This window comes from Burkholderia sp. Bp9016, from assembly GCF_003857765.1.
GTDB lineage: Bacteria > Pseudomonadota > Gammaproteobacteria > Burkholderiales > Burkholderiaceae > Burkholderia.
Genome location: NZ_QTPY01000027.1, coordinates 1 through 56,105, shown reverse-complemented (window position 1 = coordinate 56,105; position 56,105 = coordinate 1). Strand labels below are relative to the sequence as shown.

Genomic DNA, 56,105 nt, shown 5'->3' with positions numbered 1-56,105 from the left:
CACCGATCGCGAGCGCAAGGTTCAGCACCCAGAACAGCTGCCAGCGGGGTGCCGGGACGGCCGCCTGCACCGTGCCGGACGGCAGCGCGAGGATTGTGACCCAGCAGAGGCCGCCGATCACGCCCGTCACGACACCCCACAGCACCGACCATTCGTTGCCGCTGAAATGATGGTGACGCTGCAGGTAGCGCGCGTTCGCGACTGCGTACCAGGTCCAGCTCGCGAGCGCGCCGCTTGCGCACGCGATGCCGGCGAGCTTCTCGGCGAACGTCGTCGCCAGCGCGGCTTCCGATGTGAAGAGGTCGACGTTGATGCAGACGATGCCGGCGATCACCAGCGCGAGCGGGGCGGCGAGGCGTCGCAGCGGGACGGCGCCGCGGTCGCCGAGGCCCAGGAGCGTGACGGTCACGGGCAGCACGCCTACGATCAGCGATGTGGGGGCGATGCCGATCAGGTGCACGGCGGTGGACAGCAGCATGTAATACGCGAGATTGCCGATCAATGCGAGCTTCGCGAGCGCGACGAGATCCTCGCGGGTCAGTCGCGCAAGCAGCGAACGAGCCGTGGGCAGCGCGGCCGCCAGCGACACGAGACCGTACATGGCATAGCGGCCGGCGCTCAGCAGCAGCGGCGAGAAGTCGGTCATCAGGCGTGGAACGAGAAATACCATGCCCCACAACGCGCCCGCGAGGACGCCATACACTACACCGCGCTGCATCGACTGCTCCGAACAAAATGACTGACGAGCGCGCATCTTAACGATGCCGGTGCGACCGCGTCTTGTTCATTCCTGCACTCGGAGTGGGGCGGGGTGATGAGGCGGCCGCAATCCGGTTCTGTTTGCCGGCGGATCGGGGTGCCTGCCGGCGATCGGCGGATCAGCGTGCGACCGGCTCGGCCGGTGCGGCCGCTGTCACACTGTCGCCTGCCACGTGCGCGGGGCGCCGCACGGCGCGCAGCTTGCCGCTGTTGCCGCCGCCGCAGAAGAACGTGTCGCGGCCGTCGGATTCGAGCCCCGACACACCGATGCCGGGCGGCATGTCGACCTGTTCGACTACCTGTCCCGTGTGCGGATCGATCCGCCGCAGCTCGCTCTGGTCGGCTTCCCACGTACCGTGCCACAGCTCGCCGTCGACCCACGTCACGCCGGTGACGAAGCGGTTCGATTCGATCGTGCGCAGCACGGCGCCCGATAGCGGATCGACCTGATGAATCTTGCGCTCGCGGTACTGGCCGACCCACAGCGTGCCTTCGGCCCATGCGAGCCCGGAATCGGCGCCGCCGCCGGGCGCGGGAATCGTCGCAAGCACGCGGCCCGAGTCCGGATCGATCTTCTCGATGCGGTCCTCGACGATCTGGAACAGGTGACGGCCGTCGAACGCCGTGCCGGCATGCGCCGGTTGCCGGATATGCCGGGCGGCCGGGCGGCCGGGTGCCGGCGCCGCGTGGCGACACGGCGTGCGGGCCGCGCTGCGCTGCGGGAACCTGATGGCTGTGGTTCTGGCGACGGGCGTGCTGGGTCTGCGGGTGATGGCCGTCGTGACGGTGGCGATCGCCGCCGAGCGACTGGTGCCGGCCGGTGGCGAACGCGTTGCGCGGATGGTCGTCGGCGGTGTCGCGATCGGCGCCGGGTTCGTGATGATCATGTGTGCGGCCGGGTTAGGGCGGCTTCGCCGCGCTGCAAGGCCGGCGGAGGCGTTGCAGCCAACGCCGCATGGGCCGGCGGCGGCATGAAATCGGCCCGGTGGCGGCCGGTTGCGCGAATGGGGTGAAGCCGGAGTGAAACGAAAGGCGATCGAAAACGAACCGAACGGCGATCCGAACGATTCGGCCCCCGAACGCTGGAAAACGGCTAACCCGTTGTTCGTGTTGTGAAAATTCGCAGCGCTTCGCGTATAATTCGCTTTTGCGCCCATAGGATTTGCCATGCGTCTGATCCAAAAAGCACTCACTTTCGATGACGTGCTCCTCGTTCCCGCCTTTTCCGACGTTCTCCCGCGCGACACCAGCCTGAAAACCAAGCTGACCCGCAACATCTCCCTGAACATGCCGCTCGTGTCCGCCGCGATGGACACGGTCACCGAGGGTCGCCTCGCGATCGCGATGGCGCAGCAGGGTGGTGTCGGTATCGTCCACAAGAACCTCACGCCGGCCGAGCAGGCCCGCGAGGTCGCGAAGGTCAAGCGTTTCGAATCGGGCGTCGTCCGCGACCCGATCACTGTCCCGCCGCAGATGAAGGTGCGCGACGTGATCGCGCTGTCGCGCCAGCATGGCATCTCCGGCTTCCCGGTCGTCGAAGGCCCGCAGCTCGTCGGTATCGTCACGAACCGCGACCTGCGTTTCGAAACGCGCCTCGACGAACCCATCAAGTCGATCATGACGCCGCGCGATCGTCTCGTCACGGTCAAGGAAGGCACGCCGCTCGCCGAAGCGAAGGCGCTGATGCACAGCCACCGCCTCGAGCGCGTGCTGGTCGTCAACGACGCGTTCGAACTGCGCGGCCTGATGACCGTCAAGGACATCACCAAGCAAACCGAACACCCGGACGCGTGCAAGGACGAACACGGCAAGCTGCGCGCAGGCGCGGCAGTCGGCGTCGGCCCAGACAACGAAGAGCGCGTCGAGCTGCTCGTGCAGGCAGGCGTCGACGTGATCGTCGTCGACACCGCGCATGGCCACAGCAAGGGTGTGCTCGAGCGCGTGCGCTGGGTCAAGCAGAACTTCCCGCACGTCGAAGTGATCGGTGGCAACATCGCGACGGCAGCCGCCGCGAAGGCGCTCGTCGAATACGGCGCGGACGCGGTCAAGGTCGGTATCGGCCCGGGCTCGATCTGCACGACGCGGATCGTCGCGGGTGTCGGCGTGCCGCAGATCAGCGCGATCGCGAACGTCTCGGAAGCGCTGAAGGGCTCCGGCGTGCCGTGCATCGCCGACGGCGGCGTGCGTTTCTCGGGCGACGTGTCGAAGGCCCTCGCGGCCGGCGCGAACGCGGTGATGATGGGCAGCATGTTCGCGGGCACTGAAGAGGCGCCGGGCGACGTGTTCCTGTACCAGGGCCGTCAATACAAGTCGTACCGCGGCATGGGTTCGGTCGGTGCGATGAAGGACGGCGCGGCAGATCGCTACTTCCAGGACAACTCCGCGAACATCGACAAGCTCGTGCCGGAAGGCATCGAAGGCCGCGTCGCCTACAAGGGCTCGGTCAACGCGATCCTGTTCCAGCTGGTCGGTGGCGTGCGCGCGAGCATGGGCTACTGCGGCTGCAAGACGATCGACGAACTGCACGACAAGGCCGAATTCGTTCAGATCACCGCGGCGGGCATGCGTGAGTCGCACGTGCACGACGTGCAGATCACGAAGGAAGCGCCGAACTATCACGTGGACTGATCGCCGATGAAACCGCTGCTGCGAGCCGTGCTGATCATCGATGCCGTGCTGTTGCTGGCGTTCGGCGTGCTGTTCGTGCTGACGCCCTGGCAGGCGCTTTTCAACGCGTTGCAGCTCGCGAACATCCAGCCGGCGATGCTCGGCCAGGCGTTCGGCATCGCGCTGCTCGGGCTCGCGTGGCTCGCGTTTCACGCAGCGATCAACGGCGAACTCACGGCGCCGGTCGCACGTGCGGTCGGCCATGTGAACTGGCTGATCGGCGTGCTGACGGTCGTGTGGTCGATCGGCACCGGTAACGGTCCCGCGCTTGCTGCTGCCGGCAGGGTGCTGTCGGCGGTGGCCGGCGTTGCGCTGATCGTGCTCGGCCTCGGCGGCGTGCGGCTCGCATCGGCCGTGCGCCGGCGCGAGAAGGCGCAGGCGCTCGAAGCGCGGGCCGCGAAGGGTCCGGTCGAACCGGTGCCGCCGCCCGTGCCGCAGCGTGTCGAGCCGGTCGTCAGCCGCCCGGCGGCGCCTTCGGCGCCGGCCGCGGCAGGCACGTCGGCGGCATCCGATCGCGCATCAGGCAGCGTTGCTTTCGACGCGCGCCCGCCGTCACAGGATTGACCGGCGATGCGTCGCGCGAGCCGCCTGCCGCCCGACGCCGCTGTCCATGCTTTTGACGCAGCGCTTCATGCGCTGCTTTTCTTATTCTCTTCATCCCGTCCGCAGCCATGCACGACAAAATCCTGATTCTCGACTTCGGTTCGCAAGTCACCCAACTGATCGCACGTCGCGTGCGCGAAGCGCACGTCTACTGCGAAATCCACCCGAACGACGTGTCCGACGACTTCGTCCGCGAGTTCGCGCCGAAGGCGGTGATCCTGTCGGGCAGCCACGCGAGCACGTACGAAGACCATCAACTGCGCGCGCCGCAGGCCGTGTGGGATCTCGGCGTGCCGGTGCTCGGCATTTGCTACGGCATGCAGACGATGGCCGTGCAGCTCGGCGGCAAGGTCGAGTGGAGCGACCATCGCGAGTTCGGCTACGCGGAAATGCGCGCGCACGGCCATACGCGCCTGCTCGACGGCATCGAGGATTTCACGACGGCCGAAGGCCACGGCATGCTGAAGGTCTGGATGAGCCACGGCGACAAGGTTGCCGAACTGCCGCCGGGCTTCGCGCTGATGGCATCGACGCCGAGCTGCCCGATCGCCGGCATGGCCGACGAGGCGCGCGGCTACTACGCGGTGCAGTTCCACCCGGAAGTCACGCACACGGTGAAGGGCCGCCAGATCATCGAGCGCTTCGTGCTGAAGATCGCCGGCGCGAAGCCCGACTGGATCATGAAGAACCACATCGAGGAAGCCGTCGCGAAGATTCGCGAGCAGGTCGGTGACGAGGAAGTGATTCTCGGCCTGTCCGGCGGTGTCGACTCGAGCGTGGCCGCCGCGCTGATCCACCGCGCGATCGGCGACCAGCTGACCTGTGTGTTCGTCGACCACGGCCTGCTGCGCCTGAACGAAGGCAAGATGGTGCTAGACATGTTCGAGGGCCGCCTGCATGCGAAGGTCGTGCACGTCGACGCATCCGAGCAATTCCTCGGCCACCTGGCCGGCGTGACCGATCCGGAAGCGAAGCGCAAGATCATCGGCCGCGAATTCGTCGAGGTGTTCCAGGCCGAGGCGCAGAAGCTGTCGAAGGCGAAGTGGCTCGCACAGGGCACGATCTATCCGGATGTCGTCGAATCGGGCGGCACGAAGACGAAGAAGGCGACGACGATCAAGAGCCACCACAACGTCGGCGGTCTGCCGGAAACGCTCGGCCTGAAGCTGCTCGAGCCGCTGCGTGACCTGTTCAAGGACGAAGTGCGCGAACTCGGTGTTGCGCTCGGCCTGCCGCCGGAGATGGTGTACCGCCATCCGTTCCCGGGCCCGGGCCTCGGCGTGCGGATTCTCGGGGAAGTGAAGCGCGAATACGCGGATCTGCTGCGCCGTGCCGACGCGATCTTCATCGAGGAACTGCGCGGCACGACCGCCACCGCACAGGATGCGGCAGCGGGCCTGTGCGGCGAAGCCGACGTCGGCAAGACCTGGTACGACCTGACGAGCCAGGCGTTTGCGGTGTTCCTGCCGGTGAAGTCGGTCGGCGTGATGGGCGATGGCCGTACGTACGACTACGTGACGTCGCTGCGCGCGGTGCAGACCACCGACTTCATGACCGCGCATTGGGCGCACTTGCCGTACGCGCTGCTCGGCCGCGCGTCGAACCGGATCATCAACGAGGTGCGCGGGATCAACCGTGTGGTGTACGACATCTCGGGCAAGCCGCCGGCGACGATCGAGTGGGAGTAATGCTGCGCTGGGGCATACCCCGGTAGCGGATGACGGCATCGAACGATGCGAAGCGCCCGGCAGGGAAACCTGCCGGGCGCTTTTCATGCCGCCGGCACATGGTCGTCCGATTGACCATAATGGAAGCGTCATCTTCGGCGTATCGCCCATGCTGCCATGACTCAACTGACGCTACCCGGAATTGAAGCGGGCCGGCTGGAGCATCATCTGTTCTTCGCGGTGAAGCCCGATCCGGATACCGCTGCGCGCATCGCGGACCAGGCCGGTCGACTGCTGGCCGAGGTGTCCATCGAAGGCCGGTTGCAGGACACCAACCGTTTCCACATCACGTTACAGTCGCTCGGGCCGTTCATGCGGGTGCCGTCGGGCGTCGCCACACGTGCGTGCATGGCGGCGCAACGTATTCACGCTGCGCCGTTCGACGTGACGTTCGACCGGATCCTCAGTTTCAAAGGCCGGCCGGGGAATTTCCCGTGGGTACTGACCCCGGATGTCGTGCCGGGTGCATTGACTGAGTTCCATCAGAAACTGGTCGACGCGCTCAACTGGGCCGGGGTTCGCGCGTCAAGCAGGCATTTCACGCCTCATATCACGTTGCTGTACAGCGAAAACCGGTTCCGGCCGCGCGAGATTGCGCCGATTACGTGGCGCGTGCGCGAATTCGTTCTGATCGACAGCTTGTTCGGCAAGACACATCACGAAATAAAAGGGTGCTGGCCGTTGAGCGACGATTGCCAGCGTTAAGGGGCGCCGCTCACGGACGGTTCGATCTGTCGATGTCCGCGGCCCGTGCGACAGCACGCAGCGCAACGTCGCGCACGCCCGCGCTCATCGGCAGATCGTCGCGTTCGAGTTCACCGAGATCGAACCAGCGCGCCTCCAGCGCATCGTCCCCGGCAGCGGGCGTACCGCGCAGCCATTTGCACAGCACCGCGACCATCACGAAATGCTGACGCACGCGGCCGGCGGCATCGTGATCGAATGAATCGAGCGCGGTGAATACGTCGAGCGCTTCGACGTCGAGCGTCGTCTCTTCGGCAAGCTCGCGAACGATCGCGTCCGCGATCGGCTCACCCGGTTCGATCTTGCCGCCGGGGAATCCCCAGCGGTCTGCGTCCGGCGGATTCGCGCGCCGCACGAGCAGCACGTCGCGTTCGCGCAGCACGACGCCGATCACGGCAGGAACGGCACGCAGCGGCGATGCATTGGCGGTCGGGGAGCGTGAGGGTTCGGACATGATCGGGCCTATGCGTCGGCGGACGCGAACGGGTTGGGGTACCTGAGATTCATCGCACGTCGTCGCTGCGCTGCTCGATCGCATGAATCACGGCGACCATGTCGGACGAACCGTATCCGGCCTGTTCGGTTTCGCCATAGAGCGCATGGCAGATGTCCAGTAGCGGCGACGCGATTCCGATGCTGCGCGCGGATTCGGCGACGAGCCGTGCGTTCTTCAGCACGTCGGTGATTGCCGCCTGCACGTCGAAGTCCGACGCGACAAGTTTGCCGAGCTTCACGCGCGACACGTCGCTGGCCATCGGGCCGGCGTTTAGCACGTCGGCGAAGCGCGCGAGATCGATGCCGTGACGTTGCGCGAAATGCGTCGCCTCGGTCAGGCCCGTTACCATCGTGATCAGGAACAGGTTCACGGCGAGTTTCATCGTCAGCGCGGCCGGCACGTCGCCGCACACGAAGCTGTCGCGGCACAGCGGCTTCACGAGCGGGCGGATCGCGTCGACGTCTTCCGGCGCGCCGGCCAGCATCACGACGAGCTGTCCGGCTTCAGCCGGCTTGCGCGAACCCGACACCGGCGATTCGACGTAGCGGCCGGATGCGGCAGCGATTTCGTCGGCGAGCGCGCGCGAGTATTCGGGCGAGTTCGTGCCCATGTTCACGATCGTGTGTCCGCCGACGCGCGCGGCGAAATCGGGCGTGCCGCGTGCGAGGACGGTATCGATCGCTGCGTCGTTCGCGAGCATCAGCAACACGGTGCTGCACGCGCCGAACACGTCGTCGACTTGTTCGACGACTTGCGCGCCGGCATCGTGTAGTGCATCGTCGCTGCCGTGCGACCGGCTCCACACGATGAGCGGCGTGCCGGCCCGCGCGAGGTTAAGTGCCATCGGCGTTCCCATCACGCCGAGGCCGATGAATCCGACTGCCGTTTGCATGTCCGTGCTCCTTCGGGAAAGGGGAGTGCAGCGCGCAGGCGTCAGTATCGCAGCGTTTTCGGACTCGTGCGGGGGCATGCTGGCAGGCGCAGCGGCGCGTGTCGGTAGGATGCGCTGAAGCCGAGCGGATCGCGACCCGCTACGACGGTGAAACGGCAGATCGAAGTCCGGTCGTTCGACGTTCAGCCCACAGCCTCGCCGCGAGAAGCGCGGCCGGTATCCGGTTGATCTTTGCCGAGTCCGGCGAGATACGGCCACGGATAGATACCCCGCGCGTGACCGTCGCCGAACAGTAGCCGGATGCCGTAGCCTGCCGCTTCGACACTGTCCAGCGTCAGGCCCGGTTGCGCGCGAACGCTGCCGCCGTCGAACCGGATTTTCCTGCACGCGGCGCACGGGCAATCACTGCGCAACCGCGCATAGTCGATGCGTTGCGTATCGCCATCCGGCCAGCGCAGCGTCAATGCGCGGGCCGCATGGTCGAGCAGGATCTCGGTCGGCGCGATCATCGTGCGCCCCCTTCGATCTGCGCGATGGCGATCCGCACGGCCTTGCGGACTTCGGGATCGCGATCCTCCAGCGCGTCATGCAATGCGCGCAACGTCGCAGGATCGCGCAGTTCGCCGAGCGCGAGCGCGGCCTCCTTGCGCAAGTTGCTGATCGCATGGGCGAGCTGCGCGGCGACGGCCGATGCTGCTGCAGCATCGCGCAACTGTCCGAGCGCGCGCACCGCACGCAATCGCACCTGCCAGTAATCGTCGTCGAGCGCGGCGACGAGCGGCGCGCGCGCAGTCGCGATGCGCAGCTTGCCGAGCGTCGCGGCCGCTTCCTCGCGGACCTGCCATTCGGCGTCGCGCAACGCCGCAAGCAAGGCGGTCACGACGGCCGTGTCGCTCGATGCCGCAAACCCGACCGCGCCAACCGCAATGCGTCGCACGTCGGCATGAGCGTCGGCCGTCGCCACGCGGGCAAGCGGCACGAGTCCGCGAGCGTCCTTGAGCCACCCGAGCACGGCGACGCCTTCCGCCCGCACGGCCGCCGCGTCCGCGTCCAGCGCGCGCAGTGCCGGCGCGAACGCGTCGGGGTCGCGCAGTTCGCGCAGCCCGCGCAGCACGGCGCCGCGCACGAACGGCTCCGGCCGTCCGGCCCAGCGGCACAGCACGGCACCGGAGGCAACGTCCTTCAGCTCGGACAGGCTTTGAGCAGCGGTCGCGCGTACACCGTCGTCCGGGTCGAGCAGCGCGTGACACAGCGCGTCGACGACGTCGGGCTGTTCCCACGCGCCGAGCACGCGCGCGGCTTCACCGCGTACGTCGGCCGACGGATCGTCGCGCAGTGCCGCAATGAACGCCGGCACTAGATCGGGATCCTCGAGGTCGGCGAGTTCAAGGAGTGCAAGGCGGCGCACCGGTGCGTCGGGCGAAGCGACGCGCGCGACGAGGCCGGCAAGGTCTGGATCGAGCGCGCCGGGCAGCGGGAAAGCAGGAGAAGAATCGGTCATGGGCAAGGTGCTGAGCGGTGAGGGGCGTGCGATCAAACAGCGTGGCGCAACAGCGAGAGGCAGCGGCGCTTGATGTCGACGAATGCGGACTCGGTGGTGCTGTCGTCGGTGCGTGGTCGTGCGAGCGGCACCGGTATGTCGGCGACGATGCGCGCGGGTCGCGGCGACAGCATCAGGATGCGATCGCCGAGAAACAGCGCTTCCTCGATATCGTGCGTGACGAACAACACGGTCGTACCGATGCGCGACCAGATGTCGAGCAGCAGCGTCTGCATCATGCGGCGCGTCTGCGCGTCGAGCGCGCCGAACGGTTCGTCCATCAGCAGGATGCGCGGCCGGTTGATCAGCACGCGGGCAATCTCGACGCGCTGCTGCATGCCGCCGGACAACTGCGCGGGGTAGTGCGCGCCGTAGTCGCCGAGCCCGACGAGTTCGAGCAGCGCGGCGGCTTCGCGGCGGCGCTCTCGCGCGGGCACGCCTTTCATCTTCAGGCCGAATGCGACGTTGTCGATCACGCGCTTCCATGGAAACAGCGTGTGCTGCTGGAACACGAGCCCGCGATCGGGATGCGGGCGGTCGACCGGTTCGCCGTCGACGACGATCTCGCCGTGCGTGGCCGCGACGTGTCCGGCGAGCGCGCCGAGCAGCGTCGACTTTCCGCACCCTGACGGCCCGAGCACGCAGACGAACTCGCCGGGGGCGATATCGACGTCGAGCGCATCGAGCGCCGCGAAGCGCGCATGCGGCGGCCCGAGTTCGATCGTCAGCGCACGTACGCCGACGCGGCCCGGTGCGGCAATGGCAAGAGCGGTGGTGGTCATTGCCGGCCTCCACGCGGTGCGTACCACGGCGTGAGCGCCGTGCCGATTCGCTTGACGAGCAGGCTGCTGCCCATCCCGAGCAGGCCGATCAGCGCCATCCCGACGACGATGTCCGGGTAATTCTGTAACGTATAGGACTCCCATGTGAAGTAACCGATTCCATACTGGCCGGCGATCATCTCGGCCGTGACGAGGCAGAACCAGGCCGTGCCCATCCCGATCGACAGCCCCGTGAAGATCGCCGGCGCCGCGCCAGGCAGGATCACTTCCGCGTAGAGCGCGACGCCGCGCGTGCCGAGGCTGCGTGCGGTCGCGACGAGCCGCGGGTCGACGGCTTCGGCGCCGTGCACGGTATTCAGCAGGATCGGGAACAGCGCGCCGACGAACGTGATGAACATCATGCTGAGTTCGGACGACGGAAACATCAGGATCGCGAGCGGAATCCACGCGACGGCCGGAATCGGCCGCAGCACTTCGAGCGGCGACAGCAGCGTGTCTTCGAGCGCGCGATAGCGGCCGATCGCGAGTCCGAGACCGACGCCGGCGAATGCCGCCGCGACGAAGCCGGCGAGCACGCGCGTGATGCTCGCGAACAGGTGCATCGGCAGCTTCGGCGAATGCAGCAGCGACCATAGCGCAGGTCCGACGTCGGCCGGTGCCGGCACGTTCGCGAACGTGACGATCCCGAGCGACAGCCGCCACTGGACGGCCGCCTGCCACAGCGCGATGCACGCGACGAGCGACGCGATTCGCCATGTGCGGCGGCGCAACGAGGTCGGGCGCGCACGCGCGGCGGCATGCGCGGTGCGGGTGTCGCCGGCGCGCGGCGATTCGGAGAGGCGGCGTTTGGCAAACTCGAAGGTGGCGGCCATGCGGATATCCGGTGTCGGTGAAGAGGAAGGGGAAGGTTCAGCGCGATGCAAGCGCCTGCACGGCGCCGGTCTTCGCGGCCGCGTAGTCGACAACCGAACCGGATATCCGCTGTGCGTACGCAGCGGCGCTCGTCTTCAGCAGGAATGCGCTCAACACGCCGTGCGCGTCTTTCACGTACCACGCCTGGTCCGCGAACAGCTTCAGCCCGCTCGCATGGTCGTGCACGAAGACCGCGCGCACCTTCGCGGCCGGGCCGAGCTTGCCGAGCGCGGCGAATGCGGCCGCGGGGCTCGCGTAGTGACGCACGGGTTCGTCGCCGACGAGCCAGACTTGCGCGACGTCGTTGAAGTCGCGGATCGGCTTGCCCGTCGTCGCGTCGTTCGCGACGAGCGGCTGCCTGCCGTAGAGCTTCAGCGCGGCATCGTAGTCGAGTCCCGACGCCTTGAAGGCGGCGCGGATATAGCGGTCGTCGATGAAGGTCGCCGGATCGGGCGCGGTGTCGGTCTTCTTCAGCAGCTTGAGCGTGTCGATGGCGGTCGCGACGGCCTGCCGGTATTCGGGCTTCCACGTGAGGTCGCGGGTCTGGATGCCGAGCGGCCCGTGATACAGATAGTCGACCGGCGCCTCGATGCCGGTGACCTTTTCGATCAACAGGCTGTATTTCTCGGGATTCTGCGCAAGCAGGCGGTTCGCTTCGATCGCGGCGCGCAGGTACGCGACGACCACCTCCGGATAGCGCTGCGCGTAGTCCGCGTCGACGAGCGCGCCGTGGAAAGTCGGTGCGTGGGTTTGCGCACCGTCGTAGATCTTGCGCGCGATGCCGCGATACGGGAACAGATCGGCAAACGGCACGAAGTCCGCATGCGCGTCGATCTTGCCGGCCTTCAATGCGCTGCCGGCGACTTCGGGCGCCTGCGTGACGATGTTCACGTCGGTATCGGGGTTCCAGCCCTGTGCCTTGATCGCGCGCAGCAGCATCCCGTGCGAGGTCGATGCGAACGGCACCGAGATCGTCTTGCCCTTGAGGTCCGCGAGCGAGCGCACCGGCGAACCGGTCGGCACGACGATCCCGTTGCCGCTGCCCTCGATGCTGCCGTCCAGCACGGTGATGAACACGCTCTTGCGGCCGGCCTTGCGGAACGCCGCACCGTTCAGCGCACCGGGGAAATCGGCCATCGCACCGAAGTCGAGCTTGCCGGCAACCATCTCGTTGGTCAGCGGCGCGCCGGACGTGAAGTCCTTCCACTGCACGTCGTACTCCACGTCCTGGTACTTGCCGGTGTGCGGCAGATATTTGTCGAGCAGATGCAGCTCGCGAATCAGCAGGCCGCCGGTCGCGCAGTTGATCGTCGTGTCCTGCGTGCCGATCGCGACGCGGATCGTTTCGGCGTGCGCGAGGCCGGCGGCCGACAGCGCGAGCGATGCGGCGAGCAGGCGGAACTTCCGTAGCGTAGGGTTCATGTGTCGTAGGTCCGATGGTGGGGAAGCGGCGCGCCGGGTCAGCGCAGCAGATACGGGATGTCGACCTTGACCGCGCCGGTCGGGCAGTCGCGTTCGCACGGCATGCAGTACCAGCATTCGTCGAACTGCATGTAGGCTTTGCCCTTGGTCACGTCGATCGCGAGCAGGTCGAGCGGGCACACGTCGACGCAGACGGTGCAGCCCTTGTCGGCGATGCAGCGGTCCTCGTCGATCGTCACGGGTGCGCTGCTGCGCAGGAAGATGTCGTGCGGGGTATGGGGCACGGTAAGGCTCCTCGGAGTCACAGGGCGGCCGCGAGTGCGGCCGGTTCGCGGATGCGCAGGTGCGCGTAGGCGCTGCGTTCGTCGTCGGCGAGCGGCACGATGTAGGGTTCGACCGGACGCTTCTCGCTGCGCATCGCACCGTCGGCGCCCTTGCGTAGCCACGTGTGGCAGAACCATTCCGCGTCGTTGCGATGCGGGAAATCGACGCGATGGTGGTACAGTCCCCAGCGGCTCTCGGTACGGAACAGCGACGCACGCGCAGCCATTTCGGCGCAGTCGCGGATCGCCCGCACTTCGGCAGCACGCATCAGCTCGTGTGGATGGTTTGCCTTGATTTCTTCGATATCCTCAATAATTCCGTCAAAACGTTGCAGGCCGATTTCCATCTTGCGTGTCACCTTCGGCGGTTGCAGGTAATCGTTCACCATGCGGCGCAGCTTGTATTCGACCTGCGCGGGCGCGAGGCCGCGTTCGCGCGCAAGCGGCGCGAGCACGCGGGTGCGCTCGGCCGCGACCTGCGCGTCGTCCACCGGCGCGTGATCGCGGCCGGCCACGTAGTCGGCTGCGTTCTGCCCGGCGAACCAGCCGTACGTGAACGCGCCGAGCATGTAGTTGTGCGGCACGGCCGCCATGTCGCCGGCTGCGTAGAGCCCCGGCACGGTCGTTTCCGCACGGGCGTTCACGTACACGCCGGACGCACTGTGCCCGCTGCAGAAACCGATCTCGGAGATGTGCATCTCGACCATCTGCTGCCGGTAGTCGGTGCCGCGCCCCGCATGGAAGCGGCCGCGGCTCGGCCGCTCGTTCGTGTGCAGGATCTGCTCGATGGTCTGGATCGTTTCTTCCGCGAGGTGGTCGAGCTTCAGGAACACCGGGCCGTTGCCGCTTTGCAGTTCCTGGTAGAACTCCCACATCATCTGGCCGCTCCAGTAGTCGCACTCGATGAAGCGTTCGCCCTTGCCGTTCGCGGTGAAGCCGCCGAGCGGGCCTGTCACGTAAGCGCAGGCGGGGCCGTTGTAGTCCTTGATCAGCGGATTGATCTGGAAGCACTCGAGGTTCGCGAGCGCGGCGCCTGCATGGTAGGCCATAGCGTAGCCGTCGCCCGCATTGGTCGGGTTTTCGTACGTGCCCATCAGGTAGCCGGACGCCGGCAGCCCGAGGCGGCCGGCCGCGCCGCAGCACAGAATCACGGCCTTCGCGCGGATCACGTGAAAATCCGCCGTGCGGCAGTCGAAGCCGAGCACGCCGCTCGCGCGGCCCTGCGCGTCGGTCAGCACGCGCGTCGCGACGATCCGGTTCGTGATCGCGATGCGCGCGCGCTTCAACTGCCGGTACAGCACCTTCTTGATATCGTGTCCTTCCGGCATCGGCAGCACGTACGAGCCCATGTGATGGACTTTTTTCACCGCGTAGTCCCCGGTGCCGTCCTTTTCGAACTTCACGCCCCAGCGGTCGAGCTGTTCGATCGTCGCGAAGCTGTGCGTGGCGTATGCATGCACGGCTTCCTGATCGACGATCCCGTCGTTGGCGATCGTGATCTCGCGCGTGTACTGTTCGGGCGTCGCATGGCCGGGGATCACCGCGTTGTTCAGTCCGTCCATCCCCATCGAGATCGCGCCGCTGCGCTTCACGTTCGCCTTCTCCAGCAACAGCACGCGCAGCGACGGGTCGCGCTCCTTTGCCTTGATCGCCGCCATCGGGCCGGCCGTGCCGCCGCCGACCACGACGATGTCGTATTCGAGTACATGGGTATTCATCGCGGATTCCTTGCAGGTTGGCGAGTCTTCTGCCGGTCGATGCGCAACCGGTACTGGAAGGCGTCGCCGCGGAAGTAGAGGTATTCGTAGTCGATCGGCGTACCCGACGCGTCGTGCGTGAGCCGCTCGATGCGCAGCACCGGGCTGCTTTCCTCGACGCGCAGCGCCTCGACGATTTCGTCGTCGGCGAGAATCGCGTCGATCGACACGTCGGCGTGACCGAGCGGCACGCCGCAGTCGTTCTCGAGGATCAGGAAGATGTCGCGGGTCGCGAGATCGGCGCCCGCGAGCCGCTTGCCGAGCGCTTCGGGCACCCACGTCTGTTCGAGCGACACGGGCTCGCGGTTCAAGAGCCGCACGCGGTGGATCTCGACGAGCGGGGCACCTTCCGGCACATTCAGTTTCGTCGCGAGATGGCGATCGGCCTTGACGGTGCGAAAGCTGCGCAACTGGTTGACGATCTCGTAGCCCATCGACGACATCGCTTCGGCAAAACCCTGCAGCGACGTCACGTTCTGGAAAGCCTTCGGCTTCGACACGAACGTGCCCTTGCCGTGCAGCTTGAACAGCAGGCCTTCCTTCTGCAGGTCGCCGAGCGCCTGGCGCACCGTGATGCGGCTCACGTCGAACATCGCGCAGAGTTCGTGCTCGGACGGCATCCGGCTGTGCGGCGCATAGGTGCCGTCGAGGATGCGCGTGCGCAGCGTGTCCTTGATCTGCACGTAAAGCGGGGCCGTCGACAGCGGCACGACGTTGGGTGGGGTCATCGGTCCACTTGTTATGACAAGAAGACTGGAGTGTAGTGAGCGGGCCCGCGCGCCCAAACCAACTATTTCTGATTTCGACTTTCCGATTCCGGAAAAGCGGAGGACTCCGTGGACGAATGAAGGAGCCGATGGCGGGCGGCACTTCGATCGGTCCCCCTGGCCCCTGGCCACCGGCGCAAATCGGCCGACAATCGAAAATTCGCACCCGGCGTGCCGCGCTTGTCGATTTCCCGATGTGTCGTTCGTCGTATCGATGTCGACCGGATGGCGTCGCCGCGCCCATGCGCGAACGCTGCCCGGTTCCCCGTCGATGCCTGCAAGACAGAGAAAGGAGCTACCAGATGCCGGATTCCCGATACCGTTGGGTGATCGTCGCCGCGGGCGGCCTGCTGAGCTGCATCGGGATCGGCGCGATGTTTTCGCTGCCGGTGTTCCTGCGCGCCGTCGCGCGCGACACGGGGTGGTCGATGACCGGCATTTCGGCCGCGATGACGCTCGGTTTCATCGCGATGGCGTTCGCGAGCATCGCGTGGGGTAGCCTGTCCGACCGGATCGGCACGCGCGCGGTGGTCGCGACGGGCGCGGTGCTGCTGGCCGCGAGTCTCGCGCTCGCGAGCCGCGCGCCGTCGCTGCTCGCGTTCCAGCTGATTTTCGGGCTGGGTGTCGGCAGTGCCGCCGCCGCGGTGTTCGCGCCGATGATGGCGTGCGTGACGGGCTGGTTCGACACGCACCGCAGCCTCGCGGTGTCGCTGGTGTCGGCCGGCATGGGGATGGCGCCGATGACGATGTCGCCACTCGCCGCGTGGCTCGTGTCACGCCACGACTGGCGCGCGTCGATGCTGACGATCGCCGTGCTGGCGGCCGCCGTGATGATCCCGGCGTCGTTGTTCGTGCGCCGCCCGCCGGCGCTCGACCGCCCGCCGGCCGAACCGGTGGCGGCCGGTGCGCCGGTGCCGCTGTCGGTCGGTAACGCGCTGCGCTCGCCGCAGTTCATCGTCCTTTTGCTGACCAATTTCTTCTGCTGTGCGACGCACTCCGGGCCGATCTTCCATACGGTCAGCTACGCGGTGACCTGCGGGATTCCGCTGATCGCCGCAGTGTCGATCTACAGCGTCGAAGGGCTCGCGGGAATGGGCGGGCGGATCGCATTCGGGCTGCTCGGCGACCGTTTCGGCGCGAAGCGCATGCTGGCGGCCGGGCTGCTCGCGCAGGCGCTGGGCGCGCTCGGCTACTACTTCGTGCGCACGCTCGACGGGTTCTACGCGGTCGCGATGCTGTTCGGTTTCATCTATGCGGGCGTGATGCCGCTGTATTCGGTGCTCGCTCGCGAGAATTTCCCGCTGCGGATGATAGGCACCGTGATCGGCGGCAGCGCGATGGCCGGCAGCCTCGGGATGGCGGCGGGGCCCGTCGCGGGCGGCCTGATCGTCGATGCGCTCGGCAGCTACGGCTGGCTGTACATCGGATCGTTCGTGATCGGCATCGCCGCGTTCGCCGTCGCGTTGATGTTCAGGCCGTTTCCGAAGGCGCCGTCGCAAACGGTTGCCGTGTGACCGGGCAGTAGCGCAAGGGCGGTTTCGGCAGCAAAACGAACGTCGATTCGCAAGGAGACAAAATAAAAAACGGGGGCGGACGGCGCGCGAGCCAGACAGCCTTAAACCCGCGCGGAGCCTGCTGCGGCGCAGCAGAGCGGCAAATCGCGCCGATCGGCACGCATGCGCGGCGATTTGGCCCCTAAAAAACACCATATCGAGCATACCTTCGAAGAGCCTGTCATCCGCGCGTCACCCTGCTAGAATTCGGCTGCCGCATTGTTCCGATTGACTGATGAGATTGCTTGACGCACTGGTCGAACAACGTATCGCCGCCGCCGCCGCGCGGGGCGAGTTCGACGACTTGCCGGGTGCCGGCGCGCCGCAGGCGCTGGACGACGACCTGCTCGTACCCGAGGAGGTGCGGGTGGCTAACCGTATCCTGAAGAACGCGGGTTTCGTGCCGCCGGCCGTCGAGCAACTGCGCGCGCTGCGCAATCTGCAGGACGAACTGCAGGCGGTCAGCGACCGGGCCGCGCGTTGCCGGCTGCAGGCGAAGATTCTCGCGCTCGACATGGCGCTCGAATCGCTGCGCGGCGGCCCGATGGTGATGCCGCGCGACTATTGCCGGCGCATCGCGGAACGTCTGTGCGAACGCGGGCTCGACGAAGTGTCGGCCGAAGCGGGGCCGATGTGAGCGCCGACGCGCTGCACCCCGCGGCAACCGAATCCGTCGCGCCTTCTCCTGTTTCCGAAGCCTCGCCCGTGTCGGCGCGCGACCTGCATTTCATGCGTCTCGCGCAGGCTGCCGCCGAAGAGGCGCGCGCGGCCGGCGAAGTGCCGGTCGGCGCGGTGCTCGTGCGCGGTGACGAAGTGATCGCGCGCGGCTTCAACCATCCGATTGGCGGCCACGACCCGTCGGCTCATGCGGAAATGGCCGCGCTGCGCATGGCCGCGCAGCATCTGCAGAATTACCGGATGCCCGGCTGCGAGCTGTACGTGACGCTTGAGCCATGCCTGATGTGCGCGGGTGCGATCATGCATGCGCGTATCGCCCGCGTGGTGTACGGCGCCGCCGATCCCAAGACGGGTGCGTGCGGCAGCGTGATCGACGCGTTCGCCAATCCGCAGCTCAACCACCATACCGACGTGACCGGCGGCGTGCTTGCCGACGAGTGCGGCGCTGCGCTGAAGTCGTTCTTCGCGGAGCGCCGCCGCGCGCTGCGCGAAGCGCGGCTGGCCCGCGACGCGGCGGCCGGCGCGTCATAGGCGCATCGTCTCGCGCAGCGGCCGGCTCCCGTGAGCGTCGCTGCGATCCCGGCCCGTGAACCGGAGACGGTTCGGACCCTCTAAGCAGGTTTGACGACCCGATTCCTTTCGCCATGTCCTTCCAGCCCGCCGCGTCCTACACCATCCGCCTGCTGGCGCCGTCCGGTTATCCGCACGACCCCGATGCGATCAATCGCGCGCTCGAACGCCTGAGCGGCGCGCAGCATCGCATCGAGAACATCGAGGCGACGCAGCGCCGCTTTCAGCGTTTCGGCGGCACCGACGGCGAGCGGGCGGGGGACCTGAACCGCCTGGCGGATCCCGAGCGGCCGCTGCCGGACATCGCGCTCGCGGTGCGCGGCGGCTACGGCGCGGCGCGCATCCTGCACGGGCTCGACTATCTCGGGCTCGAGCGGCGCCTGCGCGACCGGCCGATCGCGCTCGTCGGCCACAGCGACTTCACCGCGATCCAGCTCGCGCTGTATGCGAAGGCGCGCATCAAGACCTTCGGCGGCCCGATGCTGTCGGCCGACTTCGGCGCCGAAACGCCGAGCGACTTCACGATGCAGCACTTCTGGCAGACGCTGTCGCAGCCGGCCACGACGATCGTCGCCGAAGCGCCGCAGGTGCAGACCGTGAACGTGACCGGCACGCTGTGGGGCGGCAACCTCGCGATTCTCACGTCGCTCGTCGGCACGCCGTACATGCCCGATATCGAAGGCGGCATCCTGTTCATCGAGGACGTCAACGAACAGCCGTTCCGGATCGAGCGGATGATCTATCAGCTGCACCTGTCGGGGCTGCTCGCGCGCCAGCAGGCGCTCGTGCTCGGCCAGTTCACCGGTGCGCGGCCGTTCGAATACGACAACGGCTACGACATGCAGGCGATGATCGACCAGGTGCGCTCGGTGGTCGGAATTCCGGTCGTCACGGGGCTGCAGTTCGGTCACGTGCCCGACCTGCTGACGCTGCCGTTCGGCGCGAAGGCGCAACTCGTCGCGAATGCGCACGGCTTCCGGCTGACGCTGTCGGACTATCCGCATCTCGGCTGAGTCGGCCGGGTGCGACGGTCAGGTAGGATCGAAAGGCGGGATTTCCCGCCTTTTTCTTTAAGTAAATGTGCAACTAACGGTCCTTATTTTGCGTCGACACCGATCGCGTCGGCACTGTATTACGCACCATTTTTGTCAACAAAATGGCCGCGAGGGTATACGCCGTGATCGGCTGTGGGCCAGCCTGAGAGGCTTGATGTGCATGGATTCTGGGCGGCGCGCACCGATTCGGCACATCGAGACGCACGCCGATTGTGCGCATATCGAGAAAAGAATTGTTGACAATCTTTATGTCCGTTCTAGGATGAGGACCATCACGCGATGCAAATCATGAACGAGCCCGATTCCCACCCGTCCGGCGCAGCCGGTCCCGAAGCGATCGCCGAGCGGATCCGTACCGCGATCCTCGAGCATCGGCTCGCGCCCGGCGCGAAGCTGACGGAAGCGCAGCTTTGCGACGTGTTCGGCGTGAAGCGCGGGCCGATCCGGCAGGCGCTCGCGCAGCTCGCGGCCGACAAGCTGGTCGATCTCGAGCCGAACCGCGGTGCGTTCGTCGCGAGCCCGACGCTGCAGGACGTGCACGAGGTGTTCGAAATGCGCCGGATCGTCGAGCTGGCCGTCGTCGAGCGGCTCGCGACCGGCCCGGGCGCGAAGCGGCTGAAGGGCGTCGCCGCGCTGATCGACAAGGAGCGCCGTGCGTTCGAGCGGCACGACTTCGCGGCATGGATCCGCCTGTCGGGCGAATTCCATACGGCGCTTGCGGCGCTGACGGGCAATGCGACGCTCTGCGAGTGTCTCGACGGGCTCGTCGCACGCTCGACGCTGATGTCGGCGCTGTACGAATCGCACGGGCGCAGCCCGTGCTCGTGCGACGACCACGACGAGATCCTGACCGCGCTGGAAGCGGGCGATTCGAAGCGGGCGGTGACGCTGATGGCGCACCACCTGCAGCATGTCGAACTGAAGATGCTGGACCGGCCCGCGCAAGGGCAGGTCGATTTGCGCGAAGTGTTCGGCGGCGCCTGAGCGGCGACGCGAACCCGGCCGCGCGCCACAGAACGAGAGCAATGCAGGCCGGCGGTATATGCCGCCGGCTGCCAGTCCGACTCCGGGCGACGATCCGGAGCGATATCGATGACGGTGGAGCGGCTGTCCGGCCGCGTCAAGGAGAAGTCATGGCTCAGTTCAGTGTCGCGCACGACAGCGCGTATCCGGCGGAACAAGGCGGCGAGGGCAGCGATCCCGCGTTGCCGGACGGTTACAGCCGACGTTTGTACAACGAAGATTTGGCACCCCTAAAAAATCAGACATGGGGTTCGTACAACATCTTCGCGTTCTGGATGTCGGACGTGCACAGCGTCGGCGGCTACGTGTTCGCGGGCAGCCTGTTCGCACTCGGGCTGACGAGCTGGCAGGTGCTGATCGCGCTGATCGTCGGCATCACGATCGTGAACCGGCTGTGCAACCTGATCGCGCGGCCGAGCCAGCAGATCGGCGTGCCGTATCCGGTCGCCTGCCGCGCGACGTTCGGCGTGCTCGGCGCGAACGTGCCGGCCGTGCTCCGCGGGCTGATCGCGATCGCGTGGTACGGCATCCAGACCTATCTCGCGTCCAGCGCGCTCGTGATCGTCGTGCTGAAGTTCTTTCCGCAATGGATGCCGTACGCCGATGTCCATCGCTACGGCTTTCTTGGGCTGTCGGCGATCGGCTGGGCCGGCTTCATGCTGCTGTGGGTGCTGCAGGCGCTCGTGTTCTGGAACGGGATGGAGACGATCAAGAAGTTCATCGACTTCGCGGGCCCGGCCGTCTACGTCGTGATGTTCATCCTGGCTGGCTACATGGTGTGGCGCGCGGGCTGGCGCAACATCGGCATCAACCTCGGCGGCGTGAAGTATCACGGCGCGGAAGTGATACCGGTGATGATCACGGCCGTGTCGCTCGTCGTATCGTACTTCTCCGGGCCGATGCTGAATTTCGGCGATTTCTCGCGCTACTGCCGCTCGTTCGGCGACGTAAAGCGCGGCAACTTTTGGGGTTTGCCCGTCAACTTCCTCGCGTTCTCGCTCGTCACGGTGATCACGACGGCCGCGACGCTGCCGGTGTTCGGCGAACTCATCACCGACCCGGTCGAGACGGTCGGCCGCATCGACCATCCGACCGCCGTGATCCTCGGCGCGCTGACTTTCACGATCGCGACGATCGGCATCAACATCGTCGCGAACTTCGTGTCGCCGGCGTTCGACTTCTCGAACGTCGCGCCGAGGCTGATCAGCTGGCGCGCGGGCGGGATGCTTGCGGCCGTCGCATCGATCTTCATCACGCCGTGGAACCTGTTCAACAACCCGGCGGTGATCCACTACACGCTCGACGTGCTCGGTGCGTTCATCGGTCCGCTGTACGGCGTGTTGGTCGCCGACTTCTACCTCGTCAAGCGCGGCAGGCTCGTGCGCGACGATCTCTACACGATGTCGGAGCGCGGCGCGTACTGGTACACGGGCGGCGTGAACCGCCGCGCGCTCGCCGCGCTGCTGCCGGCCGCAGTGATCGCGATCGTCTGCGTGATGGTGCCGGGCTGGCAGGCCGCCGCGAACTTCTCGTGGTTCATCGGCGCGGGGCTCGGCTTTCTGTTCTACCGGCTGCTCGTGAACACGAAGGCCTGAGGAGTACGCGATGAAGATCAAGCTGATCAATCCGAATACGACGCAGCGGATGACCGACGCGATGGGGCGCTGCGCGCGCGAAGTCGCGGCCGCAGGCACGGAAGTCGTCGCGGTGAGCCCGCCGATGGGGCCGCCGTCGATCGAAGGGTATTACGACGAGGCGCTCGCGACGCCGGGGCTCCTGGCCGAGATCGTGCACGGCGAGCGCGACGGTGTCGATGCCTACGTGATCGCGTGTTTCGGCGACCCCGGCCTGTATGCGGCGCGCGAGGTCGCGCGCGGGCCGGTGATCGGGATCGCCGAGGCGGCGATGCACGCGGCCAGCGTGCTCGCGCCGGGCTTCTCGGTCGTCACGACGCTGGCGCGCACGTGCGGGATGGCCTGGCATCTTGCCGAGCGCTACGGGATGAAGCGGTTCTGCCGCAACGTGCGCGCGACCGACGTCGCGGTGCTCGAGCTGGACCGGCCCGGCTCGGCCGCGCGGCGCATCATCGTCGACGAATGCCGGCGCGCGCTCGACGAGGACGGCGCCGACGCGATCGTGCTCGGCTGTGCCGGGATGGCCGAGTTCGCGCACGAGATCGAGCAGCAGATCGGCGCACCGGTGGTCGAGGGCGTCACGGCGGCCGTCAAGTGGGCCGAGGCGCTCGTGTCGCTGCGGCTCGCGACCGCGAAACGCGGCGACTACGCGCAGCCGCTGCCGAAGCGCTATGACGGCGAATTCGCGCGTTTCAGCCCGCCGGACGGGCCGCCGGCGGCTGCGCCGGCCGCCGCCGCGGCCCGAAGCGGGATTGCCGCTTCGGAACCGGTCCCGAATTTGCCGCAACCGCACATACACGCCGTCTGACACGCACTATCTGCGCCGCTGTATGGGCGCGTATGAACCTTTTCGCTACACTGGGCCGTCATCGCATCGGCCCCGCACGGCGGCCTCCGGCACCCGCGCGGGCCGATGCGAACCCATTATTTCAGCAAGCTTTCGTCGCACTTCGAACCATGTCACTCGATCCCAACTATCCTCGCGACCTGATCGGCTACGGCCGCCATCCCGTGCAGGCGAACTGGCCGGGGCGCGCCCGCGTCGCCGTGCAATTCGTCCTCAACTACGAGGAGGGCGGCGAGAACTGCGTGCTGCACGGCGATCCGGGCTCCGAGCAGTTCCTGTCCGAAATCGTCGGCGCGGCCGCGTATCCGGACCGTCACATGAGCATGGAATCGATCTACGAATACGGTTCGCGGGCCGGCGTGTGGCGCATCCTGCGCGAATTCGAGAAGCGCGGGCTGCCGTTGACGGTATTCGGGGTTGGCATGGCGATCGAACGCCATCCGGAACTCGCACGGGCATTCGTCGAGCTCGGCCACGAAATCGCATGTCACGGCTGGCGCTGGATCCACTATCAGAGCATGACGCCCGAGCTCGAAGCCGAGCACATGCGTCTCGGGATGGAGGCGATCGAACGCGTGACGGGCGAGCGTCCGCTCGGCTGGTACACCGGCCGCGACAGCCCCAACACGCACCGTCTCGTCGCGGAATACGGCGGCTTCCTGTACGACTCCGACAACTACGGCGACGACCTGCCGTTCTGGATGGATGTTGCCGTATCGGGCGGCGGCACGTCGCCGCAGCTGATCGTGCCGTACACGCTCGACACGAACGACATGCGCTTCGCGACGCCGCAGGGCTTCAATACCGGCGACCACTTCTTCGACTACCTGCGCGACGCATTCGACGTGCTTTACGCGGAAGGCGACGAAGCGCCGAAGATGCTGTCGATCGGCATGCACTGCCGACTGCTGGGCCGGCCGGGCCGTTTCGGCGGGCTGCAGCGTTTCCTCGATCACATCGAAAAGCACGATCGCGTATGGGTGACGCGCCGTGTCGATATCGCGCGTCATTGGCGTGAACATCATCCGTATCAGCCCAATCATCGAATCGAAGGGAAAGCATGAAGGCGATGCGTTACACGTTGGATCAACTGAACACGATGGCGCCGAGCGCATTCGTCGCGGCGCTGTCGGGGATCTTCGAACATTCGCCGTGGGTGGCCGAGATCGCCGCGGGCGAGCGGCCGTTCGCGAGCATCGACGCGCTGCACAAGACGATGTCGGGTGCGGTGGAGACGAGCGGCGAAGTGCGCCAGCTGGCGCTGATCAACGCTCACCCGGAGCTGGCCGGCAAGGCCGCCGTGCGCGGCGAGCTGACGGCCGAGTCGACGCGCGAGCAGAGCGGCGCGGGCCTCGACCAGTGCACGCAGGAAGAGTTCGACAAGCTGCTGACGCTGAACCGCACGTATCGCGAGAAGTTCGGCTTCCCGTTCATCCTCGCGGTGCGCGGCTATGACCGGCACGGCATCATCGCGAACTTCGAGGCGCGCGTGAATCATTCGCGTGCCGAGGAGCTGCGTGCGAGTCTCGACCAGATCTACCGGATCGCGCGCTTTCGCCTCGACGACCTGATCGACGCCTAACACCGCAATACGGCCTGCTGCGTGGCAGCGGCCTGATCGCATCACTGAAACAAGGAAACATCATGGCTGTTGCGCTTCTCGATCCCGACGCGCCCGATTTCACGCGGCGCTACGTGAACCTCGCCGACCCGCGTCTCGGTGCGCAGGCGCTCGAGGCCAGCGACGACTTCTTCGCGCCGAAGGACCGAATGCTGAACCCCGAGCCGGCCGTGTTCATTCCCGGCAAGTACGACGACCACGGCAAGTGGATGGACGGCTGGGAGACGCGCCGCAAGCGCACGACGGGCTACGACTGGTGCATCGTCAAGCTCGCGCGCCCGGGCGTGATCAAGGGTTTCGACATCGACACGAGCCATTTCACCGGAAATTTCCCGCCGGCCGCGTCGATCGAGGCCGCGTACGTGGCCGACGGCGCGCCGACGCACACGACCGAATGGGTCGAGATCGTGCCGTCGACGACGCTGCAGGGCAACAGCCATCACTACGTTGCGGCGAGTGACGCCCGTGCGTTCACGCACCTGCGCGTGAATATCTATCCGGACGGCGGCATTGCGCGCCTGCGCGTATACGGCCAGCCGCAGCTCGACTGGGCCGCCGCGAGCGCGACCGAGCAGTTCGATCTCGCGGCGATGGAGAACGGCGGCTACGTGGTGGCGGCGAACAACCAGCACTTCGGCGTCGCGTCGAACCTGCTGCTGCCGGGCCGCGGCGTGAACATGGGCGACGGCTGGGAAACCCGCCGCCGCCGCGAACCTGGCAACGACTGGGCGATCATCGCGCTCGCGCAGCCGGGCGTGATCCGCAAGATCGAAGTCGATACGGCGTTTTTCAAGGGCAACTACCCGGACCGCTGCTCGATCCAGGCCGCGTACGTGTCGGGCGGCACCGACAGCTCGCTGATCACGCAGTCGATGTTCTGGCCGGTGCTGCTCGGCGAGCAGAAGCTGCAGATGGACAAGCAGCACTACTTCGAACAGGAAATCGCGTCGCTGGGTCCGGTGACCCACGTGCGCCTGAACATCATTCCGGACGGCGGCGTATCGCGCCTGCGTCTGTGGGGGACGCTCGACAAATGAAGACGCTTGCAATCGAACCGCTGACCAGGGAAGCGTTCGCGCCGTTCGGCGACGTGATCGAAACTGAAGGCGCGAAGCAGATTCCGATCAACCTCGGCACGACGATCCGCTTTCACGATCTCGCGAAAGTCGACGTGACCGACGAAGACGGCCGCACGCTCGTCAACCTGTTCCGTGGCCAGCCGCGCACGCTGCCGTTCGAGGTGAAGATGCTCGAGCGTCATCCGCTCGGCAGCCAGGCGTTCGTGCCGCTGAACGACCAGCCGTATCTCGTCGTCGTCGCGCCGGCGGGCGATCTCGACCCGTCGAAGATCCGCGCGTTCGTGACGAGCGGGTGGCAGGGCGTGAACTATGCGAAGGGCGTGTGGCATCACCCGCTGATCGCGCTGGGCGGTGTCAGCGACTTCATCGTCGTCGATCGCGGCGGTGAAGGGCTGAACCTGAACGAACAGGACCTGCAGGAATCGCTGTGGCTCACCGAGGACGCTCTGGATGCGGTGACGGCCTGAGTTGTACGTCCGTAGCAGCCTGACGATGAAGCCCGCGCGATTCGCGCGGGTTTTTTTATGCCCGCCGCGCGCGCATCGCGGCGTGGCGAACGGTTCCCGTTCATACGCACGATGCGCATCTTCACACCACCGAGCCCACCGGCCACCGGCCATGCGGCCGCGTCGTCGTCCCGGAGCGCCGGATTCCTGATCGAGCCTTCGCCCGGCCGCGTGCTATCGTGCCCGCATCGTCACCGCCCGACGTCCGGTTCCGGACGCGTTTTCCGATGAGCCAGCCTGAAAACAACCTCGTAGTCCTGCTGCGCATGATGCAACCCGAACTGCATCGCGGCGCGTTTGTCTTCGTCGCGCTGCCGTCCGATGCCAGCATATCGTTATCCGAAGCGATTGCGACGTTCCGCGAAGCGGAGGGCATGACGGTCGTGGTCGATGAGGAGACGGCCGGGCGGCGCGGCTGGCCGGTGCTGTTTCGTGCCGCGTGGATCACGTTGACCGTGCACTCGGACCTCGAGGCGGTCGGCCTGACGGCGGCATTCGCACGGGCGCTCGGCGAAGCCGGCATCAGCTGCAACGTGATGGCCGCCGCGTATCACGATCACATCTTCGTGCCGTTCGACGACGGCCCGCGCGCGTTCGATGCGCTCGTCGCGCTGCAGCGCGACGCGTTGCGCGGCTAGCGTACGGCGCATTCGAGGCAGGCAAAAAAAACGGGCCCGTTTGCGGGCCCGCGAACGGAAAGGATGGCGCCGGCAAACGACATCCGGCGCACGGCGACTTACTTGTTCGCGCCACCCTCGAACCAGGCGGCGAGCTTCATGCGCTCGTCGTCGGTCATGTGCGTGACGTTGCCGATCGGCATCGCCTTCAGGCGCACGGCCTGTTCATAGATGCGCTGCGCGTTCTTCGACACTTCGTCCGGCGTATCGAACATCACGCCGGCAGGCGCGCTGCCCATCAGCGTCGGCTTGGCCGAGTGGCACTCGACGCAGCGCTGCTGCAGGACCGGCATGATGTCGGCGATCACGACCTTCGGCGCGTTGGCGGCTTGCGCTTCCGGTGCGACCGGCTTCGGCATCGTCCATACCAGTGCGCCGGACAGCAGTGCGACGCCGCCGATCGGCAGGTACCACAGCTGCTTGCCGCGGTGACGCATCACGAAGAACTGACGGATCAGCGCGCCGGCCAGCATGATCATCACGAGCACGACCCAGTTGAGCTTGTTCGTGTAGGTCATCGCATAGTGGTTCGACAGCATCGCGAACACGACGGGCAGCGTGAAATACGTGTTGTGCACCGAGCGTTGCTTGCCGCGCTTGCCGTAGATCGGGTTCGGCTCTTCACCCTTGAGCATCTTGTCGACCATCTTGCGCTGGCCGGGGATGATCACGAAGAACACGTTCGCCGACATGATCGTCGCGAGCATTGCGCCGACGATCAGGTACGCCGCACGGCCCGAGAAGATGTGGCAGGCGAGATACGCGGCGACGACGACGTAGATGCCCACGCAGATGCCGAGCACGCGATCGTTGGTGCCGAGGATGCGGCACAGCGAGTCGTAGACGATCCAGCCGGCCGCGAGGAAGCCGAGTGCGGCTGCGACGGCGACCACCGGACCCATGTCGAGCACGCTCTTGTCGATCAGGTAGGTGTTCGGCGCGAGCAGGTACAGCACGAAGAACAGCGAGAAGCCCGACAGCCAGGTCGTGTACGACGGCCACTTCGACCAGTGCAGGTCATCCGGCATTTCCGGCGGGGCGACCGTGTACTTCTGCATGTTGTAGAAACCGCCACCGTGGACGTGCCACAGTTCGCCGAACACGCCGCGCTTGCGCTGGTTCGGATCGGTAGGCGGTTTCAGGCTGTTGTCGAGCGCGACGAAATAGAAGGACTCGCCGATCCACGCAATGGCGACGATGACGTGCAGCCATCGCAGCGCGAGGTTCAGCCAGTCGGTGATGAAGCCTTCCATGAAACTCCTCCAGACTCAGATCGTTGTCTTTGATGCGGGCAGCCGATGCGTATGTCAGCTGCCGCGATAGGTGCTGTACGACCACGGCGACACGAGCAGCGGCACGTGATAGTGCGATGCGGTGTCGGCGATGCCGAAGCGCAGCACGACGCGGTCGACGAAACGGGGTTCGGGCACCTTCACGCCGAGCGACGCGAAGTAGTCGCCGGCATGGAACACGAGTTCGTATTCGCCGGCGGCGAGCGCGGCGCCTTCGAGCAGGGGTGCGTCGCAGCGGCCGTCGCTATTGGTCAGTACGGTCTTGATCGCGCGGCGCGATTCGCCGTCCAGCGCGTAGAGGTCCACCTTGATGGCAGCGCCGGGACGACCGTGTGCCGTATCGAGTACGTGGGTAGTGAGCTTTCCCATTCGCAATTGTCCTTGTGTGAATGCGAGGTTCGGCGGCGACTCGATCCATGACTGTGCGGCGGATCGAGGCTCCACGTCACGTGGCTACATACCCGTCGGCGAAATTGAAGCGAGCGCCGTGCAGGCATTGTAAAAAGGTTCCCCGCGTAAATACGGGCGCGATATCAAAGATAATGCGCCGCGCATGAACGGCTGTCGACGGTGTGCTGGAAGCGGCCGGCGACCCGCGCTTCGCGCGGCCGGCGGACCGTCGCGCGGCGTACCATATCGAAACCGTGAAGCGCGGTATTGCGGATCGCGCATTGTGTGCGGCGCGCGCTTGGGCGATCCTGCCGCCGTGCGCGTCGGGCAGTGCCCGGTGCGTACCCCGAAGACGGCGAGCACGCCGGGTAACCGGGCCAGCGCGTTCGAACGGACGCAGGCACCGGGGCGTGCCGCGAATCAGCGTTCGAACGGCTTTGTGATGGTCCCCGGGAGCGGCTCCCGGGGGCAGAACGACGCGGAGAACGCATGAACCTCGAGCAGCACGCCGGCGCACGCGCGCCTCACCCATCCTCATCCCGCCCGAAAACCCTGCTGGTCAAGCACGCCGACGTGCTCGTGACCATGGACGACACGCGCCGCGAACTGCGCGACGCGGGGCTCTACATCGAAGACAACCGGATCGTCGCGGTCGGCCCGAGCGCCGAGCTGCCCGACACCGCCGACGAAGTGCTCGACCTGCGCGGCCACCTCGTGATTCCCGGGCTTGTGAATACGCACCATCACATGTACCAGAGCCTCACGCGCGCGGTGCCGGCCGCGCAGAACGCCGAACTGTTCGGCTGGCTCACGAACCTGTACCGGATCTGGGCGCACCTGACGCCCGAGATGATCGAGGTGTCGACGCTCACCGCGATGGCCGAGCTGCTGCAGTCGGGCTGCACGACGTCGAGCGATCATCTGTACATCTATCCGAACGGCAGCCGGCTCGACGACAGCATCGGCGCCGCGCAGCGGATCGGCATGCGCTTTCACGCGAGCCGCGGCGCGATGAGCGTCGGCCAGCGCGACGGCGGCCTGCCGCCCGATTCGGTCGTCGAGCGAGAACCCGACATCCTGCGCGACGCTCAGCGCCTGATCGAGACCTATCACGACGAGGGCCGTTACGCGATGCTGCGCGTGGTCGTCGCGCCGTGCTCGCCATTCTCGGTGAGCCGCGAGCTGATGCGCGACGCAGCCGTGCTCGCGCGCGAATACGGCGTGTCGTTGCACACGCACCTGGCGGAGAACGTGAACGACATCGCGTACAGCCGCGAGAAATTCGGGATGACGCCGGCCGAATACGCGGAAGACCTCGGCTGGGTCGGCCATGACGTGTGGCACGCGCACTGCGTGCAGCTCGACGACGCGGGCATCGGCCTGTTCGCGCGCACCGGCACCGGCGTCGCGCACTGTCCGTGCTCGAACATGCGGCTCGCGTCCGGCATCGCGCCGGTGAAGAAGATGCGTCTGGCAGGCGTGCCGGTCGGTCTCGGCGTCGACGGCTCCGCATCGAACGACGGCGCGCAGATGGTCGCGGAAGTGCGTCAGGCGCTGTTGTTGCAGCGGGTCGGCTTCGGGCCGGATGCGATGACTGCGCGCGAGGCGCTGGAGATCGCGACGCTCGGCGGCGCGAAGGTGCTGAACCGCGACGACATCGGTGCGCTGAAGCCCGGCATGGCTGCCGACTTCGCCGCGTTCGACCTGCGCCAGCCGTTGTTCGCGGGCGCGCTGCACGATCCGGTGGCGGCGCTCGTGTTCTGCGCGCCGTCGCAGACGGCGTACACGGTGGTGAACGGGAAGGTGGTGGTGCGGGAAGGGCGGCTCGCGACGCTCGATCTGCCGCCCGTCATCGAGCGCCACAACGCGCTTGCGCACGCGCTCGTGGAGGCGTCGCGCTGACGCGCCGGGGCGGAGCGCGCCGCGCGCTGCCGAACCGGGCTCGCGGCCGTCGCTGGCGGACGCTGCACCGCGTCACGCGATGTCGCGCCACACCGTAACGGCGTGGCCGGCGCGCGTGATTACGGCTCGATCAGCGTGCGGGTGGCTTCGGCGACGAGGCCGCGCAGCCAGCGTACTTCGTCGGAGTAGTGGCAGCGTTCGTGCCACAGCTGGTAGTACTGCATCGGCGGGAAGTCGAGCGGCGCCGGCACGACCGACAGCGGCAGGAACTTCGCGTAGTGGTCGGCGAACAGGCGCGTCGTCGTGAAGATCAGGTCCGACTTCACGAGCACGTACGGCGCGAGGTTGAAGTACGGCAGCGTCACGACCACGTGACGCTTGAGCCGTTCGCGCGCGAGATGCACGTCGATTGCGCCGCGCTGGCCGACCGAGTACGGCGTCGGCGCGAGGTGCGGCGCGTTCAGGTACTGGTCGAGCGTCAGCCCGCCGCGCTTCGCGAACGGGTGCGTGTTGCTCATCAGGCAGACGATTTCATCGACGAACAGGTTCGACAGGTGCAGTTGCTCCGGCGGCTCGGGCCAGTTGCCGACGACGATGTCGAGCTTGCCGTCTTCCAGCGCGAGCTCGTAGTCGAAGGCGGGGCCGAGCGAATGGAATTCGAGCGTCGCATTCGGTGCCGCCAGGCGGAAGCGCTCGACGACGGTCGGCACGAACAGCACGTTCAGGTAGTCGGGGCAGCCGATCCGGTAGCAGCGGATCGACGTGGCCGGGTCGAAATTGTGCTGCTGGAACTTGATGCGCTCGATTTCGCGCAGCGCGTTCTGTACCGGCTCGAGCAGGCGCAGCCCGTATTCGGTCGGGACCATGCCGGACTTGCCGCGCACGAGCAGCGGGTCGCCGGTGATGTCGCGCAGGCGTCGCAGCGCGGCGCTGATCGCCGGTTGCGACTGATTCAGTTTGACGGCCGCGCGCGTGACGCTGCGCTCCATCAACAAGGTGTGCAAGACGCGCAAGAGGTACGTGTCGATCGCCTCGCGTTGCTGACTCATGATATCTCCGTTTTATATGTCCGGGCTGATCGAGGGGCAGGTGGGGTATATCGTTTTTAATATGAACCGGAGCCAGCGTCAAGGGATGGATACCCGCAGACCCGCGCCGGTCGGGCCTCGACGAGGGCCGGAGCGGGGCGAAATGCAGGTGGGCGCGGCACCGCGCGGATGCGCGTTGCACGCATCCGGCGGTCGTGGCGCCGCGTGTGGCGCGCGCTGCGCGTCAGTCGTCGATGCGCATGCCGACTTTCAGTGTGACCTGCCAGTGGATGACCTGGTCGCCTTCGATGTGGCCACGCGTTTCGGTCACCTCGAACCAGTGCAGGTTGTGCAGCGTCTTGCCGGCCTTCGAAATCGCGTTGCGGATGGCGTCGTCGCACGATTGCTTCGACGAGCCGGTCAGTTCGATCAGCTTGTAGACGTGGTCGCTCATGATGCGCTCCCTGGGGTATCGGTATTTGCGGCCGGCGCAAGCCGCGGGCCTGAAGCGGCGCAGCGCGTGTCCGGCTTCTTGAGTGATAGGTATGATGGGCGGCAAGTGCAACCCCAATTGGAGACGAGGAACATCGTGGAAGTCGGATTTTGCGGACCGGGATTGATGGGCGCGCCGATGATTCGGCATTTACTGTCGGCAGGCCATCGGGTCAGCGTATGGAACCGCACGCGAGAAAAGGCCGAGGCGCTCGCGAAGGACGGCGCGCAGGTGGTCGACACGCCGCGCGAACTGGCCGAGCGCGTTGAGACCGTCTTCGTATGCGTGCTCGACGCGCGTGCGGTCGGCGACGTCGCGTTCGGCGAGAACGGGCTCTTCGCCGGCGACGCGGCCTCGCGCCGCTTGCGGCGCATCGTCGATCATTCGAGCATTCCGCCCGCCGCGACGCGCGACTATGCTGCGCGCGCGGCCGCGCTCGGTGCGGGCTGGATCGATGCGCCCGTGTCGGGCGGCGTGCCCGGCGCACAGGCCGGCACGCTCGCGGTGATGGCCGGCGGCGGTGCGGCCGACCTCGACACGGTCAGGCTGCTGATCGAAACCTATGCGTCGCGCATCACGCACATGGGCGACGCGGGGGCGGGCCAGACCGCGAAGCTGTGCAACCAGGCGATCGTCACCGCGACGGTGACCGCGATTGCCGAGGCGGTCGGCCTCGCACAGGCGAGCGGGATCGACGCCGCGCGGCTGGCCGAAGCGCTGGCCGGCGGATGGGCGGATTCGGTGCTGCTGCAGACGTTCGTGCCGCGCATGACGTCGGGCGGTCACGCGCCGATCGGTGCGCTCGCCACGTTCCAGAAGGATGTCGACGCGATCGCCGACGCGGCGCGCGAAACGGGTGCGGTGATGCCGGTGTCGGCCACGGTGCAGCAGGTGCTGCGGCTGGGCGCTGCGCAAGGGCTGGCGGGTGCCGATTTCGCCGCGTTCATCGACATCGTGCGGCCCGGCAACGGGCGCACGACGGTGCAGTGACGGCGAAGCGGGAAGCCTGAATGGCCGATGGGCCGCTCGCAGGCGGCCCATCGTATCGGTGTCGGTTCAGCCGAGGGAGCGCGGTGTCGTGTCGCCGGCGTTCTGGCGTCCGAGCCCGCCGCGCAGGCTCGCCTTCGTGCCTGCACCAAATTCGGGCAGGATGCGCGCGCGGGCGCGGCTCGCGAAGACAAGGAAGCCGAAGCCGTTCGCCTCGTACCAGTACCCGCCGTTCTCGAGACCGTCGAGCGGCTGCTCGAGCGCGTTGGCGATCGATTCGATGCAACGCTTGCGCAGTTCGGCGATGGCCGGATAGGGCGGCTGCGCGCCGCGTACGCTACACAGGAGCACGTCGAGTCCGGGCAGCACGTGCGCGTAGAGGACGGGCTCGTCCTGCGCACGGGCGCGGGCAATCTTGGTGTCGAGCTGTGCGAACGGTTTGGAGTGGCGCAATACCGCGAGGAACGACTCCTGGCCATCCTGTTGCGCGCGTCGACGTTTTTTCGGGAAGGACATAAACACTCGCCTCAAAAACAATTGCAAGAAATGCGGCACTTTCATGCGACCCACTCCCGGCTATGTACGCCGCATGTCGATCCTTTATAGCACACGAAAATGCTGCACTCGTGTGCGGCACGACGATCAATGTCTCCCGTCGACCCGCTTGCCACGATGATCGACACAGCCAGCGTCTTGGCGCCCGTACTGTCGTTTAGTCTCCATCATAGACCTGCTTTTCCCGCGCGTGCATTCGCTCGTCACAAAAAAGTGAGATACGCCGCGCGCGGCGATGCACGGCACGCGTCCATGAAAAAGGCCCGCACGTGGCGGGCCTGGCAGATGCGGCGTGGCGCGGTGCTCAGCGTTGCTTGAGCGAATCGCGGATCTCGCGCAGCAGCACGGTGTCTTCCGGCGTCGCGGCCGGCGCGGCTTCTGCCGGCTTGCGCAGCTTGTTGATGAATTTCACCATCAGGAAAATGATGAACGCGAGAATGATGAAGTTGATGGCCACCGTGATGAACGAGCCGTAGCCGAATGCGGCGATACCCGCGGCCTGCAGGTCCTTGAACGAATCGGGGTTACCCTTGAACGTCGGGGGAATGGTGCCGAGCAGAACGAACTTGTTCGAGAAATCCAGGCCGCCGGTCAGCACGCCGATGACCGGCATGATGAGGTCTTTCACGACCGAGTCGACGATCTTCGAGAATGCGCCGCCGATGATCACGCCGACGGCGAGATCCATCACATTGCCCTTGACGGCAAACTCCTTGAATTCCTTGATTATGCTCATGAGCGGCTTTCTCCTGGTTGGGCGAGGGGAGGCGTGCCGCGACGCGCAGGGCTGCGAGACGTCGGATGGGATCGGGGGCACGCCGATATGGTCGCATGATAGCGAACGTACCCCATTGCCGGTAGCCCATCTTGAAATGATTGACAAATTCGGCGGGCCGGCGCGAGTGAAAATGAAAGGAAGCGCGGTGTATGTCGCGGGCGTCGCGCAATGCGCCGACGCCCGCGTTCGCGATGCTTAACTGTTGTCGTCGGTCCAGCCGTCGTCGTTGCTGCCGACATCGACACCGCCGCCGCCGTTGCCGCTGCCGTCGCTCCAGTTGGCGTCGTCGCCGCGGCCGAGGTCGAAGCCCTGGCCGTTGTCCTGCCGCCGGCGCGGGTCGTCGACGATCACGTCGCGCTCGACCACGCGTTCGCGGCCGCCCGACATCGCTTCGCCGAGCAGCACGCCGGTCAGCAGCCCGCCCATGCCGCCGCCGAAGCCGCCGCCTTGCTGAACCACGACCGTCGGTTGCTGTTGCGGCGGGTACGGTTGCTGCTGATACGGCTGGCCTTGCATGCCGGTGACGCGATCGGCTTCCTGCGCGTACACCGAGCCGCTGCCGTTCTGCTGCGCGGGCTGCGCGCTCGGGTCGGGGCGTCCTTCGACGCGCGCCTTCACGCTCGCGTGGCGCTGTTCGAGTTCGTCGATGCGATACGGCGGCACCGGATTCTTGCCGTTCGCCAGCGCTTCGACGAGCCCGCGCGCATCGGACTCGATACCTTCGAGCTCGCCCGTGAGCGCGGCGGCGCCGGCCGCGGTCGACAACCGCGCGTCGAGCTTGAGCGGGCGGATATCGTTGAGCACGTCGGTGGCGCGCTTGAGTTGCGAGCGGCGCTCGTCGTCCGCACGGCTGTCGTCGGCCGAGCGCGCGCGGCGCAACGTCCAGCGCAGCACCAGCGCGATGATCGCGATGAGCAGCGCGAGGCCGATCCACATGCCGGTCGACGGGCCGTGCTTTGCGACCGGCGCGAGCGACGATTGCAGCGAGCCGGACTGCGTGACCGACGGAGCGTTGCTGCCCGTACGTGCAGCGTCCGCGCGGATGCGCGATTCCGTTTGGGCGAAGTGTGACGCGTCGGTGAAGCGCAACTGGGGATCGAGCGATTTCGCGCGTTGCAGTTGCGTCAGCGCGTCGGACGCGCGGCCTTCGCGGTCCAGCACCTGCGCGTACAGGTAGCGCGCATGCGCGTTGTTCGGATGGGCGTCGATGACTTGCGAGAGCTGCGTGTCGGCGTTCTGCCAGTCACGTTGTGCGATCGACTGCTCGACTTGCTGCAGCGACGGTACCGCAAATGCGGCGGACGACAGCAACATCAGCGAGAAGCCGAGTGCGGCGAGAGATTTCTTCATGGTCGAACCGGGCGCGCGCCCGTCTCCTGACGATCGGTGCGCGCCGCGAACCCGATCGGGCCGCGGCGCGATTGCCGTTACTGCGCGGGCGTGTCGAGCTGCTTCTTCAGCGCGGCGAGACGATCCTCGACCGACGGGCCCTTGTTCAGCGCGGCGAGCTTGTCGTCGAGCGCCTTGCCGCTCGACGTGTCGGCCGAATTCAGGCGGGCGTCCGAGCGCGCGTTCTGCAGCGCGACCTTGTCTTCCAGCTTCTGGAAGTCTTCGGACAGGTTCTTGCCGCCGATGCCGCCCAGCGCGCTGGCTGCGACGTCCTTCGCCTGCGCGATTTCCTGCTTGGCCTGCAGGATGTTCGAGCGTGCGTTCAGATCATTGCGGCGCTGACGCATGTCGGCGATCTGCCCCTTCAGCTTGTCGACCGACGGTTCGAGCGTGGCCAGCTCGGCCGCGAGCGCATCGCGTTCGGCTTCCGCATTCGACTGCGCGGCCAGCGCCTCGCGTGCGAGCGCTTCGTCGCCCGACTGCAGTGCGCGCTTTGCGCCGTCTTCGTACTTCCTCACCTTGTCGTCGGCCGCATCGCGCTTGCTGCGCTGGGTCGCGACTTGTGCTTCGATTTCGATCAGCGAATTCTCGGCACGGCCGATGCTGTCGTCGAGCTCCCGCACGATCTGCCGTGCGTCGCGCGACGGATCCTGTACCGAGTCGGCCGCATCGTTCAGCAGGCCTTTGATCGTGCGCGAAACAGAGTCGAAAAGCGACATGAAATCCTCCGTGGTTGAAAAACGCCGCGTGAGCGCGGCAGTGCGCGTCGCGGGCCGGTTGCGGTCCGCGAGAGCCGGCGGATATTACACCGCCGGCCCCTTAAATACGGCTTAAGCGCCGAAGTTCAAGCGGCGTGCGTGCGCGGAATGACGACCTTTCGAATTTGAAAGGAGTGCCGCCGGTACGCATGGCGTGCGTGTCCATGATAGGCCGAGGACGCCGCCACTACGTTCCGCAATTCGCGATCGTGCGGGAATTTTTACAAAAAATCGCGAAGCCGATCGGTCGATTTCATTAAAATGCGCTGTCACGTCGCGGGAACGGATCGCCGCGCGGCGGGGTCTGTCGACGTGACAGTTGCCGCGATGCACCCACTCTGATTCATCCGCTTGCATTTCCGCATGCATCCGAGGGCGCCATGTACGCCCGCCATTCCGACATGCCAATCATCAAACGACCGTCTTCTTCTTCCGACCGGAAAGAACCTCACTACACGTTGCGCCGTTCGCCGTCGGGAGCCTATTACCCCGATGATGACAACGGCGACAACGACCGTCGCCCGCCGCGCAGCGGGGGCGGGGGCCGCCGCTCGTTCGGCTCGCGTGTCATGTTGTGGTTCGTGGGCCTGTTCGCGACACTCGCCGTCGTCGGTGCGCTGATCGTCGGCTACGCGCTCGTCGTGATGGCGCCGCAACTGCCGTCGCTCGATGCGCTGACCAACTATCAGCCGAAGGTGCCGCTGCGTGTGTTTACCGCGGATCACGTGCTGATCGGAGAGTTCGGCGAGGAGCGTCGCAGCCTCGTGCAGTTCCAGGACATTCCCGACGTGATGAAGAAGGCGGTGCTCGCGATCGAGGACTACCGCTTCTACGAACACGGCGGCGTCGACTTCGTCGGCATCCTGCGCGCGGGCGTGGCCGACCTGCTGCACGGCGGCGCGCGCCAGGGCGCGAGCACGATCACGATGCAGGTCGCGCGCAACTTCTTCCTGTCGAGCGAAAAGACCTACACCCGCAAGATCTACGAGATGCTGCTCGCGTACAAGATCGAGAAGGCCCTGACGAAGGACCAGATCCTCGAGCTGTACATGAACCAGATTTATCTGGGGCAGCGCTCGTACGGTTTCGCGGCCGCCGCGCGCGTGTATTTCGGCAAGGACCTGAAGGACATCACGCTCGCGGAAGCGGCGATGCTCGCGGGGCTGCCGAAGGCGCCGTCCGCGTATAACCCGGTCGTCAATCCGAAACGCGCGAAGGTGCGTCAGGAATACATCCTGAAGCGCATGCTCGAGATCGGCTACATCACGCAGCCGCAATATGACGAGGCGGTGAAGGAAGAGATCCACGTGCGCACGCCGGGCAACCAGTACGCGGTGCACGGCGAGTACGTCGCCGAGATGGTGCGGCAGATGATGTACCAGCAGTACAAGGACGAAACCTATACGCGCGGGCTGACCGTCACGACGACGATCAACTCGGCCGACCAGGAAGCGGCGTACCAGGCCGTGCGTCGCGGCATTCTCGACTACGAGCGCCGCCACGGCTATCGCGGGCCGGAAGGTTCGATCAACCTGCCGGCGGCCGGCGACGACCGCGACGAGGCGATCGACGACGCGCTCGCCGATCACCCGGACAACGGCGACCTGCAGTCGGCAGTCGTGCTGTCGGCGTCGCCGAATGCGGTCGACGTGCAGTTCGTCGGCGGCGCGACGACGACGATCGGCGCGGCCGGGCTGCGTTTCGTGTCGGCCGCGCTGAGCCCGCGTGCGAACGCGACGCTGCGGATCAAGCCGGGCTCGATCGTGCGTGTGATGAAAGATGGCAAGACGGGCTGGCAGGTCGTGCAACTGCCGCAGGTCGAAGGCGCGCTCGTCGCGCTCGCGCCGCAGGACGGTGCGATCCGCTCGCTCGTCGGCGGCTTCGACTTCAACAAGAGCAAGTTCAACCACGTGACGCAGGCGTGGCGCCAGCCGGGTTCGTCGTTCAAGCCGTTCATTTATTCGGCGTCGCTCGACAAGGGCATGGGGCCGGCGACGATCATCAACGATGCGCCGCTGTATTTCCCGCCGAGCGTGCCGGGCGGCACCGCGTGGGAGCCGAAGGACGACGACCAGCCGGACGGCCCGATGACGATGCGCGCCGGCCTTCAGCGTTCGAAGAACCTCGTGTCGATCCGGATCCTCGCGTCGATCGGCACGCAGTATGCGCAGCAGTACGTCACGCAGCGCTTCGGCTTCGATCCCGCGAAGACGCCGCCATACCTGCCGATGGCGCTCGGCGCGGGTCTCGTGACGCCGCTGCAGCTCGCGACCGGTTATGCGGTATTCGCGAACGGCGGCTACAAGGTCGATCCGTACCTGATCGCCGAAGTCGGCGACGCGCGCGGACAGCCGCTGCAGAAGTCGCAGCCGGTGGTCGCGGGCGGCACGGCGCCGCGCACGATCGAAGGCCGCAACGCGTACGTGATGAACAGCTTGCTGCATACCGTCGCGACGGCCGGCACGGGCGCGGGCACCAACGTGCTCGGCCGCAGCGATCTGCAGGGCAAGACGGGTACGACCAACGATGCGAAGGACGGCTGGTTCGCCGGCTACCAGCAGTCGCTCGTCGCGGTCGCGTGGATGGGCTTCGATCAGCCGAAGAGCCTGGGTAGCCGCGAATTCGGCGCGCAGCTGGCGCTGCCGATCTGGGTCAACTACATGCGCACCGCGCTGAACGGCGTACCGGAGCAGGAGATGCCTATGCCGGACGGCCTGACGACGATCGACGGCGAGCTGTACTACGCGGATCGCACGCCGGGCAACGGCTTCGTCGCGAGCGTCGACATCAACCCGGCCGCGAACGCGATCAGCGCGAACGATGCGCTCGGTTCGGCCGGCGCGGCGGGCCTCGCACCGCCGCCCGTCACGCCGCAGGAGAAGCAGCAGATCATGGACATGTTCGAGAGCAAATAAGCGGTACTCGGATGTTTCGCATGCGACGGGCGCCTTCGGGCGCCCGTTTTTTTATGCGGAGTCGTCGGGCGAAAGCCGCGCAGCGCGACTCAGAACGATGCGCAGGCCGGCACGATGGCGATGCCGACCGACTGCTGCCGGAAGCGCTCGACGTACGCGTGCCGGATCGCCGCGAGCCGCGCGTGCGTATCGGCCGTATCGTCGGCGACGATACGGACCACGAAGCCCGCTTCCCGGATGGTCTGGCCGGTGGCGCGATCGCGCCATTGGCCGCGGGTGTCCCAGTACGTGAAGCCGTCCGGAAAGCGTGGCGTGACGACGTCGGCAAGGAAGGCTGTGCGTTCCTCGTCGGTGACGGGGCCTCGTCCGGCGATATCGCGCCCGAACAGCAGGTCGGCCTGCAGCCTGCGATGCGCGTCGGGCTGCGTGCAGACGGGCGGGGTGTCGGCGACGGGCGAGGGCGGGGCCGCGCAACCGGCGAGCAGCACGATCGCGGCAGCGCCGATGATCTGCCGCGAGCGACGCCGCCACGCGGCGGGACACGCGTTCGGTGGCGGAATCTGCCTATTTCGCGTCCGGCGCCCTTCGCGCGCGCAAAACACTGCGCGTTCAACCACTTGCGTGGTTGTCCGGCGGGTTATCAACAGGGCTGTCAACATAAACTGGGGATAACCCTGAGTGCCCGGCGCGAGGTCAGTGCTGCAGTTTCGCGTGCGCGAGATGCATGCCGAGCGTTGCGGGGTCGGTGTTGGTGCCCGACAGCAGCACGCCGACCCGCTTGCCCTGCAACGTTTCGCGCAGCGGGCCGAGCAGCGCCGCGAGCGCCGCCGCGCACGCCGGTTCGACCGCCAGCTTGAGGTGCGAGAACAGGAACAGCATTGCTGCGCGCAGCGCGTCGTCGGACACCGTGACGATGCGGTCGACATGGCGCCGACACAGCTGGTAGCTGTATTCCTCGGTATGCGGCGCCATCAGCGAATCGGCGATGGTCTGCATCGCGCTCATCTTGATCGTGTGATTGGCCGCGAAGCTGCGGCTCATTGCGTCGGCGCCTTCCGGTTCGACGCCGTACACGTGCACGCGCGGATTCGCGAGCCGCAGCGCGGTCGCCATGCCGGCTGCGAGCCCGCCGCCGCCGATCGGCACGATCACGGCGTCGAGATCGGGTGTCTGCGTCGCCCATTCGTAGCCGAGCGTCGCCGTGCCGAGAATCGTGTGATAGCCGTTGAACGGATGGATGAAGAAGCGGCCTTCCTCGGCCTCGACCCGCCGCACGACGTCGAATGCCTGCGACGCGCTGCCGGCGAGCACGACTTCCGCGCGGTACTGCTTGCACTGCGCGATGCGCGTCGGGCTCGCCGTGTGAAACATCACGACCTTCGCGCTGCTGCCGAGCCGCATCGCCGCATACGCGACGGCGGCCGCATGATTGCCGGCCGACACGCAGGTGACGCCGGCGTTCTTGCGCGCTTCGTCGAGCGCGAGCAGGTGCGTGAACGCGCCGCGCGCCTTGAAGCTGCCGCTCGCCTGCAGCAGCTCGAACTTGAAATTGACGTGCGTGCCTTCGAGGGACGGCAGGTCGGCGCGCTCGAACACGGGCGTGCGGGCGAGCCACGGCGACAATGCGAAATGCTGCGCGGCGATTTCGTCGAGCGTCGGAATCGGCTCGCCGTCGATCGTCGTATGGGCCGTGCCCTGTTGTTCAGTCGACATGACGTGGCGTGTGGCGCGAGTGAGCCAGCCCGCTCACGCGGGCCGGCGTGGGCGGGTGGCGGTCAGTGTGCGTCGACCGACATGCTGCGGACGAACTTGCGCAGGAACTGCTCGCAGCCCGCGAGCTGCGCGAGCTCGACATACTCGTTCGGCTTGTGTGCCTGTTCGATGTTGCCCGGCCCGCAGACGATGCTCGGAATGCCCGCGCGCTCGAACAGGCCGGCCTCGGTGCCGTAGGCGACCTTGCGCTTGTCCTGATCGGCCGTCAGGGCACGTACGAGCTGCGTGATCGCGGCCTGTTCGGTTGCGTCGAGCCCCGGCGCCGCGGCGATCTTCGAAAACTCGATCGCGGCGTTCGGATGTTCGCGCTGCATCTGCGGCAGCAGCGTTTCCCGCGCATACGCTTCGATGCGCGTGAAGATCTGCTCGGGATCGAGCGTCGGCAGGTTGCGGAATTCGAAGTCGAACCGGCATTCGGCCGGCACCGTGTTGATCGCGTTGCCACCCTGGATCGTGCTCGTCTGCGCGGTCGTGAACGGTACGTCGTACAGATCGTCGAACGGGCCTTCCGCGCGGAAGCGGTCGGCGATGTCGCGGATGTGGCAGATGAGGCGTGCCGCATATTCGATCGCGTTCAGCCCCTTCGGCGTGAGCGACGAGTGTGCCGCGTGGCCGCGGACGCAGCAGCGGTAGGCGTTGATGCCCTTGTGCGCGATGATCGGGCGCATGCTGGTCGGCTCGCCGACGATGCAGCCGGACGGCTTCACGCCGCGCTTGACGAGATCGGCGATCAGCAGCGGCGCGCCGGCGCAGCCGATTTCCTCGTCGTAGGACAGCGCGAAATGGATCGGCTTCGCGAGCTTCGTCGCCTGCATCTCGGGCAGCAGCGCGAGCGCCGTGCCGATGAAACCCTTCATGTCGCACGTGCCGCGGCCGTACAGGCGGCCGTCGCGCAGCTCCGGCGCGAACGGGCTGCTGTCCCACTGCTGGCCGTCGACGGGTACGACGTCGGTGTGTCCCGACAGCACGATGCCGCCGTCGGTCGAGCCGTCGTGCGCGGGCACCGTCGCGAACAGGTTCGCCCAGCCTTCGCGCGGATCGTGCGTGAGCGTCGACACGATACCCTTCGCGGCCAGTGCGTCGCGCACCGTTTCGATCAGGCCGAGATTCGGCACGCGGCTCGTCGTGTCCATCGACACCAGCTGCTTGATCCAGGGCAGGCCGACGAGCGAAGCGTCGCCTTGGTCGGCGGCGGGCGGGGCCGTCGCGTCGAGAGTGGACATGGCAAAACTCCGTCAGAGGAATGAGAAAATCATACTCAAAAACGCGCCGGCCCGCCTTCGCCCGGCGCAGTGCGGTGCAGCATCGCCGCGCGCCGTCAGCGCGCCGCGCTGGTCGCGCCCGGACGCGGCGCGAGCGCGCGCAACGTTTCCTTGATCGTCGACACGCGGATCGCGAGATCGGGCGAGCGCGTCTCGATGCGCAGCTTGTCCTGGCCCGCGAGCTTGATGTGCCGGTGTTTCTGCACCATCTCGATGATCCGCATCGGATCGATCGGCGGGTTCGGTTCGAACTGCAGCCCGATCGCGACCTCGCTTGCGTCGATCTTGACGATGCCGAGCGGCTTCGCGGCCAGCCGCAGCCGGTGCGTTTCGACGAGCGCGTGCGCCTGCGGCGGCAGCTTGCCGAAGCGGTCGATCAGCTCTTCCTGGATGCCGTCGATCGCGTCGCCGTGCTCGCAGTTCGCGAGACGCTTGTACAGCGACAGCCGCTCCTGCACGTCCACGCAGTAGTCGGCCGGCAGGATCGCGGGCGCATGCAGGTTGATTTCCGTCGTCGCGGCGAGCGGGGCGGTGAGGTCGGGCTCCTTGCCGTTCTTCAGCGCCTTCACCGCGTCGTTGAGCATGTCGGTGTAAAGCTGGAAGCCGATCTCGTGGATCTCGCCCGACTGCTTGTCGCCGAGCACCTCGCCGGTGCCGCGGATCTCGAGGTCGTGCATCGCGAGATAGAAGCCCGAACCGAGTTCCTCCATCTGCTGGATCGCCTCGAGCCGGCGCTGCGCCTGCTTGGTCAGCGCCTGCGGATCGTGGACCAGCAGATACGCATAGGCCTGGTGGTGCGAACGGCCGACGCGGCCGCGCAACTGGTGGAGCTGCGCGAGGCCGAACTTGTCCGCGCGGTGCATGATGATCGTGTTTGCGCTCGGCACGTCGATACCGGTCTCGATGATGGTGGTGCACAGCAGCACGTTGGTGCGCTGCGCGACGAAATCGCGCATCACGCGTTCGAGTTCGCGCTCGTGCATCTGGCCGTGCGCGATCGCGATGCGTGCTTCGGGCACCAGTTCCTCGAGCATCGCCTTGCGATTCTCGATCGTCTCGACCTCGTTGTGCAGGAAGTACACCTGGCCGCCGCGCTTCAGTTCGCGCAGCATCGCCTCGCGGATCACGCTTTCTTCCTCGCGGCGCACGAAGGTCTTGATCGCGAGCCGCTTCTGCGGCGCAGTGGCGATCACCGAGAAGTCGCGCAGCCCCTCGAGCGCCATCCCGAGCGTGCGCGGGATCGGCGTCGCGGTGAGCGTCAGCACGTCGACTTCCGCGCGCAGCGCCTTCAGCGCTTCCTTCTGGCGTACGCCGAAACGGTGTTCCTCGTCGATGATCACGAGGCCGAGGCGCTTGAACTGCACGTCCGACGACAGCAGCTTGTGCGTGCCGATCACGATGTCGACGCTGCCTTCGTTGATCTGCGCGATCGCCGCGTTGACTTCCTTCGTGGTCTTGAAACGCGACAGCTCGACGATGCGCACCGGCCAGTCCGCGAAGCGGTCGGCGAAGGTCTGCGTGTGCTGCTCCGCGAGCAGCGTGGTCGGCGACAGCAGCGCGACCTGCTTGCCGCCCATCACCGCGATGAACGCGGCGCGCAGCGCGACTTCGGTCTTGCCGAAGCCGACGTCGCCGCACACGAGGCGGTCCATCGGCTTGCCGCTCGTCATGTCGCCGATCACGGCCGCGATCGCCGCGGCCTGGTCGGGTGTTTCCTCGAAGCCGAAGCTTTCCGCGAACTTCACGTAGTCGCGCGGCTCGAGCGCGAACGCATGGCCTTCGCGAGCCGCGCGGCGCGCGTACAGGTTCAGCAGCTCGGCGGCCGTGTCGCGGATCTGCTGCGCGGCCTTGCGCTTCGCGCGCTCCCACTGGCCCGAGCCGAGCGCGTGCAGCGGCGCGCTGTCGGGATCGGCGCCGCTGTAGCGCGAGATCACGTGCAGTTGCGCGACCGGTACGTAGAGCTTGCTGTTGCCCGCGTATTCGAGGTGCAGGAATTCGGTTTCGCCTTCGCCGAGATCCATCGACACGAGGCCCATGTAGCGGCCGATCCCGTGCTGCGCGTGGACCACCGGGTCGCCGACCTTCAGCTCCGACAGGTCGCGCACCATCGCGTCGACGTTGCTCGCCTGCTCCTGCCGGCGGCGCCCCGCGCGGCGGCCGAGCGCGCCGTACAGCTCGGTTTCGGTGACGAGCGCATAGCCTTCGCCCGGCACCGCGAAGCCGCTCGCGAGCGGCGCGATGCCGAGCGCGAAGCGCGCGTCGCTCGCGAGCCAGCTCGCGAAGTCGTCGTTCGACGACGGCCGCAGGTGATGTTCGGCAAGCAGTTGCAGGATCGTTTCGCGGCGGCCGGCCGATTCGACGGTCAGCAGCACGCGCTTGCCGGACGATTCGACGAACGTGCGCAGCGCGGCGAGCGGATCGTCGGCGTGGCGATCGACCGTGAGCTCGGGCAGCGCGGTCGCCCAGCCGCCGGCCGGCTGCGCGGGCAGCACGACGCGCGCGAACGGCTTCGCGAACGCGAAGAAATCCTCGTCCGACAGGAACAGGCGCTGCGGCTCGAGAATCGGCCGCTCGCGATCGTGCGCCAGGAATGCGTGGCGCTGCTTCGTGTCGGCGGTGAAGCGGCGGATCGACGTTTCGAGATCGCCGGCGAACACCAGATGCGCGTCCTGCGGCAGGTAGTGGAACAGCGTGGCCGTTTCGTCGAAGAACAGCGGCAGGTAATACTCGATGCCGGCCGACGGCACGCCGCTGCCGATATCCTTGTAGATCGGCGCGCGGCTCGGGTCGCCTTCGAAGGTTTCGCGCCAGCGGCTGCGAAAGGCCGTGCGCGCTGCTTCGTCGAACGGAAATTCGCGGCCGGGCAGCAGGCGCACGTCGCGCACCGGGTAGAGGCTGCGCTGCGTATCGGGATCGAACGCGCGGATCGAGTCGACCTGATCGTCGAACAGGTCGATCCGGTACGGCAACGGCGAGCCCATCGGGTACAGGTCGATCAGCGAGCCGCGCACGCAGTATTCGCCGGGCCGCACGACCTGGCTCACGTGCTCGTAGCCGGCCAGCGTCAGCTGCGCCTTCAGCTTCGCCTCGTCGAGCCGCTCGCCCTGCGCGAACGCGAACGTGTAGGCGGCCATGAACGACGCGGGCGGCATCCGGTACAGCGCGGTGGTCGCGGGCACGAGCAGGATGTCGCAGCGCCCCTCGCCGAGGTCGTGCAGCGTCGCCAGTCGCTCGGAGACGAGATCCTGGTGCGGCGAGAAGGTGTCGTACGGCAGCGTCTCCCAGTCCGGCAGCAGGCGCACGCGCGCGGCCGGAGCGAAGTAGCGGAGTTCCTGCGACAGCCGCTGCGCGTCCACCGCGTTCGCGCAGATCACCGCAAGGAGCGGGACCGCGTCGCGGTTGTCGGCGAGATAGCGGGCGATGGCGAGTGCGTCGGCAGAGCCGTGCGCGCCGTCGAAGGCGAACCGCTGGCCCGGTTTGACGCGGGCGACGGGCGAGGCGAACGGGGTGGAAGCGTTGTCTGGCATAGGGACGGCAGGGGTGGCGGGCACGGGCGCATCGCGGTGCGCCGGTCGAGACGAAAGACCTATTATAAAATCCGCTTCTCGATTTCACCTTTCCGGCGTTTTCCTTTCGTGACTCCCCGACTTTTCGCCCTGATTCCCTGTGCCGGCACGGGCAGCCGTTCCGGTTCGGCCGTGCCGAAGCAATACCGCACGCTGGCCGGCCGCGCGCTGCTGCATTACACGCTCGCCGCGTTCGACGCGTGCAGCGAGTTCGCGCAGACGCTCGTCGTCCTCGCGCCCGACGACACGCACTTCGACGCGCGCCGCTTCGCGGGCTTGCGCTTCGCGGTACGCCGCTGCGGCGGCGGCTCGCGTCAGGCATCGGTGCTGAACGGGCTGCTCGAGCTGGCCGAATTCGGCGCGACCGACCAGGACTGGGTGCTCGTGCACGACGCCGCGCGCCCGGGCATCACGCCGGCGCTGATCCGCACGCTCGTCGCGACGCTGAAGGACGATCCGGTCGGCGGCATCGTCGCGCTGCCGGTGGCCGATACGCTCAAGCGCGTGCCGGCCGGCGGCGACGCGATCGCGCGCACCGAGTCGCGCGACGCGCTGTGGCAGGCGCAGACGCCCCAGATGTTCCGCATCGGCATGCTGCGCGACGCGATCCTGCGCGCGCAGCGCGAAGGGCACGACCTGACCGACGAGGCCAGCGCGATCGAATGGGCCGGCCATACGCCGCGCGTCGTACAGGGCAGCCTGCGCAACTTCAAGGTTACGTACCCGGAAGATTTCGCGCTCGCGGAAGCGATTCTCGCGCGCTCCGCGAACGCTTCCTGACTTTCATCTCATCTCAACCGGAATACGCATGGACTTCAGAATCGGACAAGGCTACGACGTGCACCAGCTCGTGTCGGGGCGCCCCCTCATCATCGGCGGCGTGACGATTCCGTACGAGCGCGGCCTGCTCGGCCACTCGGACGCCGATGTGCTGCTGCACGCGATCACCGACGCGCTGTTCGGCGCGGCGGCGCTGGGTGACATCGGTCGCCATTTCTCCGACACCGATGCGGCGTTCAAGGGCGCGGACAGCCGCGTGCTGCTGCGCGAATGCGTCGCCCGCGTGAAGGCGGCCGGCTTCACGATCCAGAACGTCGACAGCACCGTGATCGCGCAGGCGCCGAAGCTCGCGCCGCATATCGACCGGATGCGCGCGAACATCGCGGCCGATCTCGGGTTGCCGCTCGAGCGCGTGAACGTGAAGGCGAAGACCAACGAGAAGCTCGGCTATCTCGGCCGGGGCGAAGGCATCGAAGCGCAGGCCGCCGCATTGCTGGTGAAGCAGGGCGCCTGACGGTGTCGCGAAGCGGCGTGCAAGTTGTGCCGCCGGAATGAAAAAATGCCACGCGCTCGCGTGGCATTTTCGTTTGACGGCGCCGGCATGGCAACCACGGGCCGCGCCATGCCGCCGCGCGGCGGCCGGTTACTCGCCTTCGGCGGCGATCACCTGCGCGGCGGCGTTGATCACCGACGCGATGCGGCCGACGTCGCGCAACTGCGTCGTCGTCATCCCTTGCTCGTTCTTCAGCAGCGCGTAGTGCGACTTCACGCAGAAGTGGCACTTGCCGACGATCGACGCGGCGAGCGCGTACATCTCGAACCTGCGCTTGTCGACGCCGCCGTGCGACGCATACGCACCCATCCGCAGCTCGGCGCGCTGGGTCTTCAGGTCGGCGTCGTCGGCCATCTCGACATACGGATACCAGGTGTTGTTCATCCCCATCAGCGCGGCTGCCGTCAGCACGGCATTCGTCTCTTCGGGCGACAGCACGCCGGCTTCGCGGATCGTCTTCACGAGCACGGTGCTCTTCGCCGCGACCGCCGCTGCCAGCGCAACGCCGACTGCATCGGTGCCTTCGAGCGACGAGCGCGAGATCGTGCCGTCGAGGTTCAGGCGGATGTCCTTCGCGTAGTCGGGGATACGTGCCTTAATCGAGTCGATGAATTCCATTGATATCTCCTATGGGTTGGCCGTTAAAAAAGCCCGCAGGCAGGACGTGCGCCGCGGGCTTCGTGCATTGATGCGCTTACAGCGTTGCGCCGCCGACTGCGCGGTTGCACGGGCACAGTTCGTCCGTTTGCAGGCCGTCCAGAATGCGCAGGACTTCTTCCGGGCTACGGCCGACGTTCAGGTTGTTCACCGAAACGTGCTGGATCGTGTTGTCCGGGTCGACGATGAACGTCGCGCGCAGCGCAACGCCGGCTTCCTTGTCGCGCACGCCGAGCTGGTCGATCAGCTCGCCCTTGACGTCGCCGAACGAGTAGTGGTTCAGCTTGTTCAGGTCCTTGTGCTCACGGCGCCATGCGAGCTTCACGAATTCGTTGTCCGAGCTGCCGCCGAGCAGGACGGCGTCGCGCTCTTCGAACTGCTTCGTGAGCTTTGCGAATTCGACGATTTCCGTCGGGCAAACAAACGTGAAATCCTTCGGATAGAAGTAGATGATCTTCCACTTGCCCGGGAACGACGCTTCGGTGACGGTCTCGAACGCCGACTGGCCGTTTTCCTCGTGATTGTTGAAGCCCGGCTTCGCGGCTACGACGGTGAATGCTTCGAGTTTATCGCCCACGGTTTTCATGCGGATACTCCTGTATGAGTTGGGAAGAAGACTGAGTCAAGCTACCTCGGTGCTGCAACGTTGATGTGACAGCATGCGCAAAACTATAACACTATTAGTAAAGTGCTTCAATAGATTTTAACTAACTATCCTCATAGTTTTTTTCAACCGCGTCGATAGTGTGACGCGCAAAAACCGTGCGCGAACGTGTCATGCAGTCGCACGCGCCTTGCCGGCGCCGGGGAATTCGAGGGTGACTTCAAGGCCTGCTTCGGGGCTGCGGTTGCGCAGGCGCAGCGCGCCGCGATAGCGGCCGACGAGGCGCAGCACGATCGCCATGCCGAGCCCCGTGCCGTCCGCCTTGGTGCGGGCCGTGTCGACGCGGTAGAACGGCCGCATCACGAGCGGCAACTGGTCCTCGGGGATGCCGGGGCCCTCGTCGCTCACCGACAGCTCGACGCGTGCGTGCGTCACCCGCGTCTCGAGCGTGATGCGCGACACGCCGTCCTGCCGGCTCTGCCCGTACTTGCGTGCGTTCTCGACGAGATTGCCGATCACGCGGCGCATATCCGTCTCGTCGGCTTCGATCACGGCGGTGGGTGCGAGCCGCGTGCGGATCTCGACGCCGTCCTCGCCCGACACGCGTGCGGCGACTTCCTGCGCGATCGACGACAGGTCGACGGGCTCCGGCTTGCGCTGCGTCGGGCGCGCATAGTCGATGAACGCCGCGATGATGCGGTCCATCTGCTCGATGTCGTCGACCATCGCGTCCTTGGTCGCCTGGTCGGACGGACTCATCTCGGTTTCGAGCCGCAGCCGCGCGAGCGGCGTGCGCAGGTCGTGCGAGATGCCCGCGAGCATGAGCGCGCGATCCGCCTCGAGCTGTTCGAGGTCGCGCACCATCTGGTTGAAGCTGCGATTGGTGTCGGCCGCGACGCCCATCCCGCGCTCGGGCAGGGGATCTGGCGCCTGGCCCGAACCGACCTGGCGCGCGGCGAGCGCGAGCCGCGAGAACGGCCGGTTCACGAGGCTCGTGATGAACGCGGAGCCGAACAGCGACAGCGCGAGCGCGAACAGGCCCCAGCCGGCCCATTGCAGGCCCGTGACGTTGTCGAGCTGGTCGCGGTCGAGCGCGACCCAGTAGTCGTCGTCGTCGATCTTGAAGCTGATCCAGACGCCCGGGATGTCGTTGACCGACTGGGCGATCACGGTGTCGTCGCCGAGACGGCTGCGGATGTCGTGTTCGATCAGACGATTCAGCGATTCGTCGGGCTGCAGCTTGAACTTGTCGGTTTTTTCGCGCGGGTAAACCCGCACGCCCTCGTTGCTCTCCAGATCCTGCAGCAGCGCACGCCGCAAATCGGGATCGGAATAGAGCAGGGCGGTGCGCGTGAGCTTCACGACCGCGACGAGTTGCAGCGCGACGCGCTGCGCGCGCGGCTCCCGCTCGATCACGCGAAAGCTCTGGAACCACGCGGCGAGACTGACCGAGATCAGCAGCGCGATCAGCAGGAAGGTGCGCCAGAACAGCCCGCCGAACGCGAGCTGCAGGAGGCGCCGGTCGATACGCATGGGACAGGCCGAGGACAGGCGAAACCGGAAAGAAAGAAGATCAGGCGGCGCCGTCCGGAATGAACACGTAGCCGAGGCCCCAGACGGTCTGGATGAAGCGCGGGCTGCCCGGATCCGGTTCGATCAGCTTGCGCAGGCGCGAGATCTGTACGTCGAGGCTGCGGTCGAACACTTCGTATTCACGGCCGCGCGCGAGCTCCATCAGCTTCTCGCGCGACAGCGGCTGGCGCGGATGACGCGCGAACACCTTCAGCACCGAGAATTCGCCGGTCGTCAGCGGAATTTCCTGGCCCGACTTCGTGAGGGTGCGTGTCGCGAGGTTCAGCGAGAACTCGCCGAACTCGAACACTTCGGTGGTTTCAGACGGTGCGCCCGGCAGTTCAGCCGGCGCCTGGCGGCGCAGCACCGCGTGAATGCGCGCGACGAGTTCGCGCGGGTTGAACGGCTTGGGCAGGTAGTCGTCGGCGCCCATCTCGAGGCCGACGATGCGATCGACGTCTTCACCCTTCGCGGTGAGCATGATGATCGGCGTGCGGTCGTTGCTGCCGCGCAGACGGCGGCAGATCGACAGGCCGTCTTCGCCGGGCAACATCAGATCGAGCACGAGCAGGTCGAAGCGCTCGCGCACCCAGAGTTTGTTCATCGCGGTCGCGTTCTCCGCGACGTATACGTTGAAACCCTGCTCGCCGAGATAGCGGCGCAGCAGATCGCGCAGGCGCGGGTCGTCGTCGACGACGAGAATCTTGGAGGGGTTTTTCGTTTCCATGAACGGCATCTTATCGCGAATGGGAAATTACGCACGGTCGCGTATTTTCAGGCGTTACAGTCAGTTACAAAATTTACCCGTAGTGTCGTAGAGAGTAAAGGCAGGCTATAGAGATTCCTTTACTCGAAGCCGAAATTCGGTAGATACTCCCCTGCACTCCATCTTTCATCTTTGCACACCCGAATTCCGCAGGGTTTTTCAAGTACCAGAGGTAACCGGTTGCCGCGTGACGAAGGGAACAAATCGACCAGAGAAGCGAGGACGGTCATGCGATCTGCCCGGATTGCACTGATGCTGACGATCGCACTTGCCGGTCCATATGCGTCGAACTTCGCGTATGCGCAGCGCCCCGAACAGGGTGCATGGCCGCGCAAGATGCAGCGCGGCAAAGCGTCGCAGTCCGACCGCGCCGCCGACACGGCGGTTCGGTCCGCCGTGCCTCCCGATCTCGAACAGCGCCGCCGCGACGGGCACATGACGCCCGAAGAGCGCCACCTGCTGCGTCAGCACATCGAGGACGCCGTTCGCGAGCTGTACAAGCGCTGAGCCGCGCATCCTTCCCGCCGCCCGAAAAATTCCGTAGCAATTTTTCCGTCAACTTTCGCTCGCGTCCCGCCGTTGAACCGGCATCCGCACCGACGGTGCGTTCCGGGAGTTCCAGACGATGAAAGCGAATGCTGCCGCATCGGTTTCACCCGCGATGCAGGCGCCGCTCGACGCCGACGATGCGTCGTTCTTCCTGAGCCGTACCGGCTTTTCTCCCGCCCCCGCCGAGGTTGCCCGCGTCGTCGGCATGACGCGCGCACAGGCCGTGGCCGATGTGCTCGCCGACGTGCGCCGCGAACCCGTGACGACATGGCCCGACTGGGTCGCCGAGTTGCCGCCGACACGTGCGCAGCGTCAGGCGCTGACGCCCGACATGCGCCGCGACGAGCAGCGCGAACGCAATCGCCGTTACGATGCGTTACGCGCCGCATGGGTCAACGAGATGATCGTGACGCCGTCGCCGCTCACCGAACGCATGACGCTGTTCTGGCATGGGCACTTCACGTCGGGGCAGGACAAGGTGCCGTATCCGCAGACGATGGCCGCGCAGAACGCGCTGTTTCGCCGCGAGGCGCTCGGCAACTTCGGCACGCTGCTGCATGCGGTCGCGAAGGATCCGGCGATGCTTCAGTATCTCGACGGCGCGAGCAATCGCAAGGGGCGACCGAACGAGAATTTCGCGCGCGAGGTGATGGAGCTGTTCACGCTCGGCGAAGGGCATTACACGCAGCACGACGTGACCGAAGCCGCGCGCGCGATGACCGGCTGGAGCATCGATCCCGATACGTTGCGCTTCGTGGTGCGGGCCGAATGGCACGATGCGGGCAACAAGACGATTCTCGGCGAGACCGGCGCGTTCGACGGCGACGGGTTTCTCGACATCCTGCTGAAGCGGCCCGACACCGCGCGCCTCATCGCAGGCAAGCTGTGGCGCGAGTTCGTTTCCGATACGCCCGACACCGTTGCGCTCGACGCCGTTGCCGAGCGGTTTCGCGCGAGCGGCTACGACATTCGCGCGGCGCTCGCCGCGCTATGGTCGACCGATGCATTCTGGGATCCGCGCAACCGCGGCGTGCTCGTGAAGTCGCCGGCCGAATTCGTGGTCGGCTCGGTGCGGCTCTTCGACGTTGCGTACGGCGATCCGCAGATGCTCGCGAACACCGTGCGCACGCTCGGGCAGAACCTGTTCTATCCGCCGAACGTGAAGGGCTGGCCGGGCGGTGCGATGTGGATCAACAGCACCACGCTGCTCGCGCGCAAGCAGTTCGTCGAGCAGTTGTTCCGTGCGACCGAGACGGCCGGCATCCGCGCGCCGGCGCCTGCGATGGCACCGCCGCCAAATACCCGCGCGCACGCGGTGCCGGTGGTCGACACGGCGGCTGCGGCCGGCATGCGCGGCGGGCCGGCCAAACCCGTGCGCGGCGGTCTGCGGTTCGACCTCGAGCGCTGGCTCGCGCAGTATCGAGCGCGACCGCAGGCGACGGCGGGATTGTCGATCGAGCTTCAACTGCAGCATGCGGTGCTGCCGGTGTCGCCCGTTGCGGCGATCGATACGGACTCGACCGGCAGCGCGTATATCGAGGCGCTGCTGATGGACCCGGCCTATCAACTGAAATGACGAAAACCACGATAGAGAGGCGCGTCGCAGCGGCGAACATGCAGTGCGACGAACCGAAGGATGCGCGATGAATCGACGTGACTTTCTGACGCTGACGGGCGCCGCGGCGGGTTTGTCGGTGTGGCAACCGTCCGCGCTGGCCGCTCCAGCCGCACGCACGACGGCCGGCTATGCGAACGTGCTGATCCTCGTCGAGCTGAAAGGCGGCAACGACGGGCTCAACACGGTGGTGCCGTATGCCGATCCGTTGTACTACCAGTTCCGCCGCAGCATCGGCATCAAGCGCGAGCAGGTGCTGCAGCTCGATGCGCATACGGGGCTGCATCCGTCGCTTGTGCCGCTGATGCCGTTGTGGCGCGACGGACAGGTCGCCATCGTGCAGGGCGTCGGTTATCCGCAGCCGAACCTGTCGCATTTCCGCTCGATCGAGATCTGGGATACCGCGTCGCGTTCCGATCAGTACCTGCACGAAGGCTGGCTCACGCGCACGTTTGCGCAGGCGCCCGTGCCGCCCGGTTTCGCGGCGGACGGCGTCGTGCTCGGCAGCGCCGAGATGGGGCCGCTTGCGAACGGCGCGCGTGCGATCGCGCTCGTTAATCCCGCGCAGTTCATCCGTGCTGCCCGGCTTGCCGAGCCGTCGTCGCTGCGCGAACGGAATCCGGCGCTCGCGCACATCATCGACGTCGAGAACGATATCGTGAAGGCAGCCGACCGACTGCGTCCGCGCGGCGGGATGCGCGCGTTCAGGACGGCCTTTCCGGCCGGGACGTTCGGAACGTCGGTGAAGACGGCGATGCAGGTGCTCGCCGCATGCGAGGCGTCGGGACCGCGGGCGCAGGATGGCGTCGCGGTACTGCGGCTCACGCTCAACGGGTTCGACACGCACCAGAACCAGCCGGGACAGCAGGCGGCGCTGCTCAAGCAGTTCGCGGAAGCGATGAGCGCGATGCGCAGCGCGCTGATCGAGCTCGGGCGCTGGAACCAGACGCTCGTTATGACGTATGCGGAATTCGGCCGGCGCGCGCGAGAGAACCAGAGCAATGGCACCGATCACGGGACGGCCGCCCCGCATTTCGTGATGGGCGGCCGCGTGGCGGGCGGCCTGTATGGTGCGCCGCCCGCGCTCGCGCACCTCGACGGCAACGGCAACCTGCCGGTCGCGGTCGATTTCCGCCAGCTCTACGCGACCGTGCTCGGGCCGTGGTGGGGGCTCGATGCGACGCGCGTGCTGCAGCAGCGCTTCGATACGTTGCCGCTGCTCAAGGCGTGAGGGTGCGGGTGCGTCGCGTTGCGCTATGGGTCAGCGGCGGCGTGCGGCGCGCCACGCGATCCACAGCTTGCGGATCGGCGTCAGCGCGATACGCTGGTGCAGCACCTGGAAGCCGTCGCGCTCGATTTCGTTGAGCAGCGCGCAGGCCAGCGCGATCTGCGCACGCAGCGTGCGCTGCGCACGGCGTTCGGATGCGGGGATCGCCGCGTCGGCCGCGGCGAGCGCTTCGCGCGCGCGGGCCGTCTGGAACTGCAGCAACTCGGTGAAGGCCGGGCTGTAGCGGCGGTTCAGCAGATCGGCCGCGGTCACGTTGTAGCGTTGCAGTTCGTCGATCGGCAGGTAGATGCGGCCATGACGCGCATCGTTGCCGAGTTCCTGCACGAACTGCGCGAGCATCAGCGCGCGGCCGACGTCCGCGGCCCACGGCTGCGGGTCGGCCGGATTCGCGGCGCTCGCGCGCGCGACCACCGACGCGAACGTGCTGCCGACCTGCGCGATGTAACGCTGCAGGTTCGCGAAATCCAGGTAGCGCGCCTGTTCGAGATCCATCCCGTAACCGTTGACGAGCGTGCGCAGCGCGTCGGCCTCAGCCGCGATCGACGGATGATGTTGCGCCAGTGCTTTCGTGGCCGGGTGCGTCGGCTCGCCGGCGGCGAGCGCCGCGAGTTCCTTGTGCCACCACGCGAGCTTCGTGTGTCCGACGGTCGGGTCGCTGGTTTCCTTGACGGTTTCCTCGAGTTCGCGGCGCAGCGCGAACAGGGCCGTCAGGCGCGGCGCGGCGGCGAGCGGTGCCTGGCGCAGCGCGTAGTAGACGCTGGAACCGGCGGGAGCAGCCTTTTGCTGACAGTAGTCGTCGAAGTTCACGGGCGGGATCGTGGCGAAGGCGGGTTCGGGGGACGCGTGCCGGCGCGTGGCCGATACGTCGAGCGCGGCATTCTAGCACCGCTCCTCGAGCGGCGCCGGCGGGGCGAGACAATGCGGCGAAGATCGGGTAGAATTTCGCGCTCGCCTGATCGGGTGTGCCGGCTTTTCGGGTCGGCGCGAAGTGTCCCGGGTATTTCGGGCGCGCGGAGGACGTATCTTGCGTGCCGCGCGATCAGGCAACGGACATGCGCGTGAGTGGCGAAATTGGTAGACGCACCAGGTTTAGGTCCTGACGCCCGCAAGGGTGTGCCGGTTCGAGTCCGGCCTCACGCACCAACTGATGTTCCGGGGGAGTCCGGGAATGTCCGTGAAACCCGCTACAGATAAGGGTTTCGCTGATTCTAAAGTCCGGCATCGTTCGCCGGAATCCAACACGATCCGATTGGTTTGATGGTATTTTTGTTGGTATCGCAATGCCGGCACGCTTGCGGCGCGTGGCGATACCAACAGGATATCCGATGGCACTCTCAGACCTCCAGTGCAAGAACGCCAAGTACAACCCCAGCGGTCCGGGCAACAAGCTTGCCGACGGCGATAGCCTCTTCTTGTTCCTGATGCCTACTGGCAGCAAGCTCTGGCGGTATTTGTACCGCGATGGGTTCAAGAAACAGAAAACGTTGTCTATCGGCGCTTATCCGGCAGTTGGACTACAAACTGCTCGAAAGAAGCGCGACGAAGCGCGCGCCCAGATAGCTGAGGGCGTTGACCCGAGTGAAGCCAAAAAGGCAGCGAAGCAAGCGGCGGTGCTTGCTGCTTCCAACAGTCTGGAGGCTGTAGCGCGCGCGTGGATGGAAGAGCGCCGCTCCCGAGTCGAGCCGAAACAATACGACAAAACATTGGCTCGTTTCGTCAGCGATGTGTTCCCGTGGTTGGGGAAGCGCCCCATCGATCAAATCGATGCGCCTAAAATTCTATCTGTGATGAAGCGGATTGCAGGGAGGGGGGCTCGATATACGGCTGACCGTGTGCGCTCCGAGCTGAGCATGGTTTTTCGGTATGGAATTAGCAGGCCGTTGAAATCCCCCCGCCGATCCGTCACGATGTAGCGAACCCGATCCCAAGGCACGAAGGCAGCATGCGAGGCACCGACAGCTACAACGAATCCCTGTTCAGTACAGTCAGACTGGAGGAG

55 protein-coding genes and 1 tRNA gene (1 of these 56 running past the window's edge) are annotated in these 56,105 nt (G+C 66.6%); 27 read left to right on the top strand and 29 right to left on the bottom strand.

Annotation, left to right across the window (positions count from 1 at the left end; translation table 11 throughout):
• Both DIE13_RS26960 and DIE13_RS26955 read right to left on the bottom strand, forming a co-directional pair.
• A protein-coding gene (locus DIE13_RS26960; protein ID WP_124830126.1) for a DMT family transporter crosses the window boundary here: on the bottom strand, positions 1-718 show its 5' portion. The gene continues 266 nt to the left of window position 1, outside the view; the window shows 718 of its 984 coding nt (coding positions 1-718); its start codon is at positions 716-718; its stop codon lies beyond the left edge, outside the window.
• Between the two features lie 160 nt (positions 719-878).
• Positions 879-1,532: a glutaminyl-peptide cyclotransferase gene (locus DIE13_RS26955; protein WP_260435139.1), complete on the bottom strand. Its 654-nt coding sequence runs from the start codon at positions 1,530-1,532 to the stop codon at positions 879-881.
• Between DIE13_RS26955 and DIE13_RS26950 the strand changes: the two genes are divergently transcribed.
• The 5 genes from DIE13_RS26950 to DIE13_RS26930 all read left to right on the top strand — a co-directional run bounded on the left by DIE13_RS26950 (position 1,459) and on the right by DIE13_RS26930 (position 6,461).
• Positions 1,459-1,734 (top strand): hypothetical protein, encoded by a 276-nt coding sequence (locus DIE13_RS26950; RefSeq protein WP_234745685.1) that lies wholly within the window; start codon positions 1,459-1,461, stop codon positions 1,732-1,734. The two genes, DIE13_RS26955 and DIE13_RS26950, sit on opposite strands and share 74 nt — an antisense overlap.
• 192 nt (positions 1,735-1,926) lie before the next feature.
• Entirely contained in the window at positions 1,927-3,387 is a 1,461-nt protein-coding gene (gene guaB / locus DIE13_RS26945; protein WP_124830125.1) for an IMP dehydrogenase, read from the top strand.
• A 6-nt stretch (positions 3,388-3,393) separates the two neighbouring features.
• The gene (locus tag DIE13_RS26940) at positions 3,394-3,990 is read left to right on the top strand and encodes a hypothetical protein (RefSeq protein WP_124830124.1); all 597 of its coding nucleotides are present in this window, start codon (positions 3,394-3,396) and stop codon (positions 3,988-3,990) included.
• A 107-nt stretch (positions 3,991-4,097) separates the two neighbouring features.
• Positions 4,098-5,717 (top strand): glutamine-hydrolyzing GMP synthase, encoded by a 1,620-nt coding sequence (gene guaA / locus DIE13_RS26935; protein WP_124830123.1) that lies wholly within the window; start codon positions 4,098-4,100, stop codon positions 5,715-5,717.
• A gap of 156 nt (positions 5,718-5,873) precedes the next feature.
• A complete protein-coding gene (locus DIE13_RS26930) occupies positions 5,874-6,461 on the top strand; it encodes a 2'-5' RNA ligase family protein (RefSeq protein ID WP_124830122.1) in 588 nt (195 codons plus the stop codon).
• Positions 6,462-6,471: 10 nt separating this feature from the next.
• Here DIE13_RS26930 and DIE13_RS26925 read toward each other — a convergent pair whose 3' ends face one another.
• The 10 genes from DIE13_RS26925 to DIE13_RS26880 form a co-directional block, all read right to left on the bottom strand.
• Complete coding sequence (locus tag DIE13_RS26925; RefSeq protein ID WP_124830121.1) at positions 6,472-6,954, bottom strand: NUDIX hydrolase; 483 nt, start codon at positions 6,952-6,954, stop codon at positions 6,472-6,474.
• A 49-nt stretch (positions 6,955-7,003) separates the two neighbouring features.
• Entirely contained in the window at positions 7,004-7,888 is an 885-nt protein-coding gene (locus DIE13_RS26920; protein ID WP_124830120.1) for an NAD(P)-dependent oxidoreductase, read from the bottom strand.
• A gap of 182 nt (positions 7,889-8,070) precedes the next feature.
• Positions 8,071-8,397, bottom strand: coding sequence for a gamma-butyrobetaine hydroxylase-like domain-containing protein (locus DIE13_RS26915; RefSeq protein ID WP_124830119.1), 327 nt, complete (start codon positions 8,395-8,397; stop codon positions 8,071-8,073).
• Positions 8,394-9,389: a HEAT repeat domain-containing protein gene (locus tag DIE13_RS26910; RefSeq protein WP_124830118.1), complete on the bottom strand. Its 996-nt coding sequence runs from the start codon at positions 9,387-9,389 to the stop codon at positions 8,394-8,396. The genes DIE13_RS26915 and DIE13_RS26910 overlap by 4 nt, the downstream gene beginning before the upstream one ends.
• Before the next feature lie 32 nt (positions 9,390-9,421).
• Entirely contained in the window at positions 9,422-10,210 is a 789-nt protein-coding gene (locus DIE13_RS26905; protein ID WP_124830117.1) for an ABC transporter ATP-binding protein, read from the bottom strand.
• On the bottom strand, positions 10,207-11,082 hold the full coding sequence (locus DIE13_RS26900; RefSeq protein ID WP_124830116.1) for an ABC transporter permease: 876 nt from the start codon (positions 11,080-11,082) through the stop codon (positions 10,207-10,209). Before DIE13_RS26900 ends, DIE13_RS26905 begins: the two co-directional genes overlap by 4 nt.
• Before the next feature lie 37 nt (positions 11,083-11,119).
• The gene (locus DIE13_RS26895) at positions 11,120-12,544 is read right to left on the bottom strand and encodes an ABC transporter substrate-binding protein (RefSeq protein WP_124830115.1); all 1,425 of its coding nucleotides are present in this window, start codon (positions 12,542-12,544) and stop codon (positions 11,120-11,122) included.
• 38 nt (positions 12,545-12,582) lie between these two features.
• A complete protein-coding gene (locus DIE13_RS26890; RefSeq protein WP_006755644.1) occupies positions 12,583-12,828 on the bottom strand; it encodes a ferredoxin family protein in 246 nt (81 codons plus the stop codon).
• 17 nt (positions 12,829-12,845) lie between these two features.
• Positions 12,846-14,585, bottom strand: a complete 1,740-nt coding sequence (locus tag DIE13_RS26885) for a fumarate reductase/succinate dehydrogenase flavoprotein subunit (RefSeq protein WP_124830114.1) — start codon at positions 14,583-14,585, stop codon at positions 12,846-12,848.
• On the bottom strand, positions 14,582-15,352 hold the full coding sequence (locus tag DIE13_RS26880; protein ID WP_124830113.1) for a GntR family transcriptional regulator: 771 nt from the start codon (positions 15,350-15,352) through the stop codon (positions 14,582-14,584). The genes DIE13_RS26885 and DIE13_RS26880 overlap by 4 nt, the downstream gene beginning before the upstream one ends.
• Before the next feature lie 341 nt (positions 15,353-15,693).
• Between DIE13_RS26880 and DIE13_RS26875 the strand changes: the two genes are divergently transcribed.
• The 12 genes from DIE13_RS26875 (at position 15,694) to DIE13_RS26820 (ending at position 26,595) form a co-directional block, all read left to right on the top strand.
• A complete protein-coding gene (locus tag DIE13_RS26875; RefSeq protein WP_124830112.1) occupies positions 15,694-16,905 on the top strand; it encodes an MFS transporter in 1,212 nt (403 codons plus the stop codon).
• A gap of 274 nt (positions 16,906-17,179) precedes the next feature.
• The gene (locus tag DIE13_RS26870; protein WP_096503237.1) at positions 17,180-17,581 is read left to right on the top strand and encodes a DnaJ family domain-containing protein; all 402 of its coding nucleotides are present in this window, start codon (positions 17,180-17,182) and stop codon (positions 17,579-17,581) included.
• Positions 17,578-18,153 carry a tRNA adenosine(34) deaminase TadA gene (tadA, locus tag DIE13_RS26865; protein ID WP_124830111.1) on the top strand — a complete coding sequence of 192 codons (576 nt, stop codon included), beginning with the start codon at positions 17,578-17,580 and terminating at the stop codon, positions 18,151-18,153. The genes DIE13_RS26870 and tadA overlap by 4 nt, the downstream gene beginning before the upstream one ends.
• A gap of 113 nt (positions 18,154-18,266) precedes the next feature.
• Positions 18,267-19,205, top strand: a complete 939-nt coding sequence (gene ldcA / locus DIE13_RS26860; protein WP_124830110.1) for a muramoyltetrapeptide carboxypeptidase — start codon at positions 18,267-18,269, stop codon at positions 19,203-19,205.
• Positions 19,206-19,526: 321 nt separating this feature from the next.
• On the top strand, positions 19,527-20,231 hold the full coding sequence (locus DIE13_RS26855; RefSeq protein ID WP_124830109.1) for a GntR family transcriptional regulator: 705 nt from the start codon (positions 19,527-19,529) through the stop codon (positions 20,229-20,231).
• A 149-nt stretch (positions 20,232-20,380) separates the two neighbouring features.
• Positions 20,381-21,865 (top strand): NCS1 family nucleobase:cation symporter-1, encoded by a 1,485-nt coding sequence (locus tag DIE13_RS26850; protein ID WP_124830108.1) that lies wholly within the window; start codon positions 20,381-20,383, stop codon positions 21,863-21,865.
• 10 nt (positions 21,866-21,875) lie between these two features.
• On the top strand, positions 21,876-22,712 hold the full coding sequence (locus tag DIE13_RS26845; RefSeq protein WP_124830107.1) for an aspartate/glutamate racemase family protein: 837 nt from the start codon (positions 21,876-21,878) through the stop codon (positions 22,710-22,712).
• 149 nt (positions 22,713-22,861) lie between these two features.
• Positions 22,862-23,815, top strand: a complete 954-nt coding sequence (puuE, locus tag DIE13_RS26840) for an allantoinase PuuE (protein WP_124830106.1) — start codon at positions 22,862-22,864, stop codon at positions 23,813-23,815.
• Positions 23,812-24,333: a 2-oxo-4-hydroxy-4-carboxy-5-ureidoimidazoline decarboxylase gene (gene uraD, locus DIE13_RS26835; RefSeq protein ID WP_124830105.1), complete on the top strand. Its 522-nt coding sequence runs from the start codon at positions 23,812-23,814 to the stop codon at positions 24,331-24,333. Before puuE ends, uraD begins: the two co-directional genes overlap by 4 nt.
• A 62-nt stretch (positions 24,334-24,395) precedes the next feature.
• Positions 24,396-25,409, top strand: coding sequence for an allantoicase (alc, locus tag DIE13_RS26830; RefSeq protein ID WP_124830104.1), 1,014 nt, complete (start codon positions 24,396-24,398; stop codon positions 25,407-25,409).
• Positions 25,406-25,918 carry an ureidoglycolate lyase gene (locus DIE13_RS26825; protein WP_124830103.1) on the top strand — a complete coding sequence of 171 codons (513 nt, stop codon included), beginning with the start codon at positions 25,406-25,408 and terminating at the stop codon, positions 25,916-25,918. Before alc ends, DIE13_RS26825 begins: the two co-directional genes overlap by 4 nt.
• 266 nt (positions 25,919-26,184) lie before the next feature.
• Positions 26,185-26,595 (top strand): ACT domain-containing protein, encoded by a 411-nt coding sequence (locus tag DIE13_RS26820; protein WP_124830102.1) that lies wholly within the window; start codon positions 26,185-26,187, stop codon positions 26,593-26,595.
• Between the two features lie 98 nt (positions 26,596-26,693).
• Here DIE13_RS26820 and DIE13_RS26815 read toward each other — a convergent pair whose 3' ends face one another.
• Both DIE13_RS26815 and uraH read right to left on the bottom strand, forming a co-directional pair.
• Complete coding sequence (locus DIE13_RS26815) at positions 26,694-27,887, bottom strand: urate hydroxylase PuuD (protein ID WP_124830101.1); 1,194 nt, start codon at positions 27,885-27,887, stop codon at positions 26,694-26,696.
• A 54-nt stretch (positions 27,888-27,941) separates the two neighbouring features.
• Complete coding sequence (uraH, locus tag DIE13_RS26810; protein WP_012364099.1) at positions 27,942-28,295, bottom strand: hydroxyisourate hydrolase; 354 nt, start codon at positions 28,293-28,295, stop codon at positions 27,942-27,944.
• A 510-nt stretch (positions 28,296-28,805) separates the two neighbouring features.
• Here uraH and DIE13_RS26800 point away from each other — a divergent pair.
• Positions 28,806-30,218 carry an 8-oxoguanine deaminase gene (locus DIE13_RS26800; RefSeq protein ID WP_124830100.1) on the top strand — a complete coding sequence of 471 codons (1,413 nt, stop codon included), beginning with the start codon at positions 28,806-28,808 and terminating at the stop codon, positions 30,216-30,218.
• Between the two features lie 119 nt (positions 30,219-30,337).
• Here DIE13_RS26800 and DIE13_RS26795 read toward each other — a convergent pair whose 3' ends face one another.
• Together DIE13_RS26795 and DIE13_RS26790 are read right to left on the bottom strand one after the other, a co-directional pair.
• On the bottom strand, positions 30,338-31,267 hold the full coding sequence (locus DIE13_RS26795; RefSeq protein ID WP_034188792.1) for a LysR substrate-binding domain-containing protein: 930 nt from the start codon (positions 31,265-31,267) through the stop codon (positions 30,338-30,340).
• A gap of 223 nt (positions 31,268-31,490) precedes the next feature.
• On the bottom strand, positions 31,491-31,700 hold the full coding sequence (locus DIE13_RS26790) for a dodecin (protein ID WP_096503207.1): 210 nt from the start codon (positions 31,698-31,700) through the stop codon (positions 31,491-31,493).
• 135 nt (positions 31,701-31,835) lie between these two features.
• On the opposite strand from DIE13_RS26790, the gene DIE13_RS26785 reads away from it, so the two are divergent.
• A complete protein-coding gene (locus DIE13_RS26785) occupies positions 31,836-32,729 on the top strand; it encodes an NAD(P)-dependent oxidoreductase (RefSeq protein WP_124830099.1) in 894 nt (297 codons plus the stop codon).
• Between the two features lie 66 nt (positions 32,730-32,795).
• Here the strand turns inward: DIE13_RS26785 and DIE13_RS26780 are convergent, their stop codons facing one another.
• The 4 genes from DIE13_RS26780 to DIE13_RS26765 all read right to left on the bottom strand — a co-directional run bounded on the left by DIE13_RS26780 (position 32,796) and on the right by DIE13_RS26765 (position 36,167).
• On the bottom strand, positions 32,796-33,242 hold the full coding sequence (locus DIE13_RS26780) for a hypothetical protein (RefSeq protein WP_027784713.1): 447 nt from the start codon (positions 33,240-33,242) through the stop codon (positions 32,796-32,798).
• 343 nt (positions 33,243-33,585) lie between these two features.
• A complete protein-coding gene (mscL, locus tag DIE13_RS26775) occupies positions 33,586-34,017 on the bottom strand; it encodes a large conductance mechanosensitive channel protein MscL (protein WP_014896780.1) in 432 nt (143 codons plus the stop codon).
• A gap of 237 nt (positions 34,018-34,254) precedes the next feature.
• Positions 34,255-35,409 carry a tetratricopeptide repeat protein gene (locus DIE13_RS26770; protein ID WP_124830098.1) on the bottom strand — a complete coding sequence of 385 codons (1,155 nt, stop codon included), beginning with the start codon at positions 35,407-35,409 and terminating at the stop codon, positions 34,255-34,257.
• 77 nt (positions 35,410-35,486) lie between these two features.
• The gene (locus DIE13_RS26765) at positions 35,487-36,167 is read right to left on the bottom strand and encodes a PspA/IM30 family protein (protein WP_124830097.1); all 681 of its coding nucleotides are present in this window, start codon (positions 36,165-36,167) and stop codon (positions 35,487-35,489) included.
• 440 nt (positions 36,168-36,607) lie between these two features.
• On the opposite strand from DIE13_RS26765, the gene DIE13_RS26760 reads away from it, so the two are divergent.
• On the top strand, positions 36,608-39,121 hold the full coding sequence (locus DIE13_RS26760) for a penicillin-binding protein 1A (RefSeq protein WP_175787638.1): 2,514 nt from the start codon (positions 36,608-36,610) through the stop codon (positions 39,119-39,121).
• Between the two features lie 89 nt (positions 39,122-39,210).
• On the opposite strand, the gene DIE13_RS26755 is transcribed toward DIE13_RS26760, so the two are convergent.
• From DIE13_RS26755 to mfd, 4 genes are all read right to left on the bottom strand, one after another.
• Positions 39,211-39,738: a DUF3574 domain-containing protein gene (locus DIE13_RS26755; protein WP_233409976.1), complete on the bottom strand. Its 528-nt coding sequence runs from the start codon at positions 39,736-39,738 to the stop codon at positions 39,211-39,213.
• Positions 39,739-39,814: 76 nt separating this feature from the next.
• Positions 39,815-40,834, bottom strand: a complete 1,020-nt coding sequence (locus DIE13_RS26750; RefSeq protein WP_124830094.1) for a threonine/serine dehydratase — start codon at positions 40,832-40,834, stop codon at positions 39,815-39,817.
• 62 nt (positions 40,835-40,896) lie between these two features.
• Positions 40,897-42,117, bottom strand: a complete 1,221-nt coding sequence (gene argE / locus DIE13_RS26745) for an acetylornithine deacetylase (protein ID WP_124830093.1) — start codon at positions 42,115-42,117, stop codon at positions 40,897-40,899.
• Between the two features lie 95 nt (positions 42,118-42,212).
• Entirely contained in the window at positions 42,213-45,683 is a 3,471-nt protein-coding gene (gene mfd, locus DIE13_RS26740; protein WP_124830092.1) for a transcription-repair coupling factor, read from the bottom strand.
• A gap of 108 nt (positions 45,684-45,791) precedes the next feature.
• On the opposite strand from mfd, the gene ispD reads away from it, so the two are divergent.
• Together ispD and ispF are read left to right on the top strand one after the other, a co-directional pair.
• Positions 45,792-46,502, top strand: coding sequence for a 2-C-methyl-D-erythritol 4-phosphate cytidylyltransferase (ispD, locus tag DIE13_RS26735; RefSeq protein ID WP_124830091.1), 711 nt, complete (start codon positions 45,792-45,794; stop codon positions 46,500-46,502).
• A gap of 28 nt (positions 46,503-46,530) precedes the next feature.
• Positions 46,531-47,016, top strand: a complete 486-nt coding sequence (ispF, locus tag DIE13_RS26730; RefSeq protein WP_124830090.1) for a 2-C-methyl-D-erythritol 2,4-cyclodiphosphate synthase — start codon at positions 46,531-46,533, stop codon at positions 47,014-47,016.
• A 129-nt stretch (positions 47,017-47,145) separates the two neighbouring features.
• On the opposite strand, the gene DIE13_RS26725 is transcribed toward ispF, so the two are convergent.
• From DIE13_RS26725 to ompR, 4 genes are all read right to left on the bottom strand, one after another.
• Complete coding sequence (locus tag DIE13_RS26725; RefSeq protein ID WP_044843722.1) at positions 47,146-47,673, bottom strand: carboxymuconolactone decarboxylase family protein; 528 nt, start codon at positions 47,671-47,673, stop codon at positions 47,146-47,148.
• Between the two features lie 76 nt (positions 47,674-47,749).
• Positions 47,750-48,298: a peroxiredoxin gene (locus DIE13_RS26720; RefSeq protein ID WP_031399305.1), complete on the bottom strand. Its 549-nt coding sequence runs from the start codon at positions 48,296-48,298 to the stop codon at positions 47,750-47,752.
• A gap of 189 nt (positions 48,299-48,487) precedes the next feature.
• Positions 48,488-49,849 carry an ATP-binding protein gene (locus tag DIE13_RS26715; protein ID WP_124830089.1) on the bottom strand — a complete coding sequence of 454 codons (1,362 nt, stop codon included), beginning with the start codon at positions 49,847-49,849 and terminating at the stop codon, positions 48,488-48,490.
• A gap of 40 nt (positions 49,850-49,889) precedes the next feature.
• Positions 49,890-50,624, bottom strand: a complete 735-nt coding sequence (gene ompR / locus DIE13_RS26710) for a two-component system response regulator OmpR (RefSeq protein WP_370542727.1) — start codon at positions 50,622-50,624, stop codon at positions 49,890-49,892.
• A 258-nt stretch (positions 50,625-50,882) separates the two neighbouring features.
• On the opposite strand from ompR, the gene DIE13_RS26705 reads away from it, so the two are divergent.
• From DIE13_RS26705 to DIE13_RS26695, 3 genes are all read left to right on the top strand, one after another.
• A complete protein-coding gene (locus DIE13_RS26705; RefSeq protein ID WP_124830088.1) occupies positions 50,883-51,161 on the top strand; it encodes a hypothetical protein in 279 nt (92 codons plus the stop codon).
• A gap of 118 nt (positions 51,162-51,279) precedes the next feature.
• Entirely contained in the window at positions 51,280-52,779 is a 1,500-nt protein-coding gene (locus DIE13_RS26700; protein ID WP_124830087.1) for a DUF1800 family protein, read from the top strand.
• Positions 52,780-52,846: 67 nt separating this feature from the next.
• Complete coding sequence (locus DIE13_RS26695) at positions 52,847-54,049, top strand: DUF1501 domain-containing protein (RefSeq protein ID WP_124830086.1); 1,203 nt, start codon at positions 52,847-52,849, stop codon at positions 54,047-54,049.
• A gap of 30 nt (positions 54,050-54,079) precedes the next feature.
• On the opposite strand, the gene hpnD is transcribed toward DIE13_RS26695, so the two are convergent.
• Entirely contained in the window at positions 54,080-54,913 is an 834-nt protein-coding gene (hpnD, locus tag DIE13_RS26690) for a presqualene diphosphate synthase HpnD (RefSeq protein ID WP_124830085.1), read from the bottom strand.
• 249 nt (positions 54,914-55,162) lie between these two features.
• On the opposite strand from hpnD, the gene DIE13_RS26685 reads away from it, so the two are divergent.
• Positions 55,163-55,249: transfer RNA gene (locus tag DIE13_RS26685), tRNA-Leu, on the top strand.
• Between the two features lie 182 nt (positions 55,250-55,431).
• Complete coding sequence (locus DIE13_RS26680; RefSeq protein WP_124830084.1) at positions 55,432-56,019, top strand: integrase arm-type DNA-binding domain-containing protein; 588 nt, start codon at positions 55,432-55,434, stop codon at positions 56,017-56,019.
• Positions 56,020-56,105 lie beyond the last annotated feature (86 nt).

Coding starts and splice junctions, on each gene's coding strand:
- ispF (WP_124830090.1), top strand. CDS start 46,531: ATGGACTTCAGAATCGGACAAGGCTACGACGTGCACCAGCTCGTGTCG.
- DIE13_RS26725 (WP_044843722.1), bottom strand. CDS start 47,673: ATGGAATTCATCGACTCGATTAAGGCACGTATCCCCGACTACGCGAAG.
- DIE13_RS26780 (WP_027784713.1), bottom strand. CDS start 33,242: ATGTCCTTCCCGAAAAAACGTCGACGCGCGCAACAGGATGGCCAGGAG.
- DIE13_RS26765 (WP_124830097.1), bottom strand. CDS start 36,167: ATGTCGCTTTTCGACTCTGTTTCGCGCACGATCAAAGGCCTGCTGAAC.
- DIE13_RS26875 (WP_124830112.1), top strand. CDS start 15,694: ATGCCGGATTCCCGATACCGTTGGGTGATCGTCGCCGCGGGCGGCCTG.
- DIE13_RS26715 (WP_124830089.1), bottom strand. CDS start 49,849: ATGCGTATCGACCGGCGCCTCCTGCAGCTCGCGTTCGGCGGGCTGTTC.
- guaA (WP_124830123.1), top strand. CDS start 4,098: ATGCACGACAAAATCCTGATTCTCGACTTCGGTTCGCAAGTCACCCAA.
- DIE13_RS26760 (WP_175787638.1), top strand. CDS start 36,608: ATGCCAATCATCAAACGACCGTCTTCTTCTTCCGACCGGAAAGAACCT.
- guaB (WP_124830125.1), top strand. CDS start 1,927: ATGCGTCTGATCCAAAAAGCACTCACTTTCGATGACGTGCTCCTCGTT.
- DIE13_RS26705 (WP_124830088.1), top strand. CDS start 50,883: ATGCGATCTGCCCGGATTGCACTGATGCTGACGATCGCACTTGCCGGT.
- DIE13_RS26925 (WP_124830121.1), bottom strand. CDS start 6,954: ATGTCCGAACCCTCACGCTCCCCGACCGCCAATGCATCGCCGCTGCGT.
- alc (WP_124830104.1), top strand. CDS start 24,396: ATGGCTGTTGCGCTTCTCGATCCCGACGCGCCCGATTTCACGCGGCGC.
- DIE13_RS26800 (WP_124830100.1), top strand. CDS start 28,806: ATGAACCTCGAGCAGCACGCCGGCGCACGCGCGCCTCACCCATCCTCA.
- uraD (WP_124830105.1), top strand. CDS start 23,812: ATGAAGGCGATGCGTTACACGTTGGATCAACTGAACACGATGGCGCCG.
- DIE13_RS26870 (WP_096503237.1), top strand. CDS start 17,180: ATGAGATTGCTTGACGCACTGGTCGAACAACGTATCGCCGCCGCCGCC.
- DIE13_RS26700 (WP_124830087.1), top strand. CDS start 51,280: ATGAAAGCGAATGCTGCCGCATCGGTTTCACCCGCGATGCAGGCGCCG.
- DIE13_RS26850 (WP_124830108.1), top strand. CDS start 20,381: ATGGCTCAGTTCAGTGTCGCGCACGACAGCGCGTATCCGGCGGAACAA.
- DIE13_RS26920 (WP_124830120.1), bottom strand. CDS start 7,888: ATGCAAACGGCAGTCGGATTCATCGGCCTCGGCGTGATGGGAACGCCG.
- DIE13_RS26680 (WP_124830084.1), top strand. CDS start 55,432: ATGGCACTCTCAGACCTCCAGTGCAAGAACGCCAAGTACAACCCCAGC.
- DIE13_RS26930 (WP_124830122.1), top strand. CDS start 5,874: ATGACTCAACTGACGCTACCCGGAATTGAAGCGGGCCGGCTGGAGCAT.
- DIE13_RS26940 (WP_124830124.1), top strand. CDS start 3,394: ATGAAACCGCTGCTGCGAGCCGTGCTGATCATCGATGCCGTGCTGTTG.
- mscL (WP_014896780.1), bottom strand. CDS start 34,017: ATGAGCATAATCAAGGAATTCAAGGAGTTTGCCGTCAAGGGCAATGTG.
- DIE13_RS26720 (WP_031399305.1), bottom strand. CDS start 48,298: ATGAAAACCGTGGGCGATAAACTCGAAGCATTCACCGTCGTAGCCGCG.
- argE (WP_124830093.1), bottom strand. CDS start 42,117: ATGTCCACTCTCGACGCGACGGCCCCGCCCGCCGCCGACCAAGGCGAC.
- DIE13_RS26815 (WP_124830101.1), bottom strand. CDS start 27,887: ATGGAAGGCTTCATCACCGACTGGCTGAACCTCGCGCTGCGATGGCTG.
- DIE13_RS26820 (WP_124830102.1), top strand. CDS start 26,185: ATGAGCCAGCCTGAAAACAACCTCGTAGTCCTGCTGCGCATGATGCAA.
- DIE13_RS26795 (WP_034188792.1), bottom strand. CDS start 31,267: ATGAGTCAGCAACGCGAGGCGATCGACACGTACCTCTTGCGCGTCTTG.
- puuE (WP_124830106.1), top strand. CDS start 22,862: ATGTCACTCGATCCCAACTATCCTCGCGACCTGATCGGCTACGGCCGC.
- DIE13_RS26855 (WP_124830109.1), top strand. CDS start 19,527: ATGCAAATCATGAACGAGCCCGATTCCCACCCGTCCGGCGCAGCCGGT.
- DIE13_RS26790 (WP_096503207.1), bottom strand. CDS start 31,700: ATGAGCGACCACGTCTACAAGCTGATCGAACTGACCGGCTCGTCGAAG.
- DIE13_RS26770 (WP_124830098.1), bottom strand. CDS start 35,409: ATGAAGAAATCTCTCGCCGCACTCGGCTTCTCGCTGATGTTGCTGTCG.
- DIE13_RS26915 (WP_124830119.1), bottom strand. CDS start 8,397: ATGATCGCGCCGACCGAGATCCTGCTCGACCATGCGGCCCGCGCATTG.
- DIE13_RS26750 (WP_124830094.1), bottom strand. CDS start 40,834: ATGTCGACTGAACAACAGGGCACGGCCCATACGACGATCGACGGCGAG.
- DIE13_RS26905 (WP_124830117.1), bottom strand. CDS start 10,210: ATGACCACCACCGCTCTTGCCATTGCCGCACCGGGCCGCGTCGGCGTA.
- DIE13_RS26695 (WP_124830086.1), top strand. CDS start 52,847: ATGAATCGACGTGACTTTCTGACGCTGACGGGCGCCGCGGCGGGTTTG.
- DIE13_RS26825 (WP_124830103.1), top strand. CDS start 25,406: ATGAAGACGCTTGCAATCGAACCGCTGACCAGGGAAGCGTTCGCGCCG.
- DIE13_RS26885 (WP_124830114.1), bottom strand. CDS start 14,585: ATGAATACCCATGTACTCGAATACGACATCGTCGTGGTCGGCGGCGGC.
- DIE13_RS26845 (WP_124830107.1), top strand. CDS start 21,876: ATGAAGATCAAGCTGATCAATCCGAATACGACGCAGCGGATGACCGAC.
- DIE13_RS26895 (WP_124830115.1), bottom strand. CDS start 12,544: ATGAACCCTACGCTACGGAAGTTCCGCCTGCTCGCCGCATCGCTCGCG.
- DIE13_RS26880 (WP_124830113.1), bottom strand. CDS start 15,352: ATGACCCCACCCAACGTCGTGCCGCTGTCGACGGCCCCGCTTTACGTG.
- DIE13_RS26910 (WP_124830118.1), bottom strand. CDS start 9,389: ATGACCGATTCTTCTCCTGCTTTCCCGCTGCCCGGCGCGCTCGATCCA.
- mfd (WP_124830092.1), bottom strand. CDS start 45,683: ATGCCAGACAACGCTTCCACCCCGTTCGCCTCGCCCGTCGCCCGCGTC.
- DIE13_RS26900 (WP_124830116.1), bottom strand. CDS start 11,082: ATGGCCGCCACCTTCGAGTTTGCCAAACGCCGCCTCTCCGAATCGCCG.
- uraH (WP_012364099.1), bottom strand. CDS start 28,295: ATGGGAAAGCTCACTACCCACGTACTCGATACGGCACACGGTCGTCCC.
- ldcA (WP_124830110.1), top strand. CDS start 18,267: ATGTCCTTCCAGCCCGCCGCGTCCTACACCATCCGCCTGCTGGCGCCG.
- ompR (WP_370542727.1), bottom strand. CDS start 50,624: ATGCCGTTCATGGAAACGAAAAACCCCTCCAAGATTCTCGTCGTCGAC.